We start from the raw sequence: 51,633 nt of genomic DNA, 5'->3' as shown, positions 1-51,633 counted from the left end.
TTCAGCGTCGAGCTGATCGCGCCGATCGCCATGGAAGAAGGTCTGCGCTTCGCCATCCGTGAAGGCGGTCGTACCGTCGGCGCCGGCGTGGTTGCCAAGATCATCGCCTAATCGGAGACCGACATGCAGAGCCAGAAAATCCGCATCCGCCTGAAGGCCTTCGACTACAACCTGATCGACCGTTCCGCCCAGGAAATCGTCGAGACCGCCAAGCGCACCGGCGCCGTGGTCAAGGGTCCGGTGCCGCTGCCGACCAAGATCGAGCGTTTCAACGTGCTGCGTTCGCCGCACGTGAACAAGACCTCGCGCGACCAGCTGGAAATCCGCACCCACCTGCGCCTGATGGACATCGTCGACCCGACCGACAAGACCGTCGATGCGCTGATGAAGCTCGACCTGCCGGCTGGCGTCGATGTGGAGATCAAGCTGCAGTAATCGCGGAACGACGGCGTCGTGAGGTGTAAGTGCTTGCGACGCTTGAGTTTTTCGTGATAGAGTTGCGGACTCGCCCTTTCCGGGCGAGTCCGCTTTTGTTTTAGAGTCTGCCGGTCAATCGTAATCGGCACCTGCAAAAGGAAATAACCATGAGTCTTGGTCTTGTCGGTCGCAAAGTCGGCATGACCCGCGTCTTTGCCGAGGATGGTGCTTCCATTCCGGTGACGGTGCTGGACATGTCCGCCAATCGCGTCACGCAAATCAAAACCGCCGAAACCGACGGTTACACCGCCGTTCAGGTTGCATTCGGCACCCGCAAGGCTAACCGCGTCAACAAAGCCGAGGCGGGTCACTTCGCCAAGGCTGGCGTCGAGGCAGCCAGCGTGCTGCAAGAGTTCGCCCTTTCCGCCGAAGAGCTGTCGAAGTTCAAGGCCGGCGACACCCTGTCCGTTGAAGTCTTTGCCGTGGGTCAACTGGTCGACGTGACCGGCACCTCGAAGGGTAAGGGTTTCTCGGGCGTGATCAAGCGTCACAACTTCTCTTCCAACCGCGCGTCGCACGGTAACTCCGTGTCGCACAACAAGCCGGGTTCGATCGGTCAGGCGCAGGATCCGGGTCGCGTGTTCCCGGGTAAGCGCATGGCAGGTCAGTACGGTAACGTCAAGTCGACCGTGCAGTGCCTCGAGATCGTTCGCGTTGACGCGGAACGTCAGCTGCTGCTGGTGAAAGGTGCCGTTCCGGGCGCCACCAATGGCAACGTGGTCGTGCGTCCTAGTGTTAAGGCGGGTGCGTGATGGAACTGAAAGTTATCAATACCCAAGGTCAGGCCGTCGAAGGCCTGCAGGCATCCGACGCGCTGTTCGGTCGTGATTACAACGAAGCCCTGGTTCACCAGCTGGTGACCGCCTACCTCGCCAACGCGCGCAGCGGCAACCGTGCCCAGCTGACCCGCGCCGAGGTGAAGCACTCCACCAAGAAGCCGTTCCGTCAGAAGGGTACCGGTCGTGCCCGCGCCGGTATGACTTCGTCGCCGGTGTGGCGTGGTGGTGGCCGTGCGTTCCCGAACAGCCCGGAAGAGAATTTCAGCCAGAAGGTGAACCGCAAGATGTTCCGTGCCGGTATCGCGACCATCCTGTCGCAGCTGGTGCGTGAAGAGCGTCTGGTGGTCGTGGACGACCTGGCGGTCGACAGCCCGAAAACCAAGGAATTCGCTGCCAAGCTGAAGACCCTGGGCGTCGATCAGGCACTGTTCATCACCAAAGAGCTGGACGAAAACCTCTATCTCTCGTCGCGCAACCTGCCGAACGTTCTGGTGATCGAGGCTCAGCAAGCTGACCCGTACAGCCTGGTGCGTTTCAAGAAGGTCGTGATGACCCGCGATGCCGTGAAGCAGTTTGAGGAGCAGTGGGCATGAATCAAGAACGTTTGATGCAAGTTATCCTTGCTCCGGTCGTTTCCGAAAAGAGCACCCTGGTCGCTGAGAAGAACCAGCAAGTGGTGTTCCGCGTGGCTGGCGACGCCACCAAGCCGGAGATCAAAGCTGCCGTTGAACTGCTGTTCAACGTGAAGGTTCAGGGTGTCAGTACCGTGAACGTCAAGGGCAAGACCAAGCGTTTCGGCCAACGTTTCGGCCGCCGCAAGGACTGGAAAAAGGCTTACGTCAGCCTGGTGCCGGGTCAAGAGATCGACCTGACCGCTCCGGCTGCTGCCGAGTAAGGGAGATAGAGCATGGCTCTCGTAAAAGTAAAACCGACGTCCGCTGGCCGTCGTGGCCTGGTGAAGGTTGTCAATCCCGACCTGCACAAAGGCGCGCCCTACGCCCCGCTGCTCGACAAGCAAAACTCGACGGCCGGTCGTAACAACAATGGTCGCATCACCACCCGCCACAAGGGCGGTGGTCACAAGCACCACTATCGTATCGTGGACTTCCGTCGCAACAAGGACGGCATCCCGGCCAAGGTCGAGCGTCTCGAGTACGACCCGAACCGCACCGCGCACATCGCGCTGCTGTGCTACGCCGACGGCGAGCGCCGCTACATCATCGCCCCGCGTGGCGTGAAGGTCGGCGCCGTGCTGCTGTCGGGTTCGGAAGCGCCGATCAAGGCGGGCAACACCCTGCCGATCCGCAACATTCCGGTCGGTACCACCATCCACTGCGTCGAGTTGCAGCCGGGCAAGGGCGCCCAGCTGGCGCGCTCGGCCGGTGCTTCGGTGATGCTGCTGGCTCGCGAAGGCGCCTACGCCCAGCTGCGTCTGCGCTCCGGCGAGATCCGCAAGGTGCACGTCGATTGCCGTGCCACCGTCGGCGAAGTCGGCAACGAAGAGCACAGCCTGCGCAAGATCGGCAAGGCCGGTGCGAACCGCTGGCGCGGCATCCGTCCGACCGTTCGCGGTACCGCGATGAACCCGATCGATCACCCGCATGGTGGTGGTGAAGGTAAGACCGGCGAAGGCCGCGTGCCGGTTAGCCCGTGGGGTACGCCTGCTAAGGGCTACCGTACCCGTCGCAACAAGCGTACGAGCAACATGATCGTGCGCCGTCGCTTCTCGAACAAAGGGTAATTGACACATGGCACGTTCGCTGAAAAAAGGCCCGTTTGTTGATCTGCACCTGTTGAAGAAGGTCGACGCCGTGCGGGCAAGCAACGACAAGCGTCCGATCAAGACCTGGTCGCGCCGTTCCACCATCCTGCCGGACTTCATCGGTCTGACCATCGCGGTTCACAACGGCCGTACCCACGTTCCGGTTTACGTTTCCGAGAACATGGTGGGTCACAAGCTGGGTGAATTCTCGCTGACTCGTACCTTCAAAGGCCACGCGGCCGATAAGAAGGCGAAGAAGAAATAAGGTGATGCGATGAGAGTCTCTGCAAAACTGTACAACGCTCGCCTGTCGGCCCAGAAGTGCCGCCTGGTGGCTGATCTCGTTCGCGGCAAGCCGGTCGATCAGGCAATGAACATCCTGGCCTTCAGCCCGAAAAAAGGTGCTGCCATCCTCAAGAAAGTGCTGGAGTCGGCGATCGCCAACGCCGAGCACAACGAGGGCGCGGATATCGATACCCTGAAAGTGGCCACCGTGTTCGTGGACAAGGGTCCGAGCCTGAAGCGCTTTACGGCCCGCGCCAAAGGTCGCGGCAACCGTATCGAAAAGCAGACCTGCCACATCACGCTGGTCGTGGGCAATTAAGGGGTAAGCAATGGGTCAGAAGATTCATCCGACGGGTTTCCGTCTTGCTGTCAACAAGAACTGGTCCTCGAAGTGGTTTGCGAATTCCCTCGATTTCGCAGGCATGCTGAAGCAGGACATCGAAGTTCGCGAATTTCTGAAAAAGCGCCTCGCTCACGCTTCCGTGGGTCGCGTGACCATCGAGCGCCCGGCCAAGTCCGCCCGCATCACCATTCACAGCGCCCGTCCGGGTGTCGTGATCGGCAAGAAGGGTGAGGACATCGAGCTGCTGAAGCAGGAGCTGCAAAAGCGTCTCGGCGTGCCGGTGCACGTGAACATCGAAGAAGTGCGCAAGCCCGAGATCGATGCGCAGATCATCGCCGACGGCATCGCCTCGCAGCTCGAGAAGCGCGTGATGTTCCGCCGTGCGATGAAGCGCGCGATGCAGAACGCGATGCGCATGGGCGCCCAGGGCATCAAGATCATGTCCTCGGGTCGTCTGAACGGCATCGAAATCGCCCGTACCGAATGGTATCGCGAAGGCCGTGTGCCGCTGCACACCCTGCGCGCCGACGTGGACTACGCGACCTCGGAAGCGAAGACCACCTACGGCATCATCGGTATCAAGGTGTGGGTGTACAAGGGTGAGCTGAAGCCGGGTCAGGTTCAGGCCGTGCCGGCGGCTCCGGAGAAGAAATCCAGAAAGGCAGGTGGTCGAAATGCTGCAGCCAACTAGACTCAAGTACCGTAAACAGCAGAAAGGCCGTAACACGGGTATTGCCACCCGTGGCAACAAGGTCAGTTTCGGCGATTTCGGTCTGAAAGCGGTTGGCCGAGGCCGTCTGACCGCGCGCCAGATCGAGGCGGCTCGTCGTGCGATGACCCGTCACATCAAGCGTGGCGGCCGCATCTGGATCCGCGTGTTCCCGGACAAGCCGATCTCCTCGAAGCCGGCCGAAGTGCGTATGGGTAACGGTAAGGGTAGCCCTGAGTACTACGTGGCTGAAATCCAGCCTGGCAAGATGCTGTATGAAATGGATGGCGTCAACGAGGAACTCGCTCGTGAAGCTTTCCGTTTGGCCGCAGCCAAGTTGCCGATCCCGACTGTGTTTGTAAATAGACAGGTAGGCCAGTAATGAAAGCGTCCGAACTGAGAGCTAAAACCGTCGACGAGCTGAAGGTAGAACTGCTGAGCCTGCTCAAGGCCCAGTTCGCGCTGCGTATGCAACATGCTACCCAGCAGCTCGCCAAGACCAGTGAACTGAGCAAGGTGCGTCGTGACATCGCGCGCGTTCGCACTGTTCTGAAAGAAAAGGCGGTTTAAGATGAGCGAAACCAAGGTGGTCCGCACGCTGACCGGCAAAGTGGTCAGCGACAAGATGGATAAAACCGTAACCGTGCTGGTCGAGCGCAAAGTGAAGCACCCGATCTACGGCAAGGTGATCCGTCGTTCCAAGAAATTCCACGCACACGACGAAAACAACGAGTATCGCGCAGGCGACGTGGTGGTGATCAGCGAATCCCGCCCGCTCTCGAAGACGAAATCGTGGGTGGTAACCGCACTGGTCGAGAAGGCTCGCCAAGTGTAAAGCTTGCAGAGGGGGTGACCCCTCTGTATAATGGCCATTTTCCCGCCTAATCCTCTGGGCGGGATTCTGCCCTGACGGGCTCCAAGACTGGCCGTTTGATACGCCGCGTAGCATTGCTATAGCGGCGTTTCATCTAGGTTCCGGCGCTGCAACTGGCGCCGTGGCCGGATGAAAGTGACGGATGAAGTTGGAGAGAAAGGTAATCTCATGATTCAAATGCAGACCATGCTTGAGGTCGCAGACAACACTGGTGCGCGCTCGGTTATGTGCATCAAGGTGCTGGGCGGCTCCAAGCGTCGCTACGCAAGCGTGGGCGACATCATCAAGGTGAGCATCAAGGACGCCGCGCCGCGCGGTCGCGTCAAGAAGGGCGACGTGTACAACGCTGTGGTTGTGCGCACCGCCAAGGGCGTGCGTCGTCCGGACGGTTCGCTGATCAAGTTCGACAGCAACGCCGCCGTGCTGCTCAACACCAAGCTTGAGCCGATTGGCACCCGCATCTTCGGCCCGGTGACCCGCGAACTGCGTACCGAGCGATTCATGAAGATCGTGTCGCTCGCTCCGGAAGTGCTGTAAGGGAGAGATTGATGCGAAAAATCCGCAAAGGTGACGAAGTCATCGTCATCGCCGGCAAAGACAAAGGCAAGCGCGGCACCGTTCTGCGCGTGCTGGAAGACAAACTGGTCGTCGAAGGCGTGAACATCGCCAAGAAGCACCAGAAGCCGAACCCGATCCGCGGCGTGGCCGGTGGTATCGTCGAAAAGACCATGCCGCTGCACGTCTCGAACGTCGCCATTTTCAACCCGGCCACCCAGAAGGCTGACCGCGTGGGCATCAAGCTGCTGGAAGACGGCCGCAAAGTGCGCGTGTTCAAGTCCAGCGGTGAAGTCGTTGGCGCGTAAGGAGTGAACATGGCACGTCTCTACGATTTTTACAAAAGCAGCGTCGTTCCCGAGCTGGTCAAGCAGTTCGGCTACAAGTCCGTGATGGAAGTGCCGCGCATCGAGAAGATCACCCTGAACATGGGTGTCGGTGAAGCGGTTGCGGACAAGAAAGTGATGGAATTCGCCGTCGGCGACCTGGAAAAGATCACCGGCCAGAAGCCGGTGGTGACCACCGCCCGCAAGTCGATCGCCGGCTTCAAGATCCGCGATCACTACCCGGTCGGCTGCAAGGTGACCCTGCGTCGCGAACGCATGTACGAATTCCTGGATCGTCTGGTGACCATCGCCCTGCCGCGCGTGCGCGACTTCCGTGGTGTGTCGGGCAAGTCTTTCGACGGCCGCGGCAACTACAACATGGGTGTGCGTGAGCAGATCATCTTCCCGGAAATCGAGTACGACAAGATCGACGCGCTGCGTGGTATGAACATCACCATCACCACCACCGCGAAGTCCGACGAAGAAGCCCGCGCGCTGCTGGCTGCGTTCAAGTTCCCGTTCAAGGGTTAAGCACATGGCAACACTTGCACTGATTAACCGTGAAAAGAAGCGCGCCAAGCTCGTCGCCAAATACGCTGCCAAGCGTGAAGAGCTTCTCGCCGTCATCAACAACGCCAGCCTCTCGGATGAAGAGCGTTTCGAGGCCCGCCTGAAGCTTCAGAGCCTGCCGCGCAACGCCAGCCCGGTGCGCCAACGCAACCGTTGCGCCATCACCGGCCGCCCGCGTGGTGTGTTCCGTAAATTCGGCCTGGGTCGCAGCAAACTTCGTGAAATCGCCATGAAAGGTGAGATCCCGGGTGTTGTGAAGGCCAGCTGGTAATAGGAGAAAACGAATGAGCATGCATGATCCTATTTCCGACATGTTGACCCGCATCCGCAACGCCCAGCGCGCTTCGAAGGCGGCCGTTTCCATGCCGTCCTCCAAGCTGAAGCTGGCGATTGCCAAGGTGCTGAAGGACGAAGGCTACATCGAAGACTTCGCCGTGTCCGGCGAAGAGAAGAAGCCGTCCCTCGACATCCAGCTCAAGTACTACGCTGGTCGTCCGGTGATCGAGCGCATCGAGCGCGTTTCGCGTCCCGGCCTGCGCGTGTACAAGGGCACCTCGGACATTCCGAAGGTGATGAACGGCCTGGGCGTGGCGATTCTGTCCACCTCCAAGGGCGTGATGACCGATCGCAAAGCGCGCGCAGCCGGTATCGGCGGCGAGCTGCTCTGCTTCGTGGCATAAGGGAGGGTGTAATGTCTCGCGTAGCTAAGAATCCCGTCGCGATCCCGGCCGGTGTCGAAGTGAAATTCGGCGCCGCCGAGGTGACCGTGAAAGGCGCGCTTGGCACCCTCAGCACCCCGCTGTGCAACGAGGTGGAAGTGAAGCTGGAAGACAATCAGCTGACCTTCGCGGCCAAGACCGATAGCAAGTTCGCGCGTTCCATGTCTGGTACCCTGCGCGCGCTCCTCAACAACATGGTGACCGGTGTGTCCAAAGGCTTCGAGCGCAAGCTCCAGCTGGTGGGCGTGGGCTATCGTGCCCAGGCTCAAGGTGACACCCTGAACCTGTCGCTTGGTTTCTCCCACCCGGTGGCCCACAAGATGCCCGAAGGCATCACCGTGGCGACCCCGACTCAGACCGAGATCCTGATCAAGGGCGCTGACAAGCAGCGCGTGGGTCAGGTGGCCGCCGAGATCCGCGCTTACCGTTCGCCGGAGCCCTACAAGGGCAAGGGCGTGCGTTACGCCGACGAGGTGGTGGTTCTGAAAGAGACCAAGAAGAAGTAATTGAGGCACTGAAATGGACAAAAAACAAGCTCGACTCCGTCGCGCACGCAAAACCCGTGCACGTATTGCAGAGCTCAAGATGGTGCGTCTTAGCGTGCATCGCAGCAACAGCCACATCTACGCGCAGATCATCGACGCTGCTGGCGATCGCGTGCTGGCTAGCGCTTCCACCCTCGAGGCCGATGTTCGCTCGGCCGTCGGCAACGGCGGCAACGTGAGCGCTGCGGTGGCCGTGGGCCAGCGCATCGCCGAGAAGGCCAAGGCCGCCGGCATTGCCCAGGTCGCGTTCGACCGCTCCGGCTTCAAGTACCATGGCCGCATCAAGGCCCTGGCAGACGCTGCGCGCGAGCACGGTCTGGAATTCTAATTCGGAGTGAAGAATGGCTAAGCACGAAATCGAAGATCGCGGCGATGGTCTGATCGAGAAGATGATCGGCGTCAACCGCGTCACCAAGGTGGTGAAGGGTGGCCGTATCATGGCCTTCTCGGCACTGACCGTGGTTGGCGACGGCGACGGCGGCATCGGCATGGGCAAAGGCAAGTCGAAAGAAGTGCCGGTCGCCGTGCAAAAAGCGATGGAACAAGCGCGTCGCAATATGGTGAAGATCCCGCTGAAGAACGGTACCCTGCATCACGCGGTGCTGGGCAAGCACGGTGCGACCACCGTGTTCATGCAGCCGGCCAAAGAGGGTAGCGGTGTGAAAGCCGGCGGCCCGATGCGTGCCGTGTTCGAGGCGATGGGCGTCCGCAACGTCTCGGCCAAGGTGCATGGTTCGACCAACCCGTACAACGTGGTGCGTGCCACGCTGGACGGCCTGCAGAAGATCTACACCCCGGCGCAAGTGGCTGCCAAGCGTGGCCTGAGCGTGGAAGACATCCTGGGAGTTGAGCATGAGTGATGCAAAAACTGTCAAGGTGACTCTGGTGAAGAGCCTGATTGGTCGCATCGAGTCCCACAAAGCGTGCGCTCGCGGTCTGGGTCTGAAAAAGATCCGTCAAACCGTCGAAGTGCTCGATACGCCGGAAAACCGTGGCATGATCAACAAGATCAGCTACCTGATCAAATGCGAGGGCTAAATGGAACTGAACACCATTAAACCCGCCGCGGGTTCTACGCATGCCAAGCGTCGCGTGGGTCGCGGCATCGGCAGCGGCCTCGGCAAGACCGGCGGTCGCGGTCACAAGGGCCAGAAAAGCCGTGCCGGTGGCTTCCACAAGGTCGGCTTCGAAGGCGGTCAGATGCCGCTGCAGCGTCGCCTGCCGAAGCGTGGCTTCAAGTCGCTGACCGCGGGCAAGACCGCCGAAGTGCGTCTGTCCGAGCTGAACCTGCTGCCGGTGGACGAGATCGACCTCCTGGTGCTGAAGCAGGCTGGCGTGGTGCCGGCCGGTGCCGACGTGGCCAAGGTCATCCTGTCCGGCAAGGTCGAGCGCGCGCTGAAACTGCGTGGCATCTCGGCGACTGCCGGTGCCCGTGCGGCGATCGAAGCCGCCGGTGGTAGCTTCATCGAATAAGGCGCACCTCTGTGGCGAATACTTCTCTAGTGGCCAATGCCAACAAGTATGGTGATCTGAAAAGCCGTATCTGGTTTCTGATCGGTGCGTTGATCGTCTATCGGATCGGGGCGCATATCCCGGTCCCGGGTATCAACCCCGCTGAGCTAGCGAAGTTGTTCCACACGTCGCAAACGGGCCTCCTGGACATGTTCAACATGTTTTCCGGGGGCGCCCTTTCGAGATTTACGGTATTTGCCATCGGCATCATGCCGTACATCTCGGCCTCCATCATTCTCCAGCTCGCTTCCGAGGTCGTGCCGACGCTGAAGCAGCTGAAGAAGGAGGGCGACGCTGGGCGGCGCAAAATAACCCAATACACTCGGTACGCAACCGTGATACTCGCGACTTTCCAAAGTTTCGGTATTGCGGTGATGCTTTTTAAGCAGCCCAACCTGGTGACGAGCGCACAGTGGGAGTTCTACTTCACCACCGTCGTGACGCTGGTGACCGGGACGATGTTCCTGATGTGGCTGGGTGAGCAGATCACCGAGCGCGGCATCGGCAACGGTATCTCGCTGATCATCTGTGCCGGTATCGCTGCCGGCGTGCCCAGCGCGATCGGCAAGACGCTGACGCTGACCAGCCAAGGCTCGCTGCCCATCCTGTTTGCGGTGGTGTTGTTCGTTGCCGTTGCCGCGGTGACCTACCTCGTCGTCTTCGTCGAGCGCGGTCAGCGCAAGGTGCTGGTCAATTACGCCAAGCGCCAGGTCGGCAACCGCGTCATGCAGGGTCAGAGCACGCATCTGCCGCTCAAGCTCAACATGGCCGGCGTGATTCCGCCGATCTTCGCGTCCAGCATCATCCTGTTCCCGGCCACCGTTCTCGGCTGGTTCGGCAACACGGAAGGCATGGGGTGGCTGAAGGCCGTGGCCGACAAGCTGCATCCCGGTCAGCCGATCTACATCTTGTTCTATGCGGCGGCGATCGTCTTCTTCTGCTACTTCTATACCGCCCTGGTGTTCAACCCCAAGGAAACGGCAGACAACCTGAAGAAGAGCGGTGCGTTCATTCCGGGCATCCGCCCGGGCGAGCAAACCTCGCGCTACATCGAGAAGATCATCATGCGTCTGACGCTGGTGGGGGCGGTCTACATCACCCTGGTGTGCCTGCTGCCGGAGTTCCTGATCCTGAAATGGAACGTGCCGTTCTATTTCGGCGGAACTTCGCTGCTGATCATGGTGGTGGTGACGATGGACTTCATGACGCAAGTGCAGTCCTACATCCTCTCGCACCAGTATGAGGGCCTGCTCAAGAAGGCCAACTTCAAGGGCAACGGTGGCGCGTTCACTCGCTGAGACCGAGTTCGCTGGGTTATGGCTAAAGAAGACACCATCCAGATGCAGGGCGAAATCCTGGAGAACCTGCCTAGCGCAACCTTCAGGGTGAGGCTTGAAAATGGACACGTGGTGTTGGGGCACATTTCCGGGAAGATGCGGATGCATTACATCCGCATCCTGCCGGGCGACAAGGTGACGGTCGAACTGACGCCTTACGATTTGTCCCGCGCCCGTATTGTGTTCCGTGCGAAGTAATTCGCATACGATCTTTGTACGAAAAGGAACTGAAATGCGCGTACAACCCTCGGTAAAGAAAATTTGCCGTAATTGCAAAGTCATCCGTCGCAACCGCGTCGTTCGCGTGATCTGCACGGATCCCCGCCACAAGCAGCGTCAGGGCTAACATTTGTTAGTCCCGCGCTTGCGTGGTACACTCTTCGACTTTTCGAGGTCTTAAGGAAAGACTATGGCCCGTATCGCAGGGGTAAACATCCCCAACAATGCGCACGCCGTAATCGGCCTGCAGGCCATCTACGGCATCGGTTCGACCCGCGCCAAGGCGATTTGCGCCTCGGCTGGCGTGGTCCCCTCCACCAAGGTGAAGGACCTGACCGAAGCCCAGATGGAAACGCTGCGTGAAGAAGTGGCTAAGTTCACCGTGGAAGGTGATCTGCGCCGCGAAGTCACCATGAGCATCAAGCGCCTGATGGACATGGGCAGCTACCGTGGCATGCGCCATCGTCGTGGCCTGCCGTGCCGCGGCCAGCGTACTCGCACCAATGCCCGCACCCGCAAGGGTCCGCGCAAGGCGATCGCCGGCAAGAAGTAATTTTAAGGAACACAGAGAATGGCTAAAGCAAACACAGCTGTCCGTGTACGCAAAAAGGTGCGCAAGTCTGTGAGCGAAGGCATCGTGCATGTGCACGCTTCGTTCAACAACACCATCATTACCATCACCGATCGTCAAGGGAATGCTTTGTCTTGGGCTACCTCCGGCGGTGCTGGTTTCAAAGGCTCGCGCAAGAGTACACCTTTTGCTGCCCAGGTGGCGGCGGAACACGCTGGTAAAGTTGCCCAAGAATACGGTGTGAAGAACCTCGAAGTTCGCATCAAGGGCCCGGGTCCGGGTCGCGAATCCGCGGTGCGTGCTCTCAACTCGCTGGGCTTCAAGATCACCAGCATCTCCGACGTGACGCCGGTGCCGCACAACGGCTGCCGTCCGCCCAAGAAACGTCGTATCTAATTCGGAGAGTGTGAGAACATGGCACGTTATATCGGCCCGAAATGTAAACTCGCGCGTCGCGAAGGAACTGACCTTTTCCTGAAGAGCGCGCGCCGCGCACTGGATTCCAAGTGCAAACTGGACACCCCGCCGGGTCAGCACGGCGCGAAAAAACCGCGCGTGTCCGAATTCGGCACCCAGCTGCGTGAAAAGCAGAAAGTGCGCCGCATCTACGGCGTGCTGGAGCGTCAATTCCGCAAGTACTTCGCCGAAGCCGCCCGTCGCAAGGGTTCGACCGGCGAGAATCTGCTGCAGATCCTCGAATCGCGTCTGGACAACGTGGTGTACCGCATGGGCCTGGGTTCGACCCGCGCCGAAGCGCGTCAACTCGTCAGCCACAAGGCGCTGACCGTGAACGGCATCGTCGTGAACATCCCGTCGTACCAGGTGAAAGCCGGCGACGTGGTCGCGGTCCGCGAAAAGGCCAAGAAGCAAGTGCGTATTCAAGAAGCGCTGGCCCTGGCCGAGCAAGCCGGTTTCCCGTCCTGGGTTTCGGTGGATTCGAAGAAAATGGAAGGCGTGTTCAAGAACGCGCCGGAACGTTCCGAACTGTCTAGCGATATCAACGAACAGCTCGTTGTGGAATTCTACTCCAAGTAATCGCTAGCCTTTAAGGAATCACTATGCAAAACAGCGCTTCGGAATTTCTGAAACCGCGTTTGATCGACGTTCAGCCGGTCTCCTCGACGCACGCTCGCGTGTCGATGGAGCCGTTCGAGCGTGGCTATGCCCACACCCTGGGCAACGCCCTGCGCCGGATCCTGCTGTCGTCGATGCCGGGCTTTGCTCCGACCGAAGTGACTATCGCTGGCGTTTTGCATGAGTATTCCGCGCTTGACGGCGTGCGGGAGGATGTCGTCGACATCCTCCTCAACCTCAAGGGCGTGGTGCTTAAACTGCATGGCCGTGACAGCGTCGTGCTTTCCCTGAAAAAGGAAGGCGAAGGCGCCGTGCTGGCCAGCGATATCGAGCTTCCGCACGATGTTGAAGTCATCAACCCGGATCATGTGATCTGCCATCTGTCCGCGGGCGGCAAGATCGACATGGAAGTCAAGGTGGAAACCGGGCGCGGCTACCAGCCGGTCGCCTCGCGCGTGAACCACGACGACAACCGTTCGATCGGCACCATCCAGCTCGACGCGTCCTACTCGCCGGTTCGCCGCGTGAGCTTCGGCGTGGAGAGCGCCCGCGTCGAACAGCGTACCGACCTCGACCGCCTGGTCCTCGACATCGAGACCAACGGCGTGATCGAGCCGGAAGAAGCTGTGCGCATGGCAGCGCGTATCCTGGTGGATCAACTGTCCATCTTTGCCGACCTGCAAGGCACGGCGGTGGAAGAGGTCGTGGAAAAGGCGCCTCAGATTGATCCGATTCTGCTGCGCCCGGTCGATGATCTCGAACTCACGGTTCGTTCGGCCAACTGCCTGAAGGCGGAGAACATCTATTACATCGGTGATCTGATCCAGCGCACCGAGACCGAGCTCCTGAAGACCCCGAATCTGGGTCGCAAGTCGCTCAACGAGATCAAGGAAGTTCTCGCCTCCAAGGGTCTGACGCTCGGCATGAAGCTGGAGAACTGGCCGCCGGCAGGGCTGGAGAAGCCGTAAGGCTTGAGATAAAAGGACACTACAATGCGTCATCGTTTGAGTAATCGTAAACTGAATCGCACGACCAGCCACCGTCTGGCGATGCTGCGTAACATGGCCAACTCGCTGCTGCGTCACGAAGCCATCGTGACCACGCTGCCGAAGGCCAAGGAACTGCGTCGCGTGGCTGAACCGCTCATCACGCTCGGCAAGAAGCCGTCGCTGGCCAACCGTCGTCTGGCCTTCGACCGCACCCGCGATCGCGAGATCGTGGTCAAGCTGTTCGACGTGTTGGGCCCGCGCTACACCGCCCGCAACGGCGGCTACCTGCGCATCCTGAAGTACGGTTTCCGTAAGGGCGACAACGCCCCGCTGGCTCTGGTCGAGCTGGTGGACCGTCCGGAAGGCGACGTCGTCGCGGAAGAAGCGGCCGAGTAATCCTCGTCCCGCTCGAAAAAAGCCGGCCCTTGGGCCGGCTTTTTTCATCGGCGCACAGCTATCGCGAAGGGCTCGGCCAACCTTGGGGTAACACCGGGGTTGGCCGAGCCTTTTTTAAATTCCACAATGGCTATCCGGATACAATATTCAGGATTTGCTTTCAGCTGCATCCGGGGTGGCGTGGTGGTCTATCTCAAGCTGGTGCTGACGACCTTGATCTGGGGCGCGACCTTTCCGGTCGGCCGCTACGCCGCGCAGGCGGGCGCACCGCTGGCGGTGGCCGAGTGGCGTTTCGCGATCGCGGCGGCCTGCCTGATGGCGCTGCTGGCCCGCCGCGAGGGTCTCGCGCCGCCTCGCGGCGATGCGGCGCGGCTGGCGCTGGCGCTCGGCTTCACCGGCGTGTTCGCCTACAACGTCTGCTTCTTCTTCGGCCTGAGCCTGGTGCCGGCCAGCCGTGCGGCGCTGATCGTCGCGCTGAACCCGGTGCTGGTCGCGCTGGCCGCGGCGGCCTTCCAGGGGCAGCGGCTCGGCGCCGCGCGCTGGCTGGGGGTCGCGGTGTCGCTGCTGGGCGCCGCGCTGGTGATCAGCCGCGGCGAGCTGGCCGCGCTCGTCGCGCATGTCGGCGCCGGCGAGGCGATCGTGTTCGCCAGCTCGCTGGCGTGGAGCGCGTACACGCTGCTCGGTCGCGACGCCGCGCGCCACTTCTCGCCGCTGGCGAGCACCGCCTGGGGGGCGCTGGCCGGCGCGCTGATGCTGCTGCCGCCGGCGCTGTGGGAGGGGCGGATGCTGGCGACGCTGGCTTCGGGGCCGGCGATGTGGCTGGCGCTGCTGCACCTGGGCGTGCTGGCGACGCTGCTGGCCTTCCTGTGGTACGCCGAGGGAGTGAAGGCGATCGGCCCGACCCGTACCGTGGTGTTCACCAACCTGGTGCCGGTGTTCGCGGTGTTGATCGGCGTGCTGATGCTCGGCGAAGAGCTGCTGTGGAGCATGGTCGCCGGCGGGCTGCTGGTCGGCGCCGGAGTCTGGCTCACCAACCGGCCGGCGCGCCGAGCCGGCATGTAAACATAATCAACCGGGCCGTCGGACGGCCGGCCGGGTTGCCCGACATAACGCCGTCTTGTGGGGAAAAAGCATGCGTTCGTTACGTACCAAGATGATCCTGGTGATCGCGTTGATGCTCGGCGCCCTCGGCGCCGTGCTGACCGGACTGATCTACCTGCAGATGAAGAAGAGCGTCGAGGCCGGCATCGCCAAGGAACTGTCGGCGGTGGCGGTCGGGCAGGGCGGTGTGATCGAGGAGTGGGCGCACGACAAGGTGCGCATCGTCGAGGCGGCGGTGTCGGTGGCGACGCTGGCCGAGCCGCGCGTCTATCTGGACAACCTGAACCGCGCCGGCGGTTTCGACGTCAGCTATATCGGCTACGCCGACAAGCGCATGCTGTATTCCGACGGTCGGCCGCAGAAGCCCGACTACGACCCGACCGCGCGCCCGTGGTACGGCTTGGCCAAGCAGGTCGGCAAGCCGACCATCTCCGAGCCCTACGTCGACTTCGACACCAAGAAGCTGGTGGTGACCGTGGTCGCGCCGGTGAACGCCGGCGGGCAGCTGCTCGCGGTGGCCGGCGGTGACATCTTCATCGACGCGCTGGTCAAGTCGGTGCTCGGCGTCAAGCTCAACGTCGACGGTTACGCTTTCCTGGTCGAGAAGAGCGGCAAGGTGATCGCGCACCCGGACCAGACGCTGACGCTCAAGCCCATCGCCGAGAAGATTCCGGCGCTGACCAGCGACAAGGTCGGCGCGCTGGCCGAGTCGGGCGAGTTGGCCGAGGTCGACAGCGACGGCAGGTCCTACTTCGCGCGCCTGGTCGCCGTGCCGGGTACCGACTGGTTCCTCGGCGTGGTGGTCGACCGCGACCAGGTGCTCGCGCCGCTGAACAGCCTGCTCTACACCGTGCTGGCGACCGCGCTGGCGGTGTTCCTCGTCATGGTGCCGCTGGCGAGCTTCGTACTCGGCCGCATGCTGGCGGGTCTGGCGCGGCTGCGCGACGCGATGCGCGAGATCTCGCAGGGCGAGGGCGACCTGACGCGCCGCATCGAAGTGGCCGGCGAGGACGAGATCGCCGAGACCGCGCACGCCTTCAACGGTTTCATCGAACGCTTGCAGACGATGTTCCGCGCGATCCGCGACGAGGCCGACCGCGTGTCGGGCGGCGTCGAGGCGGTCGGCGGCACGATCGCGCGCGTCGCCGACGATTCGCGCCAGATTTCCGACGTGTCCGGCTCGAACGCCGCGACGCTCGAAGAGATCACCGTCAGCATCTCGCATATCGCCGACGCGGCGCGCGAAGCCGACGCGCTGGTCGGGCAGACCGGCGAAGTGTCCGGCCAGAGCGCCGAGGCGATGGCGCGCATCACCGGCGAGATGGAGCGCACCATGAGCGCGGTGCGCGAGCTGTCGGGCATGCTGTCGACGCTGGACGGCCGCTCGCAGCAGATTTCCGGCATTACCAACGTGATCCGCGACATCGCCGACCAGACCAACCTGTTGGCGCTGAATGCGGCGATCGAGGCGGCGCGCGCCGGCGAGCAGGGCCGCGGCTTCGCGGTGGTCGCCGACGAGGTGCGCAAGCTGGCCGAGCGCACCGGCGCCGCGACGGTGGAGATTTCGGGCATGGTCAGCGCGATCCGCGACGAGACGCGCCAGGCGGTCGACAATATGCAGCACGCGCTCGGCGCGGTCGACGGCGGCGTCGCGCTGACGCGCGAGGCGGCCGAGCAGATCGGCCAGATCCGCGAGGCGATGGCGGCGGTGGTCGCCAAGATGAACGAGATCTCGTTGTCGACGCGCGAGCAGCACAACGCGACCACGCAGATCGCGCAGAGCACCGAGCGCATCAACAGCCGCATCATCGAGAGCGACGGCGCGCTGCAGGGCGCCAGCCACACGCTCGGCGGCCTGGCCGAGGCGGCCGGCAGCCTGCGCCAGCAGTTCTCGCGCTTCAGGCTGTAGTATCCCGTCCGGCAAAACGCCGCACCGTCCGTGGACGCTGCGGCGTTTTTCATGGTCGCGAGCGGGGGAGGACGCCGCTCGGCGTTGGCCGAGGGGGCGCCGATACGATGGCCGCCCTTGCGGGCCGTGCCTGCGCGGGCAAAGAGGCAGCGCGGGAGCCGGGATGACGGGAGGCCGGAAAGGGGCCGTTCTTTGCGGCGGTGCGGGCGTGCGCCGGATCGACGGCGGCGTATGCGGCAAAGGGGGGCGGGAAGGCCGGATCGAGCAGTCGGTCGGGCTGCCCGTCTCCCGGACGGCGTCAGCGGCGGCGGCCGAGCAGGCCGGCGACGAGCGCCAGGAGCGCGGCGCCGACCAGCACCGGCAGGTTGCCGACGCGCATATAGGGCGTGTCGCCGGTATAGCCCTGCACGCGGCCGGTCAGCACCTGCTCGGTGTCGGGCGCGGCGACCGCCTCGATGCGGCCGCGCGCGTCGACGATGGCGGTCATGCCGGTGTTGGTCGCGCGCAGCATCGGTCGGCCGGTTTCGAGCGCGCGCGCCTGCGACAGCTGCAGGTGCTGGCTCATCGCGTGGCTCTTGCCGAACCAGGCGAGGTTGCTGACGTTGGCCAGCAGCGTCGCGTGCCGCGCCGGGCCGATCAGCTCCTCGCCGAAGCTGTCTTCGTAGCAGACGTTGAAGGCGACCTTCTGTCCGGCCAGCGCGATCGGCGCCTGGTTGGCGCCGCCGCGCGAGAAGCCGGACAGCGGCATGTCCATGAACTGGTAGAGCCAGCCGGTGACCAGCGGCAGCGGTACGAACTCGCCGAACGGCACCAAGTGGTTCTTCGCGTAGCTGGGCGCCTTGGGGTCGGTGAGCGCGACCACCGCGTTCAGGTAGCCGGCACCGTCGCCCGTGCGCAGCGGCACGCCGACGGCGAGCGCCATGCCCTTGCGGGCGGCGTCGCCGGCCAGCATCGTCAGGTAGCCGGACGGCAGCTCGTCGAGGAAGGCCGGCAACGCGGTCTCGGGCAGGATCATCAGCTCGGCGCGCGTGGTGGCGACCTGGCGGTAGTAGCGCATCAGCGTCAGCTCGAAGATGTCCGGCTGCCACTTGAGCGCCTGCGGGATGTTGCCCTGGCCGAGCGCGACGGTGAGCGGCGCGCCGACCGGCCGCGTCCACTCGACGGGCTTGAGCGCCTGCGCGCCGCCCCACAGCGCGGCGGCGGCGACGGCGAGGCCGGCGGCGAGCGCGGTGCGCCGCCACAGCCGGCCGGCGGCGACGATCAGGCCGGCGGACAGCGCGACGGCGAAGGTCACCAGGTGGATGCCGCCGAGCGGCGCGAGCGCCGACAGCGGGCTTTCGGTGATCTGGCTGTAGCCGATCGCGCCCCACGGGAAACCGGTCAGCATCCAGCTCCTGAGCCATTCGGTCAGCGTCCAGGCGGCCGGGAAGGCGACGAGCCAGCGCAGCAGCGGGCGCGGCCTGAGCCGGCCTATCCACCACAGCGTCAGCCCCGGGTAGAGCGCGAGGTAGGCCGGCAGCAACAGCACCAGCGGCGCGGCGATGAAGGCCGGCAGGCCGGCGACGTCGTGCAGGCTCTGGTAGACCCAGTGGAAGTTCGCCGTGTAGGCCGCCAGCCCGAAGCCGTAGCCGAAGGCAAAGCCGCGGCTCGGCCAACGTTCGACCAGGAGGCCGAGCGCGGCCAGCAAGAGCGGCATCAACCAGAACAGCCGGTAGGGCGCGAAGGCGAACACGGTCAGCGCGCCGAGCGCGAGCGCGCCGGCGAAGCCGAGCCAGGCGGTGCGGTGCGGGCGCTTAAGCGGCATCGCCGTCCCGCGCGGCGTCGGGGCGCAGGCGCTCGACCAGCAGCAGGTGCAGCCGGCGGCTGTCGGCTCGCATCACGGTGAAGCGCAGGTCGTCGATGTCGAGCGACTCGCCGCGCTTGGGCAGGTGACAGAGCTTGGACAGCAGCAGGCCGCCGATGGTGTCGACCTGCTCGTCCGAGAAGGCGGTGCCGAAGTGGGCGTTGAAGTCGGCGATCTCGGTGGTCGCCTTGACGCGGTAGCGGTTGCCGCGCACCGGCACGATGGCGTCGTCGACCTCGTCGAGGTCGTGCTCGTCCTCGATGTCGCCGACGATCTGCTCGATCACGTCCTCGATGGTGACCAGGCCGGCGACGCCGCCGAACTCGTCGACCACGATCGCCATGTGGTTGCGCGTGGCGCGGAAGTCGCGCAGCAGGATGTTCAGCGGCTTCGATTCGGGTACGAACAGCGCCGGGCGCAGGTGCGCCTTCAGCTCGAAGGTCTTCGGGTAGTGGAAATAGCGCAGCAGGTCTTTGGCGAGCAGGATGCCCTGCACGTCGTCCTTGTCGCTGCCGATCACCGGGAAGCGCGAGTGCGCGGTGTCGATCACCAGCGGCAAAAAGCGCTCGATCGGCTCGTCGCAGCGGATCACGTCCATCTGGCTGCGCGGCACCATCACGTCGCGCACCGTCATCTCGCCGACCGACAGCACGCCCTCGATCATGCCGAGCGCCTCGGCGTCCAGCAGGTGGCGCTCGAAGGCGCCGTGCAACAGTTCGACCAGCTCCTCGCGGTCTTCGGGTTCGCGCAGCAGGAAGGCGGACAGGCGTTCGAGCCAGCTGCCGCGCGTTTTACTGGGGTCTTCCATGGTGGGGCTCAGACGGCCTCCTCGGCGTAAGGGTCGGCATATCCTAGCCGGGCGAGAATGACACTTTCAAGCGCTTCCATCGCCTCGGCCTCGTCGTCGTCGACGTGGTCGTAGCCTTGCAGGTGCAGCATGCCGTGCACGGTCAGGTGCGCGTAGTGGGCGTCGAGCGCCTTGTTCTGCTCGGCGGCCTCGCGCGCGACGACGCCGGTGGCGAACACGATGTCGCCGATCAGCGGCAGCCCCGGCAGCGGCGCTTCGCCCTCGTTGAGCGCGAACGACAGCACGTTGGTCGCGTAGTCCTTGCCGCGCCAGTCGCGGTTGAGCGCGCGCCCCTCGTCGTCGTCGACCAGCGTCAGCGATACCTCGGCGGTGCGGAAGGCGCCGGTCAGCGCGGCGCGCGCCCAGCGCGCGAAGTCGGCGCGGCTCGGCACGTCCGTGTCGCCGCTGCGGTTCTCGACGGTGAGGGTCAGACGCTCGGCCAACCTTTGGCCGGCCGGGTTACGCTTCGCGCTTTTCATCGTTGTGGGCTTGGTACTGTTCGTAGGCGTCGACGATCTTCTGCACCAGCGGGTGGCGCACGACGTCGTCGCTGTGGAATTGGTGGAAATGGATGCCGCGCACGTGCTTGAGGATGTGGCGCACCTCGGCCAGGCCGCTCTTCTGGTTCTTGGCCAGGTCGATCTGCGTGATGTCGCCGGTGATCACCGCGCGCGAGCCGAAGCCGATGCGGGTCAGGAACATCTTCATCTGTTCGGGCGTGGTGTTCTGCGCCTCGTCGAGGATGATGAACGACGAATTCAGCGTGCGGCCGCGCATATAGGCCAAGGGCGCGATCTCGATCAGGTTCTTCTCGAACAGCCGCGCGACCTTGTCGAAGCCCATCAGGTCGTACAGCGCGTCGTACAGCGGCCTGAGGTAGGGGTCGACCTTCTGCGCGAGGTCGCCGGGCAGAAAGCCCAGCTTCTCGCCGGCCTCGACCGCCGGGCGCACCAGCACGATGCGCTTGACCGCGTCGCGTTCCATCGCGTCGACCGCGCATGCGACCGCGAGGTAGGTCTTGCCGGTGCCGGCCGGGCCGATGCCGAAGGTGATGTCGTGTTCGAGGATGGCCTTGATGTAGCCGTTCTGGCGCGGCGTGCGGCCGCGCAGATCGCCGCGGCGCGTGTGCAGCACCGGCACGTTGTCGTCGCTCGCGTCGGCGTGACGCGGCAGTTCGCGTACCTCGACGAGGCCGAGCTGGATGTCGTCGACCTCGAGCGCGCGCTGTTCGGCGGCGAGGTAGAAGCGCGTCAACGCGGCGACCGCCTCGCGGGCGCGCTCGCCCTTGATGCGGAACGCTTCGCCGCGCCGGCCGATGGTGACGTCGAGCGCGGTCTCGATCTGGCGGAGGTTTTCGTCGAGCGGGCCGCACAGCTTGGCGAGCCGTTCGTTGTCGACGGGGGTGAAGGACAGGTGTTCGGTCTGGGACATGGATGGGCCTAGAGGCTCGGCCAACCTTGAAGGTTGGCCGAGGCGGGGCGTCAGGCGGTTTCGACGGTGAGGATCTCGCCCGCCAGCGAGTGCGGGTAGGCCTCGGTGATGACGACTTCGATCATCTCGTTGATCAGCCGCGGCTGGCCGACGAAGTTGACCACGCGGTTGTTCATCGTGCGCGCGGCGAGCATCGCCGGGTCTTTCTTCGACACGCCCTCGACCAGCACCCGCTGCACCGAGCCGACCATGCTCTTGTTGATTTCGTAGCCCCGTGCCTCGATCACCTCGTTGAGCGCGGTCAGGCGGCGCACCTTTTCCTCGTGCGGGGTGTCGTCCGGCAGGTTGGACGCCGGCGTGCCCGGGCGCGGGCTGTAGATGAACACGAAGCTGAAGTCGAACTCGAGGTCTTTGACCAGCTTCAGCGTCGCCTCGAAGTCGGCCTCGGTCTCGCCGGGGAAGCCGACGATGAAGTCGGACGACAGGCACAGGTCGGGGCGGATCGCCCTGAGCTTCCTGATGATCGACTTGTATTCCAGCGCGGTGTAGCCGCGCTTCATCGCCATCAGCACGCGGTCGGAGCCGCTTTGTACCGGCAGGTGCAGGTGCGACACGAGCTTGGGCAGACGGGCGTAGCAGTCGATGATGCGCTGGCTGAATTCGCGCGGGTGGCTGGTGGTGAAGCGGATGCGCTCGACGCCGGGCACCTCGTGCACGTATTCGAGCAGCAGCGCGAAGTCGGCGATCTCGCCGTCGGCCATCAGGCCGCGGTAGGCGTTGACGTTCTGGCCCAGCAGGGTGATTTCCTTCACGCCCTGCGCGGCGAGGCCGGCGATTTCGGTCAGCACGTCGTCGAACGGGCGCGACACTTCCTCGCCGCGCGTGTACGGCACGACGCAGAACGAGCAGTACTTCGAACAGCCTTCCATGATCGACACGAAGGCGGCGCCGCCCTCGACCTTGGCCGGCGGGATGTGGTCGAACTTCTCGATCTCGGGGAAGGAAATGTCGACCTGCGAGCGGCCGCTGTCGCGCTTGGCGCGGATCATGTCCGGCAGGCGGTGCAAGGTCTGCGGGCCGAACACCACATCGACGTAGGGCGCGCGCTTGACGATCGCCTCGCCCTCCTGCGACGCGACGCAGCCGCCGACGCCGATCACGAGGTCCGGACGGGCGATTTTCAGCTCGCGGATGCGGCCGAGGTCGGAGAACACCTTTTCCTGCGCCTTCTCGCGCACGCTGCAGGTATTGAACAGGATGACGTCGGCGTCTTCCGGCGTGTCCGTCTTGACCATGCCCTCGGCCTCGCCGAGCACGTCGACCATCTTGTCGGAGTCGTACTCGTTCATCTGGCAACCGAAGGTCTTGATGTACACCTTTTTCATTGCGACAAAGCTTCCCGCTGTTGCACCCGGGCGGCGACCCTTATCGTCGGACGGCGCCCGGATTTCGATTCGTATTGCCCACTAAGCCGCCTTCGGCGCCGCCCGCCGGCGATCCGCGTCGTGCCCCGCGCGCCGGTATCGCCGCGACGCGGGCCGCGGTCGGCTACGAGGGAGGGCAGGTTTTCATAGGCAAAATAACAAGTTAGCCAGTCTACCATAGACGGCTTTGCCGGCGGTACGCGCGCGGCCTTGCCCGTGACGTGGGCGGGGCCGTCGCGCCGGCCAAGCCCGTTCAGAGCGCGCGCGCCATGCCGACCGCGTCGTCGCCGTAGCGGGCGAGCTTGGCCGGCGCCAGCCGCGCGGCGCGGTAGCCGAAGCGCGACCAGAACGCGTCGGCGCCCTGCACGGCGACCAGCCGCGACCGGACGAGCCCGCGCGCGCGGCCGGCCGCCAGCGCGGCGTCGACGAGGCGCGGGCCGAGCCCGAGGCCGCGCGCGTCGGGGTGCAGCGCGAGGTCGTGGATGAACAGCGTATCGGCCATCGCAGGCAGCGCCGCGAGCGGCGCGTCCAGCGCCGGCGGCGCCTCGCCCTGCCACGGGTGGGCGAACAGATAGCCCAGCAGCGCGCCGTCGCGCGCCGCGACCCAGCAGGTGTCGGGCGCGAGACGGTGGCGCGAGGCGAGCGCGGCGCGCGACTCGATCAGCTCGGGGCGGTAGCAGCGGCGCTGGACGGCGAGTACGCCGTCGAGGTCGGTCGCGCGCATAGGGCGCAGCGCGATGGCCGCGTCGGGCCGGGAAAAAGCGGGGGTGGCGGACATGGGTGAGGCGGTCCGGCCGCGCCGGGGCCGGCATGAAAAAACCGGCGTGGGCCGGTCGGGGCGGCGTCGGCGGGCGACGCGCGGGCGCGGGCGGAAAGGGTAACGATTCCTGCTTCAACAAACGTTTGCCATTGTAGCGGCCAGGCGGCGGGCTGTCGAACCGCCGCCCCGCGCGGCCGGGCTAGCTGCCTTGCGCCGCGAGCGCGACGGCGACGGCGCGGCGGCGCTCCTGGGCGTCGGCGGCCGGCTCGGCGAAGGTCAGCCGCAGCCGGCGGCCGTCGCGTTCGATATCGGCGCCGTAGGCGTCGAGCCCGAGCCAGCGCGCGCCGGCGAGCATCGGCAGCGCGGCCAGTTCGGCCGCCTCGTCGTCGGGCGTGAGCGTGACGGCGCCGGCCCAGTCTTCGGCCTCCAGCCAGCCCATGCGCGCGAAGCCGGCGATCAGCCGCACGCGGCGGGGCTCGAGCCGGTAGAAGGCGAAGTCGCCGAAGCCGAGATAGTCGGCCGCCTCGGGCCGGTAGCGTAGATAGCGCGCGACCAGCGCTTCGTCGGCGTCGACGCGGGCGACGTCGCCGAGCAGCGTCAGACGCGCGCCGGACAAGAGGTCGTCGGCGCCAGGGTCGGCCAGCGCGAGGCTCGCGCGGCCGTCGGCGATCAGATTGCGAGTGTGCTCGGCCAAGCTGCTGATCAGCAGCACCGGCCGGTGCTGCGCGTCGGGCACGAAGGGAAGCTGGGTGCAAAACGGGTAGCCGGGCAGTTGCGTCGCGTGGCTGGCGAGCGCGCCGTGGTCGGCGCGGTGCACGAGGTCGATGGCGCTGGCGAGCGGCAGTTTCATGGCGGGCTCCGGGGCGGGCGTCGATGCACGACAAGATGGCAGCCGGAAATGGAAAAAGCCAGATGCGAGGCATCTGGCTTTTGAATCTCGTGGTGGCGAATCAGGGACTCGAACCCCGGACCTGCGGATTATGATTCCGTCGCTCTAACCGACTGAGCTAATTCGCCACGTCTTCTTGCCTTGCGGCGTCGAAGTGGGACGAACTATACGCAATGGATTTCGCTCCGTCAAGCATCGTCGTGCAATTTTTTTGCCAATCGATGACGCGGGCTTACAGCGTGTGGCAGCGGTCGCCGTCGGCGAAGCCGAGCCAGTCGATGGCCACGCCGCGGCCGAAGCCGATCACCTTGAAGAATTCGCCCATCTCGGTCGGCGACACGAGCTTCTGCACCGCCGACACCGCGCGGGCGTACGGGACGGTATCGGCGGCGTCGAGCCGCTCGGCCAGCAGGCCGGTCAGCCCGCAGTTGACGAGGAACTGCGCCTGGTTCAGGTAGCCGATCAGGTCGAGGCCGGCTTCGAGGCCGGTTTCGGCGATCGCGGTGAAGTCGACGTGGCTTGTCAGGTCCATCAGGCCGGGCAGGTAGAACGGGTCGTGCACGGTGTGATGGCGGTAGTGGCCGATCAGCGTGCCCATGCGGCGCTCGGGCAGGTAGTACTCGCGCTCGCCGTAGCCGTAGTCGATCAGGAGGATCGCGCCGCGCACGAGGCGCGCCGCCAGGTCGCGCACGAAGCCGCGGTTGGCGAGCGAAATCTCGCTGACGTAGCCCGGCAGGCGCGGGTCGTAGCGGCGGGCGAGCTCGGCCAACCTCGCGTCGTCGATTTCGCGGTCGGCGAAGGCGAAGGCGCCGTGCTCGACCGTGACGCCGCGGCGCAGCGGGCCGGCGTCGCTCCAGTGGATCAGCTCGCACGGCATCGCGTCGAGCAGCTCGTTGCCGATCACGACGCCGTCGATCGCCTCGGGCAGCTCGGCCAGCCACTCGACGAGGTCGAGGTGGTCGGCCAGCGTGTCGCGCTGGCGCTCGACCAGCTCGGGCGACAGGTCGACGATCTTGTAGCCCTTGACGGCGACGCCGAGCGCCTTCAGCTCGGCGATCAGGTCGGCGGCGAGCCTTCCGGTGCCGGCGCCGAATTCGTAGATCACGCCGTCGGTCTGCGGCAAGAGCTCGGCCAACTGGCGCGCGAGGCAGGCGGCGAAGAAGGGCGACATCTCCGGCGCGGTGACGAAGTCGCCGGCTTCGCCGAACTTGCGGCTGCCGGCGGCGTAGTAGCCGAGGCCGGGCGCGTAGAGCGCCAGTTCCATAAAGCGCGAGAACGGCATCCAGCCGTCGCGCGCGGCGATCTCGTCGGCGATTTTCTGCGACAGTTGCCGGCTGACGGCGAGCGCCTCGGGCGCGGGAGCGGGCAGGTGAGTCATGGCGGGCTTCATGTACAATCTGGCCGGCATTGTGGGCGAATTTGCCCGCCGACGAAAGACTCTGGGAGACGGGATGAAACACGCTATCGGGGTGTTGGCGCTCTTGTGTGCGACAGGCTCGGCCGGCGCTGCGGGCTGGCAGTTGGCCGAGCCGGTCGAGGGCGGGCCGCCCGCCGAGGCGCGGATCCGCGGCGAGGCGGTCTTCGGCCGCGCGCGGTTGCCGGCCGAGCTGGCGCTCTCCTGCCGCGCCGACGCGCCGCCGGCGACGACGACGGTGCGCCTGATCGGCCGGCCCGGGGGCTTCGACCTGGCGCCCTTCGAGGGTGCGGACGGGGTCGGCCGGCACGGGCGGCTGGCCAGCTACGCGGTCGGCCGCGCGCGTTTCGTGCCGGCCCGGGTCGGCGGCGCCGCGCTCGACGCGGACGTGTTCGGCCTGTCGTTCGCCTTGCCGGCGCGCGAGGCGGCGGCGCTGCTCGACGCGCGTCAGTTGCGCTTCCGGCTCAAGCCGGCCAAGGGCCGCGCCGCGCCGCTCGAGGCGCGTTTCGACCTGCCGTACGACAGCGCGCCGCTCAGGCGCGCCTTGCAAGGCTGCGGCGTCTAGCGCGGCATCGAGATTCGACGTTGGCCGAGCCCGGCCGGAACGGAGGGAAGGATGCACGACAAGGTGGTGCTGGTGACCGGCGCGGCGCGCCGGATCGGGGCGGGGATCGCCCGCCGTCTGCACGCGGCCGGATGCCGGCTGGTGCTGCATTACCGCGGTTCGCGGCAGGACGCCGAGGCGCTGGCGGCCGAGCTGAACGCCGCACGCCCCGGTTCGGCGCTCTTGGTGCGCTCCGACCTGTTGCGAACCGACACCTTGGCCGAGCTGGTCGACGTCGCGGTCGCCGCCTGGGGCCGGCTCGACGGCCTGGTGAACAACGCGTCGAGCTTTTTTCCGACCGAGCTCGGCGCGATCGACGAGGCCGCCTGGCACGACCTGATCGGCTCCAACCTGAAGGCGCCGCTGTTTCTCGCGCAGGAAGCCGCGCCGCACCTGAAGGCGAGCGGCGGCGCGATCGTCGGCATCGTCGACATCCACGCCGAGCGGCCGATGAAGTCGCACGTGGTCTACAACCTCGCCAAGGCCGGCCACGCGCAACTGATCCGCTCGCTGGCGCTGGAGCTGGCGCCCGAGGTGCGCGTCAACGGCGTCGCGCCCGGCAGCAATATCTGGCCCGAGGACGACGCCTTCTTCGACGCGGCCAAGCGCGCGGCGATCGAGGCGAGCATCCCGCTGGCGCGCATCGGCCAGCCCGACGACATCGCGCGCGCGGTGCAATTTCTCTTGTTCGACGCGGGCTACGTCACCGGCCAGGTGCTCGCGGTCGACGGCGGGCGCAGCGTGGTGCTCTAGGCCCGGTCGGGCGGGGAGGGGTGAAGGGGCGGTCGATTTGCGCTAAAATCGCCTGTTTTTCAGTTTCTTAGCGGTACCCGCCATGACCGACGCCGTCCTCCTCGACGAAAAGGCCAAGAAGGCCGAGTTCGAGGCCAACAAGCTTGCCAAGCGGCTGCGCCACCACGTCGGCGACGCCATCAACGACTTCAACATGATCGAAGAGGGCGACCGCGTGATGGTCTGCCTGTCCGGCGGCAAGGACAGCTACGCGATGCTCGACATCCTGCTGGGCCTGCAGAAGTCGGCGCCGATCGACTTCTCCATCGTCGCGGTCAACCTCGACCAGAAGCAGCCGGGCTTTCCCGAGCACGTGCTGCCGCAGTACCTCGAATCGATCGGCGTCGAGTACCGCATCGTCGAGGAAGACACCTACTCGATCGTCAAGCGCGTGGTGCCCGAGGGCAAGACCACCTGCGCGCTGTGCTCGCGGCTGCGCCGCGGCATCCTGTACCGCGTCGCCGACGAGTTGGGCGCGACCAAGATCGCGCTCGGCCACCACCGCGACGACATCCTGCAGACCTTGTTCCTCAATATGTTCTACGGCGGCAAGCTCAAGGGCATGCCGCCCAAGCTGGTGTCGGACGACGGCCGCCACATGGTGATCCGCCCGCTGGCCTACTGCCGCGAGAAGGACCTCGAGCGCTACGCGGCGATCAAGGCCTTCCCGATCATCCCGTGCAATCTGTGCGGCTCGCAGCCGAACCTGCAGCGCCAGGTGGTCAAGGAAATGATCAACGACTGGGACAAGCGCTTCCCGGGCCGCGTCGAGACCATGTTCCGCGCGATGCAGAACGTCGTGCCGTCGCACCTGGCGGACACCAGTCTGTTCGACTTTGCCGGCCTGAAAACCGGCGCCGTGCCCGAGGCCGGCGGCGACACCGCCTTCGACAAGGAAGAGTTCCGCGACCCGCTGCCGGCGGGCGGCACGTTGGCCGAGGCGCCGCGCCGCACCATCAGCATCCTCGACTCGCGTAAGCCTTCGACCACCGTTGGGGAGACTTCCTGTGGCGGGTAGGGCGCGTCATCCGTTCCGGCGCCGCGTGCGCGACGGCGCCGAGGCGCTGCCCGAGGTCGAGATTTCCGAGCTCGACGGCATCCGCTCGCTGCACCTCGGCAGCGAAACCGTGCAAAGCTCGATGGACGTCGACGACCCGGTGCGGCTGGTGCTGTCGTACAGCCGCGCGATGATGGGCTGGCTGCTGTTCAACGACGCGCCGCGCCACGTGCTGCAGATCGGCCTCGGCGGCGGCTCGTTCGCGCGCTGGATCGACTTCTACCTGCGCGACGCCAAGAGCGTCGCGGTCGACATCCACCCGCAGGTGATCGCGGTCGCGCGCGCTTTCTTCGAACTGCCCGAGGAGGGTGAGCGCTTCGAGATCGTCGAGGCCGACGGCGCCGAATACGTGAAGATCCTGCGCGAGTCGACCGACGCGATCCTCGTCGACGGCTTCGACGGCTTCCAGATCGTCGACGCGCTGACCACCGAGGACTTCTTCGCGGACTGCCGCCGCGCGCTGAGCCCGCAGGGTGTGTTCGTCACCAACTGGTGGAGCGGCGACAAGCGCTACCAGGTCTTCCTCGAGCGCCTGTTGAACGTGTTCGAGGGCCGCGTGATCGAGCTGCCGGCCGCCAGCCACGGTAACGTCGCGGTGATGGCGTTCAAGGACAGCCCGGCACCGACCTCGTTCGCCGCGCTGGAAAAGCGCGCCAGGGCGCTAGAGCCGCGCTTCCATCTCGAATTCGTCGAGATGGTCGGCCGGCTCAAGGCCAACAATCTGCATTCGGCCAGCCGCCTGATGATCTGAGCGGTATAATCGCCGCACAACACGCACGAACGGGCGACGAGGTCGCCCGTTGCTTTTGTCTGAGGTTCCGACGCCCCATGAATACGCCCATTCTCGACCGCAAGATCCGCTTCGCCCTGGTCGGCTGCGGCCGCATCGCCAACAACCACTTCGGCGCGCTCGAGCAGCACGCCGACCGCGCCGAGCTGGTCGACGTGTGCGACACCGACCCGGCCGCGCTGGCGGCGGCGGTGGCGCGCACCGGCGCGCGCGGCCACGCCAGCCTCGGCCAACTGCTCGAACACAGCGACGCCGACTGCGTGATCCTGACCACGCCGTCCGGCCTGCACCCGCGCCAGGCGATCGACGCGTTCGCCGCCGGCTTCCACGTGATGACCGAAAAGCCGATGGCGACGCGCTGGCAGGACGGCGTGAAGATGGTCGAAGCCGGCGACAAGGCCGGCCGCCGCTTGTTCGTCGTCAAGCAGAACCGCCGCAACGCGACCTTGCAGCTGTTGAAGCAGGCGGTCGAGGCCGGCCGCTTCGGCCGCCTCTACATGGTCAACGTCAACGTGTTCTGGACCCGCCCGCAGTCCTACTACGACGCGGCCGGCTGGCGCGGCACCTGGGAATTCGACGGCGGCGCGTTCATGAACCAGGCGAGCCACTACGTCGACCTGCTCGACTGGCTGGTCGGCCCGGTCGAGAGCGTGCAGGCCTACACCGGCACCTTGGCGCGCAACATCGAGGTCGAGGACACCGGCGTGGTCAGCATCAAGTGGCGCTCGGGCGCGATGGGCAGCATGAACGTGACGATGCTGACCTACCCGAAGAACCTCGAGGGCTCGATCACCCTCATCGGCGAGAAGGGCACGGTGCGCGTCGGCGGCGTGGCGGTGAACGAGATCCAGCACTGGGAGTTCGCCGAGGCGCACGAGATGGACGCGCGCATCCAGGACGCCAGCTACGCGACCACCAGCGTGTACGGTTTCGGCCACCCGCTGTACTACGACAACGTGATCCGCGTGTTCCGCGGCGAGGCGGAGCCGGAGACCGACGGCCGCGAGGGGCTGAAGTCGCTGGAGCTGTTGATCGCGACCTATCTGTCGGCGCGCGACGGCCGCCGCGTCAGCCTGCCGCTGGATTACTAAGCTGAAATGAGCGCGTCCGGCGCGACCTTGCGGACGAGACGCGACGATTCAGGGGAGGGGGATATGCGTGCCTGGTGGATATTCTGCGCCGCGCTGGCGGGCGCGGCGCCGGCTGCCTTCGCGGCGGCCGACAGTCTGGTCGGCGATTACGTGCTCGACGCGCCCGGCGCGTCCGGCGCGCGCCTGACGCTCAAGCCCGACGCGCGCTTCGAGTTCGTCCGCGGCGACATCGTCGGCGACCTCGGCCTGCGCGGCGGCTGGCGCCGCGAGGGCGACGAGGTCGTGCTCGACGCCGGCCGTCCGGCCTCGTTCGAGCCCTTCTCGCTGCGCAGCCAGTCGCGCGCCCCCGGCGAGCTGCTCGAGGTGCGCGTCGACTTCCCCGACGGGCGCCCGGCGCCCGGCATCCGGGTCCGGCTCGAAACCGAGACCGGGCCGGTCGAGGGGGCGACCGACGAGAACGGTACGCTCCTCGTGCCGCTGCAGGCCGTCGTCCACGAGATCGTGCTGGTCCACTACCAGTTCCCCGAACGCCATTTCCCGACGCTGGTCGGCCGCTTCGCCGGCCGCGCCGGCAAGAACCGCTACCATTTCCGCCTCAACCCCGAGCCGTTCAGCCACGCGGTGTTCGGCGGCCGCCGGCTGCGCGTCGACGACGACCGGCTGATCTGGCCGCACGAGGGCGGCGACCATTCCATCTACCAGCGTGCGCCCGAAGCGGGCGCCAAGACCCCATCATGAACGACGCTATCCAGATCCATCCGACCGCCGTCGTCGACGACGGCGCCCAACTCGGCGCGGGCACCCGCGTGTGGCACTTCGCGCATGTGTGCGCCGGCGCGAAGGTTGGCCGAGGCTGCTCCTTCGGCCAGAACGTGTTCGTCGGCAACGACGTGATCGTCGGCGACAACGTCAAGGTGCAGAACAACGTGTCGATCTACGACGCGGTCACGTTGGAAAATGACGTGTTCTGCGGCCCGTCGATGGTGTTCACCAACGTCAACAACCCGCGCAGCCACGTCAACCGCAAGAACGAGTACCGCCGCACCGTCGTGCGCCGCGGCGCGACGCTGGGCGCGAACAGCACCGTCGTGTGCGGCCACGAGATCGGCGAGTTCGCCTTCATCGGCGCCGGCGCGGTGGTCACGCGCGACGTGCTGCCGTACGCGCTGATGGTCGGCACGCCGGCGCGCCGTATCGGCTGGATGTGCGCCTGCGGCGAGCGGCTGCCGAACGACATCGGCGAGCACGCCTGCCCGGCTTGCGGCGCGCGCTACGAGATCGGCGGCAACCACTGCTCGCCGGCCGCGAAGGACCGAGCCTGACGCGATGGCGGCGGTCGCGGTGGTCGGCGGCGGCGTCAACGGCGTGATGATCGCCTGGACGCTGGCGCGGCGCGGCCACGCGGTGACGCTCTACGAGCGCGACGCGCTGATGGGCGCGACCAGCCGCGCCTCGTCCAAGCTCTTGCACGGCGGCGTGCGCTACCTCGAGAACGGCGAGTTCGGCCTGGTGAAAAAGGCGCTCGCCGACCGCGCCTGGTGGCTCGCGCACGCGCCCGACCCCGCGCTCGCCCACCCGCTGCCCATCGTGTGGCCGATCTACCGCGGCGCGCGGCGCGGCCGCTGGCTGATGAAGGCGGGCTTCGCGCTCTACGACGCGCTCGCCGGCGCGGCCGGGCTGGGCCGGCACCGCTGGCTGACGGCGGCCGCGTTGGCCGAGGGCGGCGACGGCCTCAAGCGCGAAGGCCTTCGCGGCGGCTACCGCTACGTCGACGGCCAGATGGACGACTACCGGCTCGGCCTGTGGGCGGCGGGCGAGGCGCAGAAGGCCGGCGTCGCGCTGATCGAGCACGCCAACGTCGAGCGGGTCGGCGCCGACGGCGCGGTGACGCTGCACGGCGAGACGCGCCGCTTCGACGCCGTCGTCAACGCCGCCGGGCCGTGGGCCGAGCGCCTCCTGGCCGCCAGCGGCCTGGCCGCCGGCGTGCAGCTCGACACGGTGCGCGGCAGCCATATCGTGCTCGACCGTACCCTGTCGCAGGGCTATCTCTTCGAGGTGCCCGGCGAGCGCCGCGTGGTGTTCGTGCTGCCCTGGCAGGGCGGCACGCTGATCGGCACCACCGAGGTGCGGCAGTCGCCCGACGAGTCGGCCGAATGCTCGGCCGACGAGGAGGGTTATTTGCTGGCGCTCTACAACCATTACTTCGCCGCGCCGGCGACCCCGGCCGACGTGGTCGCGCGCTTTGCCGGCGTCCGGCCGCTGATCCGCTCGGCCGCCGACCCGAACCGCGCGCTGCGCGACTACCGCTTCGCGCGCCACGGCCGGTTGCTGACGGTGTTCGGCGGCAAGTGGACCACGGCGCCGAGCCTCGCCGCCGAGGCGGCCGAGCGGCTCGACGCGCTGCTGGCGCATCGATAGACAGAAGGCGCGCGCCCGGCGCGCGCATTTGCATTGGAAAAGGATCAAGCATGAGCAGCCTGCCCGCCTGTCCGGCCTGCGGTTCCGGATTCACCTACCAGGACGGCGCGCTCTACGTGTGCCCCGAGTGCGCACACGAATGGAGCGGCGACGCCGCGCCGGCCGAAGAAGCCGCGCGCGTGGTGCGCGACGCCAACGGCAACGCGCTCGCCGACGGCGACACCGTCGTCGTGATCAAGGACCTCAAGGTCAAGGGCTCGTCGTCGGTGGTCAAGGTCGGCACCAAGGTCAAGAACATCCGCCTCGTCGACGGCGACCACGACATCGACTGCAAGATCGACGGCTTCGGCGCGATGCAGCTGAAGTCCGAGTTCGTCAAGAAAGCCTGACGCGACGCCTTTACCGACAACGAGACGCCCATGCAATTCATCGACCTGAAAACCCAGTACCAGCACCTGAAACCCGAGATCGACGCGCGCATCCACGCGGTGCTCGACCACGGCCAGTACATCATGGGCCCGGAAGTGGCCGAGCTGGAGGCTGCGCTCGCCGCCTACGTCGGCGTCAAGCACGCGATCGGCGTCGCCGACGGCACCACCGCGCTCCTGATCGCGCTGATGGCGCTCGGCGTGGGCCACGGCGACGAGGTGATCACCACGCCGTTCACCTTCATCGCCACCGGCGAGATGATCGCGCTCCTGGGCGCCCGCCCGGTGTTCGTCGACGTCGACCCGGCGACCTACAACCTCGACCCGGCCAAGTTGGAAGCGGCGATCACGCCGAAAACCCGCGCCATCATGCCGGTCAGCCTGTACGGGCAATGCGCCGACTTCGCCGCGATCAACGCGATCGCCGCCAAATACAATCTGCCGGTGATCGAGGACGGCGCGCAAAGCTTCGGCGCGACCCAGCGCGGCAAGAAGTCCGGCGCGCTGTCGACCATCGGTTGCACCAGCTTCTTCCCGAGCAAGCCGCTTGGCTGCTACGGCGACGGCGGCGCCTGCTTCACCGACGACGACGCGCTGGCGAAGAAGATGCGCGAGCTGCGCGTGCACGGCCAGGATAGGCGCTACCACCACCCGGTCATCGGCCTGAACGGCCGGCTCGACACCATCCAGGCGGCGGTGCTGTTGGCCAAGCTGCCGAGCTTCCCGGCGGAGGTCGCCGCGCGCGAGAAGATCGGCGCGCGCTACTCGGCGCTGCTCGCTGACGTCGCGCGCGTGCCGACCTTGGCCGAGGGCAACACCTCGGTCTACGCGCAGTACACGCTCGAGGTCGAACAGCGCGACGTGGTGGCCGGCAAGCTGAAGGAGCTGGGCGTGCCGACCGCGGTGCACTACCCGATCCCGCTGCACCGGCAGCCGGCGTTCGCGCATCTGGAGCTGGGCGAGGGCAGCTTCCCGGTCGCCGAGGCTGCGGCGCGCCGGGTGATCAGCCTGCCGATGCACCCCTTCCTCGACGAGGCGACGCAGGACGCGGTGGTCGCGGCGGTGAAGCAGGCGCTCGCCTGACCTTGTCCTTCGCCCGCCTCAAACGTCTGTCGGACGGCGGCTTCGCGCGCAACGTCGCGACGCTCGCCGGCGGCGCGGCCATCGCGCAGTTCCTGCCGCTGGCCGCCTCGCCGCTGCTGACGCGGCTTTACACGCCGGCCGACTTCGGCCTGTTGTCGGTCTACGTCGCCTGGCTGTCGGCGCTGGCGGTGATCGCCACCGGCCGCTACGAGCTGGCGATCGTGCTGCCGGCCGACGCAAAGCGCTCGGCCAACCTGTTCGGCCTGTCGCTCGCGGTGTCGGCGGCGTTGTCCGCGCTGCTGGCCCTGCTGTTGTGGCCGGCGCCCGGTTTCTGGGCGGCGCTGATGCGCGAGCCGGCGCTTTCGCCGTGGCTGTGGCTGTTGCCGCTCACGGTCGGGCTGGCCGGCGCGACGCAGGCCTACACGCAGTGGAACAACCGCGCCCAGCGTTACCGCGCCAACGCGGCCGGCCGGCTCGCGCAGGCGCTCGGCATGACCGGCCTGCAGCTGGCGCTGGCCGGCTTCGGCGCCGGCGGCCTGCTGCTCGGGCAGGCGGCCGGTTTCGCCGCGGCGCTCGTCGCGCAGGCGCTGCCCGACTGGCGCGAGCGCGCGCCGTGGCGGCGCGACGTCGATTGTGCCGGCATGACGGCGGTGGCGCGCGAGTACGCCGAGTTCCCGCGCGTCAACGCGGTCAACGCGCTCATCGGCGCGGCGCAGGACACGCTGACGGTGACGCTGCTGTTGACGCTGTCCGGCTCGGCCACCGTCGGCCTGTACGGGCTGATGATGCGGGTGCTCAAGCTGCCGGCGGCGCTCATCGGCCAGGCGGTCGCGCAGGTCGCCTACCGCGATCTGGCGGCGCTGCACGCGGCGGGCGAATCGCTCGCGCCGCGCGTGCGCCGGCTGCTCGCGCTCTTGACGCTGCTGGCGCTGCCGGGCGCGTTGCTCATGCTCGCCTTCGGGCCGGCGCTGTTCGCGTGGGTGTTCGGCGAATCGTGGCGCGAGGCCGGCGAGTACGCGCGCGCGCTGTCGCCGTATATGCTGTGCCACTTCGTCGCCTCGCCGCTCGGCATGGTGCCCTTGGTGATCCGCCGCCAGAAGGCGGCGCTAGCGTTCACCGTGGTCGGCAACGGCCTGTTCCTCGCGACGATCGCGCTGGGGCTGGCGAACGGCGTCGCGCTGGGCGCGACGCTGTGGGCGCTGTCGGCGGCGATGACGGTTTATTTCCTTACTTACTTCGCGTGGATCTACAAGGCGGTGCGATGAGTCCGAACGGTTTTCTCGACAAGCTCAGGTTCAGGCTGTCCGGCTGGATTCGGCCGCGCATGGTGGTCGGCTTCACGCGCGGCGATGGCGTGCGACTGATGCGCACGCGGATCAGCAACACGACGCGCGTCGAGTCGCCGCAGCGGCTCGACGTCGACGAGAACGTGTTCATCGGCCACTTCAACTTCATCGACGCCTCGGGTGGGCTGACGATAGGCGAGGGCTGCCAGATCACCAACTACGTGTCGATCCTGACCCATTCGAGCCATATCGCGATCCGCCTGTACGGCGCCGAGTACCTCGACCACCGCGAGCACGTCGGCTACCTGAAAAAGCCGAGCGTGGTCGGCCCGTACTGCTTCGTCGGCCCGCACTCGGTGCTGATGCCGGGCGTCAGCCTCGGCAAGGGTTCGCTGGTGCGCGCCTACAGCTTCGTGCCGGCCGGCGACTACCCGGACTTCGCCATCCTCGCCGGCAATCCGGCGCGGGTGGTCGGCGACACGCGCGAGATGGACGCGCCGTGGTTGGCCGAGCATCCCGAACTCAAACCGCTTTACGAGGACTGGGCCCGATGAGCCAACCCGTTCTCGACCGGCTCTTGGTGGTCGGCAGCGCCTCGGTGCACACCTGGCGCTTCATGGCCGGCATCGCGCCGCACGCGAAGGAACTCTACCTGGCCAGCAACGGCGAGCCGCCGTCCGAGTTGCGCCCGGCCAAGCTCGCCGGCATCTGTAAGCTCGACTTCTCGCTCAAGGCCCTGGGCAGCGCCGCGCGGCTCGCCGGCTTTATCGACGCGATCAAGCCCGGGCTCGTCCACGTGCACCAGGCCAACAGCGTCGCCTGGCACGCTTTGCGCGCGCTGCGTGGCCGCGCGATCCCGTCGGTGCTGACCGCCTGGGGCTCGGACGTGCTGCTCTTGCCCGGCCAGAACGCGCTGATGCGGCGCATGGTCTCGGCCAACCTGTCGGCCGCGAGCGCCTTGACCGCCGACTCGTTTTACCTGGCGGCGCGGATGCGCGAACTGGCGCCGTCGGCGGCCGGCATCGACATCGTCTACTTCGGCATCGACGCACTGCCGCCGGCGCCCGCGCCCGGCCGGCCCAAGAAGGCGCTGTCCTGCCGCTTGCACAAGCCGCTGTACCGCATCGACGCGATCCTCGACGCCTGGGCGGCGGTCGAGGCGAACCCGGCGCTGGCCGACTGGTCGCTGACCGTGGCCGCCAGCGGGCCGGAAACCGAGGCCTTGAAAGCGCAGGCCGCGCGGCTGAAGCTGCAACGCGTCGAGTTCGCCGGCTTCGTGAACAGCCAAAGGTTGGCCGAGCTTTACGCCGAGAGCCGCGTGTTCGTCAGCGTGCCCGAATCGGACGCGACCAGCGTGAGCCTCTTGGAGGCGATGGGCCACGGCTGCCTGCCGGTCTTGTCCAACCTGCCGGCCAACGCCGAGTGGGTGCTCGACGGCGTCAACGGCCGCATCGCGGCCGACATCGCGACGCTGCCGGCCGTGCTCGCCGAGGCGCTCGCCTGGGCCGGCGACGACGCCGCGCTGGCCGAGCCGGTCGCGATCAACCGCCGCCTCGTCGAGGCGCGCGCGCTCGCCTCGGCCAACACCGCGCGCTACGTCGCGCTTTACCGCAAACTGCTGTCCCGCCCCGCATGAACATCCTGCACCTGACCAGCGCCCACCCGCGCCACGACATCCGCGTCTTCATCAAGGAATGCCAGAGCCTCGCCGCCGCCGGCTTCTCGGTCGGCCTCGTCGTCGCCGACGGGCGGGGCGACGAGACGCGCGGCGGCGTGCGCCTCTACGACGTCGGCCCGAAAGCCGGCGGGCGCTTCTCGCGCATGACCGACACCGTGCGCCGCGTGCGCGACAAGGCGCTGGCGCTGCGTCCCGACGTGGTCCACTTTCACGACCCGGAGCTGATCCCGGCCGCGCTGGCGCTGAAGAAGGCCGGCATCAGGGTCGTCTACGACGTGCACGAGGACCTGCCGCGCCAGGTGCTCGCCAAGCCGTGGATCCCGGCGCCGCTGCGGCCCCTGGTGTCGCGCGCGGTCGAGGCGCTGGAGACATACGCCGCGCGCCGCTTCGACGCGGTGGTCGCCGCGACCCCGCTGATCCGCGACCGCTTCGTCGGCCTCGCGCCCACCGCGATCGACGTGTGCAACTACCCGATCCTCGAGGAGCTGGTGAACGACACGCGCTGGGAAGAGCGCGCCGACGTCGCCTGTTATCTGGGCGGCATTACGCGCATCCGCGGCATCGGGCCTATCGTCGCGGCGCTGCCCGAGGCGGGGGTGAGATTGAAGCTCGCCGGCCCGTGGAGCGAGGGCGGCCTGCGCGACGAGATGGCCGCGCAGCCGGGCTGGGCCTACGTCGACGACCTGGGCGTGCTCGACCGCGCCGGCGTCGCGGCGGTGCTCTCCGAGGCCAAGGTCGGCCTCGTGACGCTGTTCCCGACGCCGAACTACGTCGAGGCGCTGCCGATCAAGCTGTTCGAATACATGGCGGCCGGCCTCGCGGTGATCGCCAGCGACTTCCCGGTCTGGCGCGCGATCGTCGACGACGCCGGCTGCGGCGTGCTGGTCGACCCCGAGGACCCGCAACAGATCGCCGCGGCGCTCAAGGGCCTGCTGTCCGACCCCGTGCGTGCGCGCGCGATGGGCGAGGCCGGCCGCCGCGCGGCGCTGGCAAAATACAGCTGGGCGGCCGAGGCGCAGAAACTCGTCGCCCTTTACCGGAATCTGGAGACACACTGATGGCACGCGAAACCGCAACGCAATTCTGGACGCGCTGGCGCGTTCAACGGCAAAAGGGCCCGCTGGCCTTTATCGCCCGCAAGGGCCTGATCTACATGGCGCTGGCGCTGCCGGTCGGCTACCTGTACGACGTCGCGCGCGGCAAGCCGATCAGCCCCGACCCGCTCTACCACCTGATGAACGTCAGCTCGCTGGCGGTGCTGATCGCGATCCTCTGCTACGTCGGCTGGCGCTTCAACGAGGCGCGCTTCAAGGGCCTGGACGCCGAGGCGCGCCGCAAGGGCTTCTACGACGACCAGGGCGCCTGAGGCCGGACACCCGATGCGCATCCTCTACCTGAACCACTACGCCGGCAGCCCGCGCCACGGCATGGAATTCCGGCCCTACTACCTCGCGCGCGAGTGGGTGAGGGCGGGGCACGAGGTTCACATCGTCGCGGCCGACTTCTCGCACCTGCGCCGCGTGAACCCGGTTCTCGACGCCCCCTACCGCGACGAAGTCATCGACGGCGTCACCTACACCTGGTGCCGCACGCCGCCCTACGAGGGCAACGGCGCGCGCCGCGTGGTCAACATCTTCGCGTTTCTTAGGCGTCTGATGGGGCTGTCCGCGCGCATCAAGCGCGAGAAGCCCGACCTCGTGATCGCGTCGAGCACCTACCCGCTCGACACGGTGCCGGCGGCGTGGTTCGCCAGGCTCGCCGGCGCGCGTCTGGTGTACGAAGTGCACGACCTGTGGCCGCTGACGCCGGTCGAGGTCGGCGGCATGTCGCCCAGGCACCCGTTCGTGCGGCTTTTGCAGTGGGCCGAGGATTTCGGCTATCAAAAGGCCGACACGGTGATCAGCATGCTGCCGTGCGCGCGCGACTACATGGTCGGGCGCGGCATGGACCCGGCCCGCTACGCGGTGATCCCGAACGGCGTCGACGTCGCCGAATGGGAGGGCGAGCCGGCGTCGCTGCCGGCTGCGCACGGGCAGGCCCTGGCCGGGCTGAAGGCCGACGGGCGCTTCCTGGTCGGTTACGCCGGCGGCCATGGCCTGGCCAACGCGCTCGACTACCTCTTGGACGCCGCGCGGCTGCTGGCCGACGTGCCGGTGACCTTCGTGCTGGTCGGCGACGGCCCGGACAAGGCGGCGCTCAAGACGAAGGCGGCCGGCTCGGCCAACGTGGTGTTCCTCGACGCGATCGAAAAGCGCGCGGTGCCGGCCTTCCTCGCCGAAATGGACGCGCTCTTCATCGGCTGGCGCCGCCTGCCGATCTACCGCTTCGGCATCAACCCGAACAAGCTGTTCGACTACCTGATGGCCGGCAAGCCGGTGATCCACTCGGTCGAGGCCGGCAACGACCTCGTCGCCGAGTCGGGCGCCGGGCTGTCGGTGCCGGCCGAGGACGCCGCCGCGATCGCCGCCGCCGTGCGGCGCATGGTCGCGCTGCCGCAGGCCGAGCGCGCGGCGATGGGCGCGGCCGGCAGGCGGGCGGTGCGGGAAAAGCACGACTACCGCGTGCTGGCGGCGCGCTTTCTGGCCGCCTGCGGCGCGGCGCCGGCCGCGATCCGCTAACATCGGGGCTGCGAGGACAGGCGCGATGACCGACAAACTCTTCTGGCAGGACCCCTACCGTACGACGCTGACCACCCGCGTCGCGCGCGTCGACGGGCTCGACGTGACGCTCGAGGCGACGGTGTTCTTCGCCGAATCGGGCGGGCAGGAGAGCGACACCGGCCGGATCGGCGGCTACCGCGTGCTCGCCGCGCGCTGGCAGGGGCGAGAGCTCGTCTACACGCTGCCGCCCGGCCACGCGCTCGAGGCCGGCGACACGGTGACGGTCGAGATAGACTGGCCGCGCCGCTACAAGCTGATGCGGCTGCACTTCGCCGCCGAGATCGTGCTCGAACTCGTCACGCGGCGCCTGCCCGGCGTCGGCAAGATCGGCGCGCACATCGGCGAGGACAAGGCGCGCATCGACTTCGCCTGGCCCGAACCCTTGACGCCGATGTTGGCCGAGCTGACGCGCGCGGCGCAGGCGGTGATCGACGCCGACTCGGCCATCGTCAGCGCCTTCGCCGACGAGGCGAACGAGCGCTGCTACTGGGAGGTCGCCGGCTTCGGCCGCGTGCCCTGCGGCGGCACGCATTTGAAGACCACCGGCGAAGTCGGCGTGCTGCGCCTCAAGCGCCGCAACGTCGGCGGCGGCAAGGAGCGGATCGAGATCTACATCGACGCGCGGCTGGATTCGTAGGGCGGAATCCCCGTTTGGGGGCGTTCCGCCAGCTGTGGCGGTCCGGCCTTGGGGGGGCCGAGTGTTCTAGAGAGTATCGGCGGAACGCTCCTGCGGGTCTTCCGCCCTACGCGCTGTGCTACGAGCACGGTTTGTTGAAAGGAGGAAGGATGGAAGTGAAGAGCATTGTTGGTCTGATATTTTTTGTTGCTGTGACGGTAACGGGATGTGCTTCGGTTCCAAAACGCCAATCAACGGCGATGACTCTAGAAGAATTGGCAAAAAAAGATTGGGGGCTTGCGTCGTTCACCGTTGGGAAGGATGTTATGACCTCGAAGGTTCCGCTGCGCGTTTCTACCTATTCTTACCCGCCTTTCATACATAGAGGACAGATAGAGCAGATCGGGGAGTTTCGTGCGGATTTAGAAGGGCTATGTAAGCGACAAGGTGGGCAGTGGGTCTATGAAGGTAGCGAAGTTCAATCCAAGGCTTTTTTGAAACTCCCGGACGGTCAAAACTCCAATCTGACAGCAGCTACTCGAGCGGCACCAGTTACCGTGGATGGGATGAAGAAAATTGTTGCGGTCGGTGAAGAAGAGGTCGCGCGGGAGGTGATGGCACAATTGCTAGCCGCAGCAGCCAACACCGACCCCATGGTTTTTGAGGCAGTTAAGTTTGCCCGCACACAGACGTGGCTTGGTCAATTTACTTGTCAAGGCAAACCCAAGTGGGGCGCAAACATTGCGTATGAGAAAGCCTCGACCAGAAGAGACGGGGCATTGCTGTACAAGGATGTGATCCTTTCTGTTGCAGTTAAAGAGATGAAAGAATGATTACCCCTCAATTCCTCCCCTTCGCGCTGCCCGACATCGGCGAAGAAGAAATCGCCGAGGTGGTCGACGCGCTGCGCTCCGGCTGGGTGACCACCGGCCCCAAGACCCGCCAATTCGAGGCCGACTTCGCCGCCTTCCTCGGCGACGGCGTCGAGGCGATCGCGGTGAACTCGGCGACCGCCGGCCTGCACCTGGCGCTCGAGGCGGTCGGCATCGGCCCGGGCGACGAGGTGATCGTGCCGACCTACACCTTCACCGCCACCGCCGAGGTGGTGCGCTACCTCGGCGCGCACCCGGTGTGCGTCGACGTCGATGCGGCGACCTTCAACATCTCGCCGGCGGCGATCCGCGCCGCGATCACGCCGAAAACGCGCGCGATCATGCCGGTGCACTTTGCCGGCCTCGCCTGCGAGATGGACGAGATCGTCGCGATCGCGCGCGAGCATGGTCTGAAAATCATCGAGGACGCCGCGCACGCGCTGCCGACCACCTACCAGGGCAAGCTCGTCGGCACGCTGGATTCGGACGTCACCGTGTTCAGCTTCTACGCCAACAAGACGATGACCACCGGCGAGGGCGGCATGGTGGTGTCGAAGAACAGGGACCTCATCGCGCGCTGCAAGGTGATGCGCCTGCACGGCATCAGCCGCGACGCCTTCGACCGCTACGTGTCCAAGACGCCGGCGTGGTACTACGAGGTGGTCGCGCCGGGCTTCAAGTACAACATGCCCGACATCGCCGCCGCGATCGGCATCCACCAGCTGAAAAAGATCGGCGCCTTCCGCGAAAAACGCGAGGCGATGGCGGCGCGCTACGACCGTGAGCTTTCCGGCCTGCCGCTGATCCTGCCGGCTCGGCCAACCTTGGCGAGCGACACGCACGCCTGGCACCTCTACCCGGTGCGGCTGAAACCCGAGGCCGGCGTCGGCCGCGACGACTTCATCGCCCAGATGGCCGAGCGCGGCATCGGCTGCTCGGTGCACTTCATCCCGCTGCACCGCCACCCGGTGTGGCGCGACGGTTACGGGCTGAAGAACGCCGACTTCCCGGTCGCCGACGCGGCGTTCGAGGCCGAGGTGACGCTGCCGCTCTACACGAAGATGAGCGACGCCGACCAGACGCGCGTGATCGCCGCGGTGCGCGGGATCCTGTCGGCATGAGCGAGGTGAAAACCTTGGCCGAGCCGGCGCGCGGCAAGCCCGGCCGCGACGCGGTCAAGCGCGCCTTCGACGTCGTGTGCGCGGCGCTCGGCTTGCTGCTTCTGTCGCCGCTCTTGGTCGCGGTCGCGCTCTGGATCAAGCTCGATTCGACCGGCCCGGTGTTCTTCCGCCAGGAGCGCGTCGGCCGGCACGGCGTGCCGTTCCGCATCCACAAGTTCCGCACCATGCGCGTCGACGCGGAAAAACACGGCCAGCTGACGGTCGGCCGCGATAATCGCGTGACGCGCGCCGGCGCCTTCTTGCGCAAATCCAAGCTCGACGAGCTGCCGCAGCTGATCGACGTGCTGGTCGGCACGATGAGCCTGGTCGGCCCGCGCCCCGAGGTGCCGCGCTACGTCGCGCACTATCCGGCCGACGTGAAGGCGCGCGTGCTGTCGGTGCGCCCGGGCATCACCGAGTGGGCGTCGATCGAGATGATCGACGAGAACGACATCCTCGCCGCCGCGCCGGACCCCGAGCGCGCCTACCTCGAGCGGGTGCTGCCCGAGAAGCTCGCCTACGCGGCGCGCTACGCCGACGGCCATACGCTGTGCGGCGACGTCGCCATCATCCTTGCCACCCTGAAGAAAATCGTCACCCGCTGACCATGCTCGATTCGCTGTTGTCGTTCTCGCGCCACCACAAGATGGCGCTCCTGATGGTGCTCGACGCGCTGCTGTTGCCGCTGGCGCTGCTGTCGGCGGTGCTGTTGCGCCTCGGCGGCGCGTGGGACCCGAAGCTCGACCCCTATCTGTGGATCTTCGCCGTGCCGCCCTTGTGGGTGATCCCGATCTTCGTCAAGCTCGGCCTCTACCGCGCGGTGATCCGCTTCATGGACGACCGCGTCGTCACCACGGTGTTCTACGGCGTCACGCTGGCGGTGCTGGTGCTGACCGCGGTGATCGTGATGGCGCGCATCACGCCGTTCCCGCGCTCGTCGATCCTGATCTTCTGGGTGTTCGCGATGGCCTACATCGGCGGCAGCCGCTTCCTGCTGCGCGGCGTCTTGCGCAACCTCGACGCCGGCCAGAGGGCGCGCGCGCCGGTGGCGATCTACGGCGCCGGCCACGCCGGCCTCGCGCTGATGGCGGCGCTGCAGTCGGGGCGCGACATGAAGCCGGTCGCCTTCTTCGACGACAACCCCGCGCTGTGGGGCCGCATCTACGGCGGCGTCGAGGTCTACGACCCGGCGCGCATTCCCGAACTGGTCGCGCGCAAGCGCCTGACGCAGATGCTGCTGGCGATCCCGTCGGCGAGCCGCGCGCGCCACCGCGAGATCATCGAGGCGCTCGAACCCTTGCACATCCCGATCCAGCGCGTGCCGCGGCTGGCCGACCTGGTGAGCGGCGAGGTGCGCGTCGAGGAACTCAAGCAGGTCGACATCGAGGACCTCTTGGGGCGCGACCCGGTGCCGCCCAAGCCCGAGCTGCTGTCGGCCAACATCGCCGGCCTTGCCGTGATGGTGACCGGCGCCGGCGGCTCGATCGGCTCGGAACTGTGCCGCCAGATCGTCAAGGGCCGCCCGCGTCGGCTGGTGTTGTTCGAATTGTCCGAGTACGCGCTGTACGCGATCGACCAGGAGCTGGCGCGGCTCGCGCCCGAGGTCGAGCGCGTCGCCATCCTCGGCTCGGTGACCGACCGCGCGCGCCTGACGTCGGTGATGCGCGCCTTCGCCGTCGATACCGTCTACCACGCGGCGGCGTACAAGCACGTGCCGCTGGTCGAGCACAACCCGGTCGCCGGCATCGTCAACAACGCCTTCGGCACCGACACCTGCGCGGCGGCGGCGGCGGACGCCGGCGTGGCGACCTTCGTGCTGATCTCGACCGACAAGGCCGTGCGGCCGACCAACGTGATGGGCGCGACCAAAAGGTTGGCCGAGCTGTGCCTGCAGGCGCGCCACGCCCAGCAGGAGAGGAGTGGCGGCGGCGCGACGCGCTTCGTGATGGTGCGCTTCGGCAACGTGCTGGGCAGCTCGGGTTCGGTGGTGCCGCTGTTCAAGCGTCAGATCGCCGCCGGCGGCCCGGTCACCGTCACCCACCCGGACATCACGCGCTACTTCATGACCATCCCCGAGGCGGCGCAGCTGGTGCTGCAGGCAGGCGCGATGGGGCAGGGCGGCGACGTGTTCGTGCTCGACATGGGCGAGCCGGTGAAGATCGCCGAGCTGGCGCGGCGGATGATCCACCTGTCCGGCCTCGAGGTGCGCGACGCCGCGCACCCGGACGGCGACGTCGAGATCCGCTACTCGGGCCTCAGGCCCGGCGAGAAGCTGTACGAGGAACTCTTGATCGGCGACGGCGTGCTGCCGACCGAGCACCCGCGCATCCTGCGCGCCCGCGAATACCACCTGGCGCCCGACGAGCTGGCCGGCTACCTCGAACGGCTGGCGGTCGCCTGCGAGTCGCTCGACGCCGCCGCCGCCTTCGCGCTGATGCGCGAGGTGGTGCGCGAATTCAACGCCGCCGAGGCGACGCGCGACTGGGTGGCCGGCGCGACGGCCTGATCGGCCGCCCTGTCGCCCCGCCCGAGCGTGCAACTGTACCGCCCGGAGAGCGCGGCTTTTGTTCCTGTCCCGCCCGCCGCGCCGCTGCTATGATGCGCCCATCCCCCTCACGCCGCCCTCGCGCGGCGTGAGCCCTTTTCGGGGGCCATCAAGCTTCATACAAAAAGACCAGGAGACAACACCCATGAACCTCGACGTCTGGCTGCTCTACGTCGCCGCGATCTTCGTCGTCATCGCCATCCCCGGCCCGCTGTCGCTGCTGATGATTTCCAACGTGATCAACTTCGGCCTGCGCCGCAGCTGGCCGGCGATCGCCGGCGGCGTGTCCGCCTCGCTGATCCTGCTGGTGATCTCGGCGCTGGGCCTGGGCGCGCTGATCGTCTCGTCGCCCTTGATGTTCAACATCGCCAAGTACGGCGGCGCCGCCTACCTCGGCTACCTCGGCGTGAAAACCTTCCTGATTCCGGTGCAAAAGCCCAGCGACGCCAACGGCGCCGCCGAGGTGCTGCTCGAGCCGCGCTTCGGCCTCTTGTTCAACCGCGCCTTCCTGCTCGGCATCAGCAATCCGAAGGACATCCTGTTCTTCATCGCCTTTTTGCCGCAGTTCATCGACCCGGCGCGCTCGATCTACGTGCAGTTGGGCGTGATGGTCGCGACCTGGATCGCCGTCGACGTCGCGTGCAAGCTGTCGTACGGCCTGTCGGCCAAGGCGGTGAACCCCTTCCTGCGCTCCTATGCCGGCAAGAAGCTGTTCAACGCGGTCACCGGCGTGTTCTTCGTCGGCACCGCCTGCCTGGCGGCCTTCCTCGGCGCCTGAGCGTTCCCGCTGCGCTTGCGAAAAAGCCCCGCGACGCGGGGCTTTTCCATCTTGCCGACCGGCTCATTCGCTGTGCCACACGTCGGCCAGTTCGCCGGCGGCGACGCGCGCGACCTCGGGGCGCTGCGTCAGCCAGGCGATCAGCGTCTCGCGCATCTCCTCGTCGACCGGCTTGTTCGACACCGGGAACACCATGCCGGACAGCAGCGACGGCGAGCCGGCGTCGAAGCTGCCGCCGAAGCTGACGCCCTGTTCGTCGACCGCCGACAGCCAGGCGTCGAGGAAGGCGTCCTCGGCGGCCGGCGGGACGGCGTGCAGCGCGGCCTCGAGCGCGAAACCGAGCTGGGTGTAGGCGCCGACGCGCTGCTTCTTTTGGCGGCGCGGCGACAGGCGCTTGAGGCGCTGGCGCGATTGCGGGTTGCGGGGCATGCGGGTCTCCTTGACGGTCACAGGGGCGGGCGGCAAGGGTAGCAACCCCGCCCGGACAAGACAAATCTTCGTGCCGCCCCGTCCGTTATAGCGAATGTCATGACTGTGCGGCGCGACGCCAGGACGTTGGCCGAGCGTGCCGGTGCAGCGGCGGCTCGGCCGACGTTGTTCCTATAGCCCGAGCTGCTGCCACAGCGCGTCGACACGGTGCTTGACGGCGTCGTCCATCACGATCGGCACGCCCCATTCGCGACTCGTTTCGCCCGGCCACTTGTTGGTCGCGTCCAGCCCCATCTTGCCGCCGAGGCCCGAGACCGGGCTGGCGAAGTCGAGGTAGTCGATCGGCGTGTGGTCGATCAGCGTCGTGTCGCGCACCGGGTCCATGCGCGTGGTGATCGCCCAGATCACTTCCTTCCAGTCGCGCGTGTCGACGTCGTCGTCGACGACGACGATGAACTTGGTGTACATGAACTGGCGCAAGAAGCTCCACACGCCGAGCATCACGCGCTTGGCGTGGCCGGCGTACGCCTTCTTGATCGACACCACCGCCATGCGGTAGCTGCAGCCCTCGGGCGGCAGGTAGAAGTCGACGATCTCGGGAAACTGCTTTTGCAGGATGGGCACGAACACCTCGTTGAGCGCGACGCCGAGGATGGCCGGCTCGTCCGGCGGCTTGCCGGTGTAGGTGCTGTGGTAGATCGGGTTCGGGCGCGAGGTGACGCGCTCGACGGTGAACACCGGGAACCAGTCCTGCTCGTTGTAGTAGCCGGTGTGGTCGCCGTACGGGCCCTCGAGCGCGTGCAGGTAACCGTCCTTTTCTTTGAGCGGCACGCCGTGTTCGCTGCGGCCTTCGAAGCCCGGCTCGCACGGCGTCAGCACCCCTTCGAGCACGATCTCGGCCGACGCCGGCACTTGCAGCTCGTTGCCGACCGATTTGACCAGCTCGGTCTTGGCGCCGCGCAACAGGCCGGCGAACTGGTATTCGGACAGCGTGTCCGGCACCGGCGTCACCGCGCCGAGGATGGTCGCCGGGTCGCAGCCCAAGACCACCGACACCGGGAACGGCGTGCCCGGCTGCGCGACGCGGTGCTCGCGAAAGTCGAGCGCGCCGCCGCGGTGCGCGAGCCAGCGCATGATCAGCTGCTTCCGGCCGATGACTTGCTGGCGGTAGATGCCGAGGTTCTGGCGGCGCTTAGCAGGACCGCGCGTCACCGTCAGCCCCCAGGTGACCAGCGGCGCGACGTCGCCCGGCCAGCAGTGCTGGATCGGCAGTTGGCCGAGGTCGACGTCCGGCCCCTCGACCACCACGTCCTGGCACGGCGCCTTCTTCACTTCCTTGGGCGCCATGCTCAACACCTGCTTCAAGAGTGGCAGCTTGTCCCAGGCGTCCTTGAAACCCTTCGGCGGCTCGGGTTCCTTCAGGTAGGCGAGCGTCCTGCCGATCTCGCGCAGCTCCATCACGTCGGACGCTCCCATGCCGAGCGCGACGCGGCGCGGCGTGCCGAACAGGTTGGCCAGCACCGGCGTGTCGAAGCGGCGGCCGTCCAGCGTCGGGTTCTCGAACAACAGCGCCGGCCCGCCGGCCTTGAGCACGCGGTCGCCGATCTCGGTCATCTCGAGGCGCGGCGACACCGGCGTCGCGACGCGCTTCAGTTCGCCTTGTCGTTCCAGCTGGGCGCAGAAGTCCCTCAGGTCGTGGTATCGCATGATTCTTTCATGATCTATCGCAAAGACCGCACCAACGGCAGGGCTTATCGTGGCCGGGACGTTGCAAGCGGCAAAGCGGCATTGTCCCAAGCGGGGCGCGCCGGCCGCAAGCGACACCGTCCTACCGACACATCATGGAGCCCGTCACAATGAAAAAAATCGTTCTCGCCACGCTGCTCGGCCTCGCCGCCACGACCGCCTTCGCCGCCCAGGGCGACATCCTGGTGCGCGCCCGCGCGATCCACATCTCGCCGGATGTGAAGACCGACAAGGCGCTGTCGGCGCTCAAGGTCGACGTCGACAGCCAGACCGTGCCCGAGCTCGACTTCACCTACATGATCACCGACAACATCGGCGCCGAACTGATCCTCGGCACCGCGCGCCACGAGGTGACGTCCAGCCTCGGCAGCCTCGGCAAGGTCAACCACCTGCCGCCGACGCTGACGCTGCAGTACCACTTCGCGCCCGAAGCGACCATCCGTCCCTACGTCGGCGCCGGCATCAACTACACCCGCTTCTACAACGACGACCTCGACAAGGTCACCCCGCTGTCGGTCGACAAGAACAGCTGGGGCTACGCGCTGCAGCTCGGCGCCGACGTCGCGGTCAACAAGGACTGGTTCGTCAACGTCGACGTCAAGAAGCTGATGATCAAGACCGACGTCACCTCGGTCAACGCCGTGCCGGCGCTCGGCGTGACGGCCGGGCAGAACCTCGGCACGCTGAAGATCAACCCGTGGGTCTTCGGCGTCGGCGTCGGCACCAAGTTCTGAGCCCGTCCCCGCGCGCGGCGCGGGGGCTGCGACGCCCCAAAGGCGCACCCTCGCGGTGCGCCTTTTGCTTTTGCGGTGCCGGTGGGGGAGGGCGGCAGCGCCTTTTCCGGACGCCGGTTTGAAAAAAGACGCGCGCCGGCGCTTCTTCATGCTGCATGGCAATAAGAGCTTGGTTTACCATGACGAAACGGCTGTCCGGACGCCCGGCGCGGCGGCCGCTCGACGCGGTCTTCCCCTTTGATCTGAATGGCATTTTTTTGCGGGGCCGTCCGGCGCCATCGCCGGTTCGGCGGGTCCGCAACGAGGGGGTTTTTGTTACAATGGCGCCCTTTTTCATCGGGCGGGGAAGCTCATGGCTCTGCTGGAAATCAAGAACGTCGTGAAACGGTTCGGCGACTTCACCGCCGTGAACAACGTCAGCCTGTCGGTCGAGGCCGGCGAATTCTTCACCTTGCTCGGCCCGTCCGGCTGCGGCAAGACCACCTTGCTGCGGATGCTGGCCGGTTTCGAGCAGCCGGATTCGGGCCAGATCGTGCTCGACGGCCAGGACATGTCGCGCGTGCCGCCGGAAAAGCGCCCGGTGCACACCGTGTTCCAGAGCTACGCGCTGTTCCCGCACATGACGGTGCGCCAGAACATCGCCTTCCCGCTGAAGATGGCCGGCTGGGACGCCAAGAAGATCGCATCCCAGGTCGAGGAGCTGCTCGAGGACGTGCGGCTGACCCAGTTCGGCGACCGCTACCCGCACGAAATGTCCGGCGGCCAGCGCCAGCGCGTCGCGATCGCGCGCGCGCTGGTCGACCGCCCGCGCCTGCTCTTGCTCGACGAACCCTTGTCGGCGCTCGACGCCAAGCTGCGCGAGCAGATGCAGATCGAGCTGATCAACCTGCAGAAGGAGGTCGGCATCACCTTCGTCTACGTGACGCACGACCAGGGCGAGGCGCTCGCGCTGTCGCACCGCATCGCGGTGATGAGCCACGGCCAGGTCGAGCAGCTGGACACGCCGGAGACGATCTACAGCTATCCGAGGAACCGCTTCGTCGCCGACTTCATCGGCCAGTGCAACGTGCTCGAGGCCGAGGTCGTGGCGGGCAACGGCGACGGGACGGCGACGATCGAGATCAAGGGCTGCGGCCGCATGCGCGTCGCGCTCAGGGGCGAGGTCGCGCCGGGGCAGAAGGGCTGGCTCGCGCTGCGCCCGGAGAAGATCAAGGTTGGCCGAGCGCTGGCGGTCGAGGACGGCGAGGTCCACTTCAAGGGCCGCGTCAACGACTGCCTGTATCTGGGCGACGTGACGATCTACCTCGTCGAGGTCGGCGACGGCGTCGTGATCGAGACCATGCTGCCCAACAGCGCGCCGGGTCTGGCCAAGCTGTTCGACGACCAGGATCAGGTCGAGATCGCCTGGCGCTTCGACGCCGGCAGCTTCGTGACGGAGTGACGCGGTGAACTGGGTCAAGAACAATCTGGGCAAGTGGGCGCTGTCGTGGCCGCCGCTGCTCTACCTCGTGCTGTTTTTCCTGGTGCCGACGGCGATCATGTTCGTCGCCGCCTTCCGCTTCCCCGGCGACTTCGGCGGCCTCGCGCCGATGTACTACGTCGAGGAAGGGCGGCTGGTGTGGGACCTGACGCTGGAGAACTTCCAGCGCCTGTTCGAGGAGCCGCTGTACTGGGAGCTGTTCCTGAAGTCGGCGGTCTACGCCGGCGTGACGACGCTGGCCTGCGTCGCGATGGGCTATCCGCTCGCCTGGCTGATCGCCAGAAGCCCGAAGAAGTACCGCGACCTGATGCTGCTGCTGGTGATCCTGCCGTTCTGGTCGAACTTCCTGATCCGCATCTACGCGTGGATGATCATCCTCGGCCCGGGTTCGGCGTTCACGCACGCGGTCAACGCCGTCGTCACCGCGCTGGGCTTCGAGCCGCTGCAGCTGTTGTTCACGCCGTTCGCGGTGATCGTCGGCATGGTCTACGTGCACCTGCCCTTCATGGTGCTGCCGCTGTACGCGAACCTCGAGAAGCACGACCTCGCGCTCCTGGACGCCGCGCAGGATCTGGGCGCCAGCGCCTGGCAGCGTTTCTGGAAGATCACCTGGCCGCTGTCCCTGCCCGGCGTGTTCGCCGGCTCGGCGCTGGTGTTCATCCCGGCGCTGGGCATGTTCGCGATCCCGGACATCCTCGGCGGCACCGATTCGATCATGATCGGCAACCTGATCAAGCAGCAGATCCTCGACACGCGCGACTGGCCGTTCGGCTCGGTGCTGTCGATCATGCTGACCGCGGGCGTGCTCGGCATCGCCCTGTTGGGCGCGCTGGTGGCGCGAGGAGGCAAACGTGGCTAAAAAACCTTCCTGGTGGCTGTGGGCGGCGGCGTTGTTCGCCTACCTCTTTCTCTACCTGCCGCTGTTCATCGTGGTGCTGTTCTCGTTCAACGATTCGAAGCTGAACGCCGAATGGGTCGGCTTCACCACCCACTGGTACGCGCAGCTGTTCGCCAACGAGAAGATGCTGACCGCCGCCGGCAACTCGCTGATGATCGGCGTGGTGTCGAGCTTCTGCGCGACCGCGCTGGGCACGCTGGCCGGCATCGCGATGCACAAGTACCGGCTGCGGCTCTTGCCCTTCCTGGTGCTGACGCCGATCGCGATCCCGGAGCTGCTGATGGGGGTGTCGCTGGTGATCTTCTTCGTGCTCGTCAACCAGCTGACCGGCATCCTCGAGCTCGGCCTGGTGACCATCGTGCTGTCGCACATCGCCTTCTGTACCGGCTTCGTCGCCATCGTGGTGCGCGCGCGGATGCAGGGCATGGACGAGAGCCTGGTCGAGGCGGCGCGCGACCTCGGCGCCACGCCGCTGCAGGCCTTCCGGCTGGTGACGCTGCCGCAGATCCTGCCGGGCATCATCGCCGGCGCGCTGATGGCGTTCACGCTGTCGATCGACGACTTCGTGATCACCTTCTTCACCGCCGGCGCCGGCACGTCGACGCTGCCGCTCGAGATCTACTCGATGATCAAGATCGCCGTCACACCCGAAGTGAATGCGGTATCCTCGCTGCTGATGCTGCTTACGCTGGTTCTCATCGTGATCGCGTCGCGCGTATCGCCCAGCGCTCTTAGAGTCGCTAACAAAACCTACTTGATGCCGGCAGTGTGAAGCCCCATCTGGCCGGCATGAAGCGAAGTGTCGTCAGCCAGAAGCTCTGGAAATCG

At 66.6% G+C, this 51,633-nt stretch carries 68 protein-coding genes and 1 tRNA gene; 58 read left to right on the top strand and 11 right to left on the bottom strand.

Annotated elements, in window-relative coordinates; all coding sequences use genetic code 11:
• From EV683_RS11345 to EV683_RS11190, 32 genes are all read left to right on the top strand, one after another.
• A partial coding sequence (locus tag EV683_RS11345; protein WP_131862843.1) for an EF-Tu C-terminal domain-related protein occupies nucleotides 1-111 on the top strand: 111 nt, incomplete at its 5' end.
• 12 nt (nucleotides 112-123) lie between these two features.
• On the top strand, nucleotides 124-435 hold the full coding sequence (rpsJ, locus tag EV683_RS11340; RefSeq protein WP_017507377.1) for a 30S ribosomal protein S10: 312 nt from the start codon (nucleotides 124-126) through the stop codon (nucleotides 433-435).
• A gap of 149 nt (nucleotides 436-584) precedes the next feature.
• Nucleotides 585-1,229, top strand: coding sequence for a 50S ribosomal protein L3 (rplC, locus tag EV683_RS11335; RefSeq protein WP_066613160.1), 645 nt, complete (start codon nucleotides 585-587; stop codon nucleotides 1,227-1,229).
• Nucleotides 1,229-1,849, top strand: coding sequence for a 50S ribosomal protein L4 (rplD, locus tag EV683_RS11330; RefSeq protein WP_131862842.1), 621 nt, complete (start codon nucleotides 1,229-1,231; stop codon nucleotides 1,847-1,849). Before rplC ends, rplD begins: the two co-directional genes overlap by 1 nt.
• Nucleotides 1,846-2,151 carry a 50S ribosomal protein L23 gene (gene rplW / locus EV683_RS11325; RefSeq protein WP_066613162.1) on the top strand — a complete coding sequence of 102 codons (306 nt, stop codon included), beginning with the start codon at nucleotides 1,846-1,848 and terminating at the stop codon, nucleotides 2,149-2,151. Before rplD ends, rplW begins: the two co-directional genes overlap by 4 nt.
• A gap of 12 nt (nucleotides 2,152-2,163) precedes the next feature.
• Entirely contained in the window at nucleotides 2,164-2,997 is an 834-nt protein-coding gene (gene rplB / locus EV683_RS11320) for a 50S ribosomal protein L2 (protein ID WP_066613164.1), read from the top strand.
• 7 nt (nucleotides 2,998-3,004) lie between these two features.
• Complete coding sequence (gene rpsS / locus EV683_RS11315; RefSeq protein ID WP_066613166.1) at nucleotides 3,005-3,283, top strand: 30S ribosomal protein S19; 279 nt, start codon at nucleotides 3,005-3,007, stop codon at nucleotides 3,281-3,283.
• A 9-nt stretch (nucleotides 3,284-3,292) separates the two neighbouring features.
• Complete coding sequence (gene rplV, locus EV683_RS11310) at nucleotides 3,293-3,622, top strand: 50S ribosomal protein L22 (RefSeq protein WP_066613169.1); 330 nt, start codon at nucleotides 3,293-3,295, stop codon at nucleotides 3,620-3,622.
• A gap of 10 nt (nucleotides 3,623-3,632) precedes the next feature.
• Nucleotides 3,633-4,337, top strand: coding sequence for a 30S ribosomal protein S3 (gene rpsC / locus EV683_RS11305; protein WP_066613172.1), 705 nt, complete (start codon nucleotides 3,633-3,635; stop codon nucleotides 4,335-4,337).
• Complete coding sequence (rplP, locus tag EV683_RS11300; protein WP_066613175.1) at nucleotides 4,321-4,737, top strand: 50S ribosomal protein L16; 417 nt, start codon at nucleotides 4,321-4,323, stop codon at nucleotides 4,735-4,737. Before rpsC ends, rplP begins: the two co-directional genes overlap by 17 nt.
• The gene (gene rpmC, locus EV683_RS11295; RefSeq protein ID WP_066613178.1) at nucleotides 4,737-4,925 is read left to right on the top strand and encodes a 50S ribosomal protein L29; all 189 of its coding nucleotides are present in this window, start codon (nucleotides 4,737-4,739) and stop codon (nucleotides 4,923-4,925) included. The genes rplP and rpmC overlap by 1 nt, the downstream gene beginning before the upstream one ends.
• A gap of 1 nt (nucleotide 4,926) precedes the next feature.
• The gene (rpsQ, locus tag EV683_RS11290) at nucleotides 4,927-5,190 is read left to right on the top strand and encodes a 30S ribosomal protein S17 (protein WP_066613181.1); all 264 of its coding nucleotides are present in this window, start codon (nucleotides 4,927-4,929) and stop codon (nucleotides 5,188-5,190) included.
• 207 nt (nucleotides 5,191-5,397) lie between these two features.
• Nucleotides 5,398-5,766, top strand: coding sequence for a 50S ribosomal protein L14 (gene rplN / locus EV683_RS11285; RefSeq protein ID WP_066613184.1), 369 nt, complete (start codon nucleotides 5,398-5,400; stop codon nucleotides 5,764-5,766).
• 11 nt (nucleotides 5,767-5,777) lie between these two features.
• Nucleotides 5,778-6,092, top strand: coding sequence for a 50S ribosomal protein L24 (gene rplX / locus EV683_RS11280; protein WP_066613188.1), 315 nt, complete (start codon nucleotides 5,778-5,780; stop codon nucleotides 6,090-6,092).
• A 9-nt stretch (nucleotides 6,093-6,101) separates the two neighbouring features.
• Nucleotides 6,102-6,641, top strand: coding sequence for a 50S ribosomal protein L5 (gene rplE / locus EV683_RS11275; RefSeq protein ID WP_066613191.1), 540 nt, complete (start codon nucleotides 6,102-6,104; stop codon nucleotides 6,639-6,641).
• Between the two features lie 4 nt (nucleotides 6,642-6,645).
• Nucleotides 6,646-6,951 (top strand): 30S ribosomal protein S14, encoded by a 306-nt coding sequence (gene rpsN, locus EV683_RS11270; protein ID WP_082824202.1) that lies wholly within the window; start codon nucleotides 6,646-6,648, stop codon nucleotides 6,949-6,951.
• A gap of 13 nt (nucleotides 6,952-6,964) precedes the next feature.
• Nucleotides 6,965-7,360, top strand: a complete 396-nt coding sequence (gene rpsH, locus EV683_RS11265; protein WP_066613200.1) for a 30S ribosomal protein S8 — start codon at nucleotides 6,965-6,967, stop codon at nucleotides 7,358-7,360.
• 11 nt (nucleotides 7,361-7,371) lie between these two features.
• The gene (gene rplF, locus EV683_RS11260) at nucleotides 7,372-7,905 is read left to right on the top strand and encodes a 50S ribosomal protein L6 (RefSeq protein WP_066613203.1); all 534 of its coding nucleotides are present in this window, start codon (nucleotides 7,372-7,374) and stop codon (nucleotides 7,903-7,905) included.
• 13 nt (nucleotides 7,906-7,918) lie between these two features.
• Nucleotides 7,919-8,272 (top strand): 50S ribosomal protein L18, encoded by a 354-nt coding sequence (gene rplR / locus EV683_RS11255; protein WP_066613206.1) that lies wholly within the window; start codon nucleotides 7,919-7,921, stop codon nucleotides 8,270-8,272.
• A gap of 13 nt (nucleotides 8,273-8,285) precedes the next feature.
• The gene (gene rpsE, locus EV683_RS11250) at nucleotides 8,286-8,804 is read left to right on the top strand and encodes a 30S ribosomal protein S5 (RefSeq protein WP_066613209.1); all 519 of its coding nucleotides are present in this window, start codon (nucleotides 8,286-8,288) and stop codon (nucleotides 8,802-8,804) included.
• A complete protein-coding gene (gene rpmD, locus EV683_RS11245; RefSeq protein WP_066613212.1) occupies nucleotides 8,797-8,982 on the top strand; it encodes a 50S ribosomal protein L30 in 186 nt (61 codons plus the stop codon). The genes rpsE and rpmD overlap by 8 nt, the downstream gene beginning before the upstream one ends.
• Nucleotides 8,983-9,417 (top strand): 50S ribosomal protein L15, encoded by a 435-nt coding sequence (gene rplO, locus EV683_RS11240; RefSeq protein ID WP_066613214.1) that lies wholly within the window; start codon nucleotides 8,983-8,985, stop codon nucleotides 9,415-9,417.
• Nucleotides 9,418-9,428: 11 nt separating this feature from the next.
• Entirely contained in the window at nucleotides 9,429-10,754 is a 1,326-nt protein-coding gene (gene secY / locus EV683_RS11235) for a preprotein translocase subunit SecY (RefSeq protein ID WP_066613215.1), read from the top strand.
• Between the two features lie 18 nt (nucleotides 10,755-10,772).
• Complete coding sequence (gene infA, locus EV683_RS11230) at nucleotides 10,773-10,991, top strand: translation initiation factor IF-1 (protein WP_066613218.1); 219 nt, start codon at nucleotides 10,773-10,775, stop codon at nucleotides 10,989-10,991.
• Nucleotides 10,992-11,025: 34 nt separating this feature from the next.
• A complete protein-coding gene (gene rpmJ, locus EV683_RS11225) occupies nucleotides 11,026-11,139 on the top strand; it encodes a 50S ribosomal protein L36 (protein ID WP_049259016.1) in 114 nt (37 codons plus the stop codon).
• Nucleotides 11,140-11,202: 63 nt separating this feature from the next.
• Nucleotides 11,203-11,565, top strand: a complete 363-nt coding sequence (gene rpsM, locus EV683_RS11220) for a 30S ribosomal protein S13 (RefSeq protein WP_066613220.1) — start codon at nucleotides 11,203-11,205, stop codon at nucleotides 11,563-11,565.
• Nucleotides 11,566-11,583: 18 nt separating this feature from the next.
• Nucleotides 11,584-11,979 carry a 30S ribosomal protein S11 gene (gene rpsK, locus EV683_RS11215; protein ID WP_011137709.1) on the top strand — a complete coding sequence of 132 codons (396 nt, stop codon included), beginning with the start codon at nucleotides 11,584-11,586 and terminating at the stop codon, nucleotides 11,977-11,979.
• Between the two features lie 18 nt (nucleotides 11,980-11,997).
• Nucleotides 11,998-12,618: a 30S ribosomal protein S4 gene (rpsD, locus tag EV683_RS11210; protein WP_066613222.1), complete on the top strand. Its 621-nt coding sequence runs from the start codon at nucleotides 11,998-12,000 to the stop codon at nucleotides 12,616-12,618.
• 23 nt (nucleotides 12,619-12,641) lie between these two features.
• Nucleotides 12,642-13,625: a DNA-directed RNA polymerase subunit alpha gene (locus EV683_RS11205; protein ID WP_066613225.1), complete on the top strand. Its 984-nt coding sequence runs from the start codon at nucleotides 12,642-12,644 to the stop codon at nucleotides 13,623-13,625.
• Between the two features lie 24 nt (nucleotides 13,626-13,649).
• A complete protein-coding gene (rplQ, locus tag EV683_RS11200; RefSeq protein WP_066613228.1) occupies nucleotides 13,650-14,042 on the top strand; it encodes a 50S ribosomal protein L17 in 393 nt (130 codons plus the stop codon).
• 183 nt (nucleotides 14,043-14,225) lie between these two features.
• Nucleotides 14,226-15,104 carry a DMT family transporter gene (locus EV683_RS11195; RefSeq protein WP_066613230.1) on the top strand — a complete coding sequence of 293 codons (879 nt, stop codon included), beginning with the start codon at nucleotides 14,226-14,228 and terminating at the stop codon, nucleotides 15,102-15,104.
• A 70-nt stretch (nucleotides 15,105-15,174) separates the two neighbouring features.
• A complete protein-coding gene (locus EV683_RS11190) occupies nucleotides 15,175-17,052 on the top strand; it encodes a methyl-accepting chemotaxis protein (RefSeq protein ID WP_131862840.1) in 1,878 nt (625 codons plus the stop codon).
• A 298-nt stretch (nucleotides 17,053-17,350) separates the two neighbouring features.
• On the opposite strand, the gene lnt is transcribed toward EV683_RS11190, so the two are convergent.
• The 9 genes from lnt to EV683_RS11145 all read right to left on the bottom strand — a co-directional run bounded on the left by lnt (nucleotide 17,351) and on the right by EV683_RS11145 (nucleotide 25,624).
• Complete coding sequence (gene lnt, locus EV683_RS11185; RefSeq protein WP_131862839.1) at nucleotides 17,351-18,856, bottom strand: apolipoprotein N-acyltransferase; 1,506 nt, start codon at nucleotides 18,854-18,856, stop codon at nucleotides 17,351-17,353.
• Complete coding sequence (locus EV683_RS11180) at nucleotides 18,846-19,703, bottom strand: HlyC/CorC family transporter (RefSeq protein ID WP_131862838.1); 858 nt, start codon at nucleotides 19,701-19,703, stop codon at nucleotides 18,846-18,848. The genes lnt and EV683_RS11180 overlap by 11 nt, the downstream gene beginning before the upstream one ends.
• 8 nt (nucleotides 19,704-19,711) lie before the next feature.
• Complete coding sequence (gene ybeY, locus EV683_RS11175; RefSeq protein WP_131862837.1) at nucleotides 19,712-20,221, bottom strand: rRNA maturation RNase YbeY; 510 nt, start codon at nucleotides 20,219-20,221, stop codon at nucleotides 19,712-19,714.
• Nucleotides 20,202-21,173 (bottom strand): PhoH family protein, encoded by a 972-nt coding sequence (locus EV683_RS11170; protein ID WP_131862836.1) that lies wholly within the window; start codon nucleotides 21,171-21,173, stop codon nucleotides 20,202-20,204. Before EV683_RS11170 ends, ybeY begins: the two co-directional genes overlap by 20 nt.
• 50 nt (nucleotides 21,174-21,223) lie before the next feature.
• Entirely contained in the window at nucleotides 21,224-22,558 is a 1,335-nt protein-coding gene (miaB, locus tag EV683_RS11165) for a tRNA (N6-isopentenyl adenosine(37)-C2)-methylthiotransferase MiaB (RefSeq protein WP_131862835.1), read from the bottom strand.
• 292 nt (nucleotides 22,559-22,850) lie between these two features.
• On the bottom strand, nucleotides 22,851-23,375 hold the full coding sequence (locus EV683_RS11160) for a GNAT family N-acetyltransferase (protein ID WP_197457460.1): 525 nt from the start codon (nucleotides 23,373-23,375) through the stop codon (nucleotides 22,851-22,853).
• A gap of 181 nt (nucleotides 23,376-23,556) precedes the next feature.
• On the bottom strand, nucleotides 23,557-24,207 hold the full coding sequence (locus EV683_RS11155; protein ID WP_131862834.1) for a HugZ family pyridoxamine 5'-phosphate oxidase: 651 nt from the start codon (nucleotides 24,205-24,207) through the stop codon (nucleotides 23,557-23,559).
• A gap of 90 nt (nucleotides 24,208-24,297) precedes the next feature.
• Nucleotides 24,298-24,374: transfer RNA gene (locus EV683_RS11150), tRNA-Met, on the bottom strand.
• Nucleotides 24,375-24,478: 104 nt separating this feature from the next.
• The gene (locus tag EV683_RS11145; protein ID WP_131862833.1) at nucleotides 24,479-25,624 is read right to left on the bottom strand and encodes a class I SAM-dependent methyltransferase; all 1,146 of its coding nucleotides are present in this window, start codon (nucleotides 25,622-25,624) and stop codon (nucleotides 24,479-24,481) included.
• Nucleotides 25,625-25,697: 73 nt separating this feature from the next.
• On the opposite strand from EV683_RS11145, the gene EV683_RS11140 reads away from it, so the two are divergent.
• The 22 genes from EV683_RS11140 (at nucleotide 25,698) to EV683_RS11035 (ending at nucleotide 45,518) form a co-directional block, all read left to right on the top strand.
• On the top strand, nucleotides 25,698-26,225 hold the full coding sequence (locus tag EV683_RS11140) for a hypothetical protein (RefSeq protein ID WP_131862832.1): 528 nt from the start codon (nucleotides 25,698-25,700) through the stop codon (nucleotides 26,223-26,225).
• A 51-nt stretch (nucleotides 26,226-26,276) separates the two neighbouring features.
• Entirely contained in the window at nucleotides 26,277-27,017 is a 741-nt protein-coding gene (locus tag EV683_RS11135) for a pteridine reductase (RefSeq protein WP_131862831.1), read from the top strand.
• A gap of 82 nt (nucleotides 27,018-27,099) precedes the next feature.
• Complete coding sequence (gene ttcA / locus EV683_RS11130) at nucleotides 27,100-28,074, top strand: tRNA 2-thiocytidine(32) synthetase TtcA (protein WP_131862830.1); 975 nt, start codon at nucleotides 27,100-27,102, stop codon at nucleotides 28,072-28,074.
• Complete coding sequence (locus EV683_RS11125) at nucleotides 28,064-28,864, top strand: polyamine aminopropyltransferase (protein WP_066613262.1); 801 nt, start codon at nucleotides 28,064-28,066, stop codon at nucleotides 28,862-28,864. The genes ttcA and EV683_RS11125 overlap by 11 nt, the downstream gene beginning before the upstream one ends.
• A 77-nt stretch (nucleotides 28,865-28,941) precedes the next feature.
• A complete protein-coding gene (locus EV683_RS11120; RefSeq protein WP_131862829.1) occupies nucleotides 28,942-29,994 on the top strand; it encodes a Gfo/Idh/MocA family protein in 1,053 nt (350 codons plus the stop codon).
• A gap of 63 nt (nucleotides 29,995-30,057) precedes the next feature.
• Nucleotides 30,058-30,732 (top strand): hypothetical protein, encoded by a 675-nt coding sequence (locus EV683_RS11115; protein WP_131862828.1) that lies wholly within the window; start codon nucleotides 30,058-30,060, stop codon nucleotides 30,730-30,732.
• A complete protein-coding gene (locus EV683_RS11110; RefSeq protein WP_066613269.1) occupies nucleotides 30,729-31,316 on the top strand; it encodes an acyltransferase in 588 nt (195 codons plus the stop codon). Before EV683_RS11115 ends, EV683_RS11110 begins: the two co-directional genes overlap by 4 nt.
• A 4-nt stretch (nucleotides 31,317-31,320) precedes the next feature.
• Nucleotides 31,321-32,412 (top strand): glycerol-3-phosphate dehydrogenase/oxidase, encoded by a 1,092-nt coding sequence (locus EV683_RS11105; protein ID WP_131862827.1) that lies wholly within the window; start codon nucleotides 31,321-31,323, stop codon nucleotides 32,410-32,412.
• Between the two features lie 50 nt (nucleotides 32,413-32,462).
• On the top strand, nucleotides 32,463-32,801 hold the full coding sequence (locus EV683_RS11100; RefSeq protein WP_066613272.1) for a zinc ribbon domain-containing protein YjdM: 339 nt from the start codon (nucleotides 32,463-32,465) through the stop codon (nucleotides 32,799-32,801).
• A gap of 30 nt (nucleotides 32,802-32,831) precedes the next feature.
• Nucleotides 32,832-33,923, top strand: coding sequence for a DegT/DnrJ/EryC1/StrS family aminotransferase (locus EV683_RS11095; RefSeq protein ID WP_131862826.1), 1,092 nt, complete (start codon nucleotides 32,832-32,834; stop codon nucleotides 33,921-33,923).
• 2 nt (nucleotides 33,924-33,925) lie between these two features.
• A complete protein-coding gene (locus EV683_RS11090) occupies nucleotides 33,926-35,188 on the top strand; it encodes a lipopolysaccharide biosynthesis protein (RefSeq protein WP_207910449.1) in 1,263 nt (420 codons plus the stop codon).
• Nucleotides 35,185-35,763 carry an acyltransferase gene (locus EV683_RS11085; RefSeq protein ID WP_131862825.1) on the top strand — a complete coding sequence of 193 codons (579 nt, stop codon included), beginning with the start codon at nucleotides 35,185-35,187 and terminating at the stop codon, nucleotides 35,761-35,763. The genes EV683_RS11090 and EV683_RS11085 overlap by 4 nt, the downstream gene beginning before the upstream one ends.
• Nucleotides 35,760-36,845: a glycosyltransferase family 4 protein gene (locus tag EV683_RS11080; protein WP_131862824.1), complete on the top strand. Its 1,086-nt coding sequence runs from the start codon at nucleotides 35,760-35,762 to the stop codon at nucleotides 36,843-36,845. Before EV683_RS11085 ends, EV683_RS11080 begins: the two co-directional genes overlap by 4 nt.
• The gene (locus EV683_RS11075) at nucleotides 36,842-37,945 is read left to right on the top strand and encodes a glycosyltransferase family 4 protein (protein WP_131862823.1); all 1,104 of its coding nucleotides are present in this window, start codon (nucleotides 36,842-36,844) and stop codon (nucleotides 37,943-37,945) included. The genes EV683_RS11080 and EV683_RS11075 overlap by 4 nt, the downstream gene beginning before the upstream one ends.
• Nucleotides 37,945-38,253, top strand: a complete 309-nt coding sequence (locus tag EV683_RS11070; RefSeq protein WP_066613302.1) for a hypothetical protein — start codon at nucleotides 37,945-37,947, stop codon at nucleotides 38,251-38,253. Before EV683_RS11075 ends, EV683_RS11070 begins: the two co-directional genes overlap by 1 nt.
• A gap of 13 nt (nucleotides 38,254-38,266) precedes the next feature.
• Nucleotides 38,267-39,505, top strand: a complete 1,239-nt coding sequence (locus EV683_RS11065) for a glycosyltransferase family 4 protein (protein ID WP_131862822.1) — start codon at nucleotides 38,267-38,269, stop codon at nucleotides 39,503-39,505.
• Nucleotides 39,506-39,530: 25 nt separating this feature from the next.
• Nucleotides 39,531-40,184: an alanyl-tRNA editing protein gene (locus EV683_RS11060; protein WP_131862821.1), complete on the top strand. Its 654-nt coding sequence runs from the start codon at nucleotides 39,531-39,533 to the stop codon at nucleotides 40,182-40,184.
• A gap of 149 nt (nucleotides 40,185-40,333) precedes the next feature.
• On the top strand, nucleotides 40,334-40,996 hold the full coding sequence (locus tag EV683_RS11055) for a hypothetical protein (protein ID WP_131862820.1): 663 nt from the start codon (nucleotides 40,334-40,336) through the stop codon (nucleotides 40,994-40,996).
• Nucleotides 40,993-42,156, top strand: a complete 1,164-nt coding sequence (locus tag EV683_RS11050) for a DegT/DnrJ/EryC1/StrS family aminotransferase (protein WP_131862819.1) — start codon at nucleotides 40,993-40,995, stop codon at nucleotides 42,154-42,156. The genes EV683_RS11055 and EV683_RS11050 overlap by 4 nt, the downstream gene beginning before the upstream one ends.
• On the top strand, nucleotides 42,153-42,800 hold the full coding sequence (locus EV683_RS11045; RefSeq protein WP_066613311.1) for a sugar transferase: 648 nt from the start codon (nucleotides 42,153-42,155) through the stop codon (nucleotides 42,798-42,800). Before EV683_RS11050 ends, EV683_RS11045 begins: the two co-directional genes overlap by 4 nt.
• A 2-nt stretch (nucleotides 42,801-42,802) precedes the next feature.
• Nucleotides 42,803-44,701: a polysaccharide biosynthesis protein gene (locus tag EV683_RS11040; protein ID WP_131862818.1), complete on the top strand. Its 1,899-nt coding sequence runs from the start codon at nucleotides 42,803-42,805 to the stop codon at nucleotides 44,699-44,701.
• A gap of 184 nt (nucleotides 44,702-44,885) precedes the next feature.
• Nucleotides 44,886-45,518 carry a LysE family translocator gene (locus EV683_RS11035; protein WP_066613315.1) on the top strand — a complete coding sequence of 211 codons (633 nt, stop codon included), beginning with the start codon at nucleotides 44,886-44,888 and terminating at the stop codon, nucleotides 45,516-45,518.
• A gap of 63 nt (nucleotides 45,519-45,581) precedes the next feature.
• Here the strand turns inward: EV683_RS11035 and EV683_RS11030 are convergent, their stop codons facing one another.
• Together EV683_RS11030 and ubiD are read right to left on the bottom strand one after the other, a co-directional pair.
• A complete protein-coding gene (locus EV683_RS11030) occupies nucleotides 45,582-45,947 on the bottom strand; it encodes a 50S ribosome-binding protein YggL (protein WP_066613317.1) in 366 nt (121 codons plus the stop codon).
• 171 nt (nucleotides 45,948-46,118) lie between these two features.
• On the bottom strand, nucleotides 46,119-47,654 hold the full coding sequence (ubiD, locus tag EV683_RS11025) for a 4-hydroxy-3-polyprenylbenzoate decarboxylase (RefSeq protein WP_131862817.1): 1,536 nt from the start codon (nucleotides 47,652-47,654) through the stop codon (nucleotides 46,119-46,121).
• A 149-nt stretch (nucleotides 47,655-47,803) separates the two neighbouring features.
• Here ubiD and EV683_RS11020 point away from each other — a divergent pair, with 149 nt between their 5' ends.
• The 4 genes from EV683_RS11020 (at nucleotide 47,804) to EV683_RS11005 (ending at nucleotide 51,577) form a co-directional block, all read left to right on the top strand.
• Nucleotides 47,804-48,427 (top strand): OmpW/AlkL family protein, encoded by a 624-nt coding sequence (locus EV683_RS11020; protein WP_131862816.1) that lies wholly within the window; start codon nucleotides 47,804-47,806, stop codon nucleotides 48,425-48,427.
• A gap of 352 nt (nucleotides 48,428-48,779) precedes the next feature.
• A complete protein-coding gene (locus EV683_RS11015; protein WP_066613330.1) occupies nucleotides 48,780-49,868 on the top strand; it encodes an ABC transporter ATP-binding protein in 1,089 nt (362 codons plus the stop codon).
• 4 nt (nucleotides 49,869-49,872) lie between these two features.
• On the top strand, nucleotides 49,873-50,766 hold the full coding sequence (locus EV683_RS11010; RefSeq protein WP_066613332.1) for an ABC transporter permease: 894 nt from the start codon (nucleotides 49,873-49,875) through the stop codon (nucleotides 50,764-50,766).
• Entirely contained in the window at nucleotides 50,759-51,577 is an 819-nt protein-coding gene (locus EV683_RS11005) for an ABC transporter permease (protein WP_131862815.1), read from the top strand. The genes EV683_RS11010 and EV683_RS11005 overlap by 8 nt, the downstream gene beginning before the upstream one ends.
• Nucleotides 51,578-51,633 lie beyond the last annotated feature (56 nt).

The organism is Crenobacter luteus (genome assembly GCF_004345725.1).
Lineage (GTDB): Bacteria > Pseudomonadota > Gammaproteobacteria > Burkholderiales > Chromobacteriaceae > Crenobacter > Crenobacter luteus.
Note: the sequence above shows the minus strand (reverse complement) of the source record. Positions and strands in the feature narration are given on the sequence as shown.

What these genes read in the sequence shown, in the direction of transcription:
- rpsJ (WP_017507377.1), top strand. Translation starts at nt 124, where the DNA reads ATGCAGAGCCAGAAAATCCGCATCCGCCTGAAGGCCTTCGACTACAAC.
- rplC (WP_066613160.1), top strand. Translation starts at nt 585, where the DNA reads ATGAGTCTTGGTCTTGTCGGTCGCAAAGTCGGCATGACCCGCGTCTTT.
- rplD (WP_131862842.1), top strand. Translation starts at nt 1,229, where the DNA reads ATGGAACTGAAAGTTATCAATACCCAAGGTCAGGCCGTCGAAGGCCTG.
- rplW (WP_066613162.1), top strand. Translation starts at nt 1,846, where the DNA reads ATGAATCAAGAACGTTTGATGCAAGTTATCCTTGCTCCGGTCGTTTCC.
- rplB (WP_066613164.1), top strand. Translation starts at nt 2,164, where the DNA reads ATGGCTCTCGTAAAAGTAAAACCGACGTCCGCTGGCCGTCGTGGCCTG.
- rpsS (WP_066613166.1), top strand. Translation starts at nt 3,005, where the DNA reads ATGGCACGTTCGCTGAAAAAAGGCCCGTTTGTTGATCTGCACCTGTTG.
- rplV (WP_066613169.1), top strand. Translation starts at nt 3,293, where the DNA reads ATGAGAGTCTCTGCAAAACTGTACAACGCTCGCCTGTCGGCCCAGAAG.
- rpsC (WP_066613172.1), top strand. Translation starts at nt 3,633, where the DNA reads ATGGGTCAGAAGATTCATCCGACGGGTTTCCGTCTTGCTGTCAACAAG.
- rplP (WP_066613175.1), top strand. Translation starts at nt 4,321, where the DNA reads ATGCTGCAGCCAACTAGACTCAAGTACCGTAAACAGCAGAAAGGCCGT.
- rpmC (WP_066613178.1), top strand. Translation starts at nt 4,737, where the DNA reads ATGAAAGCGTCCGAACTGAGAGCTAAAACCGTCGACGAGCTGAAGGTA.
- rpsQ (WP_066613181.1), top strand. Translation starts at nt 4,927, where the DNA reads ATGAGCGAAACCAAGGTGGTCCGCACGCTGACCGGCAAAGTGGTCAGC.
- rplN (WP_066613184.1), top strand. Translation starts at nt 5,398, where the DNA reads ATGATTCAAATGCAGACCATGCTTGAGGTCGCAGACAACACTGGTGCG.
- rplX (WP_066613188.1), top strand. Translation starts at nt 5,778, where the DNA reads ATGCGAAAAATCCGCAAAGGTGACGAAGTCATCGTCATCGCCGGCAAA.
- rplE (WP_066613191.1), top strand. Translation starts at nt 6,102, where the DNA reads ATGGCACGTCTCTACGATTTTTACAAAAGCAGCGTCGTTCCCGAGCTG.
- rpsN (WP_082824202.1), top strand. Translation starts at nt 6,646, where the DNA reads ATGGCAACACTTGCACTGATTAACCGTGAAAAGAAGCGCGCCAAGCTC.
- rpsH (WP_066613200.1), top strand. Translation starts at nt 6,965, where the DNA reads ATGAGCATGCATGATCCTATTTCCGACATGTTGACCCGCATCCGCAAC.
- rplF (WP_066613203.1), top strand. Translation starts at nt 7,372, where the DNA reads ATGTCTCGCGTAGCTAAGAATCCCGTCGCGATCCCGGCCGGTGTCGAA.
- rplR (WP_066613206.1), top strand. Translation starts at nt 7,919, where the DNA reads ATGGACAAAAAACAAGCTCGACTCCGTCGCGCACGCAAAACCCGTGCA.
- rpsE (WP_066613209.1), top strand. Translation starts at nt 8,286, where the DNA reads ATGGCTAAGCACGAAATCGAAGATCGCGGCGATGGTCTGATCGAGAAG.
- rpmD (WP_066613212.1), top strand. Translation starts at nt 8,797, where the DNA reads ATGAGTGATGCAAAAACTGTCAAGGTGACTCTGGTGAAGAGCCTGATT.
- rplO (WP_066613214.1), top strand. Translation starts at nt 8,983, where the DNA reads ATGGAACTGAACACCATTAAACCCGCCGCGGGTTCTACGCATGCCAAG.
- infA (WP_066613218.1), top strand. Translation starts at nt 10,773, where the DNA reads ATGGCTAAAGAAGACACCATCCAGATGCAGGGCGAAATCCTGGAGAAC.
- rpmJ (WP_049259016.1), top strand. Translation starts at nt 11,026, where the DNA reads ATGCGCGTACAACCCTCGGTAAAGAAAATTTGCCGTAATTGCAAAGTC.
- rpsM (WP_066613220.1), top strand. Translation starts at nt 11,203, where the DNA reads ATGGCCCGTATCGCAGGGGTAAACATCCCCAACAATGCGCACGCCGTA.
- rpsK (WP_011137709.1), top strand. Translation starts at nt 11,584, where the DNA reads ATGGCTAAAGCAAACACAGCTGTCCGTGTACGCAAAAAGGTGCGCAAG.
- rpsD (WP_066613222.1), top strand. Translation starts at nt 11,998, where the DNA reads ATGGCACGTTATATCGGCCCGAAATGTAAACTCGCGCGTCGCGAAGGA.
- EV683_RS11205 (WP_066613225.1), top strand. Translation starts at nt 12,642, where the DNA reads ATGCAAAACAGCGCTTCGGAATTTCTGAAACCGCGTTTGATCGACGTT.
- rplQ (WP_066613228.1), top strand. Translation starts at nt 13,650, where the DNA reads ATGCGTCATCGTTTGAGTAATCGTAAACTGAATCGCACGACCAGCCAC.
- EV683_RS11190 (WP_131862840.1), top strand. Translation starts at nt 15,175, where the DNA reads ATGCGTTCGTTACGTACCAAGATGATCCTGGTGATCGCGTTGATGCTC.
- lnt (WP_131862839.1), bottom strand. Translation starts at nt 18,856, where the DNA reads ATGCCGCTTAAGCGCCCGCACCGCACCGCCTGGCTCGGCTTCGCCGGC.
- EV683_RS11180 (WP_131862838.1), bottom strand. Translation starts at nt 19,703, where the DNA reads ATGGAAGACCCCAGTAAAACGCGCGGCAGCTGGCTCGAACGCCTGTCC.
- ybeY (WP_131862837.1), bottom strand. Translation starts at nt 20,221, where the DNA reads ATGAAAAGCGCGAAGCGTAACCCGGCCGGCCAAAGGTTGGCCGAGCGT.
- EV683_RS11170 (WP_131862836.1), bottom strand. Translation starts at nt 21,173, where the DNA reads ATGTCCCAGACCGAACACCTGTCCTTCACCCCCGTCGACAACGAACGG.
- miaB (WP_131862835.1), bottom strand. Translation starts at nt 22,558, where the DNA reads ATGAAAAAGGTGTACATCAAGACCTTCGGTTGCCAGATGAACGAGTAC.
- EV683_RS11160 (WP_197457460.1), bottom strand. Translation starts at nt 23,375, where the DNA reads ATGTCCGCCACCCCCGCTTTTTCCCGGCCCGACGCGGCCATCGCGCTG.
- EV683_RS11155 (WP_131862834.1), bottom strand. Translation starts at nt 24,207, where the DNA reads ATGAAACTGCCGCTCGCCAGCGCCATCGACCTCGTGCACCGCGCCGAC.
- EV683_RS11145 (WP_131862833.1), bottom strand. Translation starts at nt 25,624, where the DNA reads ATGACTCACCTGCCCGCTCCCGCGCCCGAGGCGCTCGCCGTCAGCCGG.
- EV683_RS11140 (WP_131862832.1), top strand. Translation starts at nt 25,698, where the DNA reads ATGAAACACGCTATCGGGGTGTTGGCGCTCTTGTGTGCGACAGGCTCG.
- EV683_RS11135 (WP_131862831.1), top strand. Translation starts at nt 26,277, where the DNA reads ATGCACGACAAGGTGGTGCTGGTGACCGGCGCGGCGCGCCGGATCGGG.
- ttcA (WP_131862830.1), top strand. Translation starts at nt 27,100, where the DNA reads ATGACCGACGCCGTCCTCCTCGACGAAAAGGCCAAGAAGGCCGAGTTC.
- EV683_RS11120 (WP_131862829.1), top strand. Translation starts at nt 28,942, where the DNA reads ATGAATACGCCCATTCTCGACCGCAAGATCCGCTTCGCCCTGGTCGGC.
- EV683_RS11115 (WP_131862828.1), top strand. Translation starts at nt 30,058, where the DNA reads ATGCGTGCCTGGTGGATATTCTGCGCCGCGCTGGCGGGCGCGGCGCCG.
- EV683_RS11110 (WP_066613269.1), top strand. Translation starts at nt 30,729, where the DNA reads ATGAACGACGCTATCCAGATCCATCCGACCGCCGTCGTCGACGACGGC.
- EV683_RS11105 (WP_131862827.1), top strand. Translation starts at nt 31,321, where the DNA reads ATGGCGGCGGTCGCGGTGGTCGGCGGCGGCGTCAACGGCGTGATGATC.
- EV683_RS11100 (WP_066613272.1), top strand. Translation starts at nt 32,463, where the DNA reads ATGAGCAGCCTGCCCGCCTGTCCGGCCTGCGGTTCCGGATTCACCTAC.
- EV683_RS11095 (WP_131862826.1), top strand. Translation starts at nt 32,832, where the DNA reads ATGCAATTCATCGACCTGAAAACCCAGTACCAGCACCTGAAACCCGAG.
- EV683_RS11085 (WP_131862825.1), top strand. Translation starts at nt 35,185, where the DNA reads ATGAGTCCGAACGGTTTTCTCGACAAGCTCAGGTTCAGGCTGTCCGGC.
- EV683_RS11080 (WP_131862824.1), top strand. Translation starts at nt 35,760, where the DNA reads ATGAGCCAACCCGTTCTCGACCGGCTCTTGGTGGTCGGCAGCGCCTCG.
- EV683_RS11075 (WP_131862823.1), top strand. Translation starts at nt 36,842, where the DNA reads ATGAACATCCTGCACCTGACCAGCGCCCACCCGCGCCACGACATCCGC.
- EV683_RS11070 (WP_066613302.1), top strand. Translation starts at nt 37,945, where the DNA reads ATGGCACGCGAAACCGCAACGCAATTCTGGACGCGCTGGCGCGTTCAA.
- EV683_RS11065 (WP_131862822.1), top strand. Translation starts at nt 38,267, where the DNA reads ATGCGCATCCTCTACCTGAACCACTACGCCGGCAGCCCGCGCCACGGC.
- EV683_RS11060 (WP_131862821.1), top strand. Translation starts at nt 39,531, where the DNA reads ATGACCGACAAACTCTTCTGGCAGGACCCCTACCGTACGACGCTGACC.
- EV683_RS11055 (WP_131862820.1), top strand. Translation starts at nt 40,334, where the DNA reads ATGGAAGTGAAGAGCATTGTTGGTCTGATATTTTTTGTTGCTGTGACG.
- EV683_RS11050 (WP_131862819.1), top strand. Translation starts at nt 40,993, where the DNA reads ATGATTACCCCTCAATTCCTCCCCTTCGCGCTGCCCGACATCGGCGAA.
- EV683_RS11045 (WP_066613311.1), top strand. Translation starts at nt 42,153, where the DNA reads ATGAGCGAGGTGAAAACCTTGGCCGAGCCGGCGCGCGGCAAGCCCGGC.
- EV683_RS11040 (WP_131862818.1), top strand. Translation starts at nt 42,803, where the DNA reads ATGCTCGATTCGCTGTTGTCGTTCTCGCGCCACCACAAGATGGCGCTC.
- EV683_RS11035 (WP_066613315.1), top strand. Translation starts at nt 44,886, where the DNA reads ATGAACCTCGACGTCTGGCTGCTCTACGTCGCCGCGATCTTCGTCGTC.
- EV683_RS11030 (WP_066613317.1), bottom strand. Translation starts at nt 45,947, where the DNA reads ATGCCCCGCAACCCGCAATCGCGCCAGCGCCTCAAGCGCCTGTCGCCG.
- ubiD (WP_131862817.1), bottom strand. Translation starts at nt 47,654, where the DNA reads ATGCGATACCACGACCTGAGGGACTTCTGCGCCCAGCTGGAACGACAA.
- EV683_RS11020 (WP_131862816.1), top strand. Translation starts at nt 47,804, where the DNA reads ATGAAAAAAATCGTTCTCGCCACGCTGCTCGGCCTCGCCGCCACGACC.
- EV683_RS11015 (WP_066613330.1), top strand. Translation starts at nt 48,780, where the DNA reads ATGGCTCTGCTGGAAATCAAGAACGTCGTGAAACGGTTCGGCGACTTC.